42 protein-coding genes (1 of these 42 cut by a window edge) are annotated in these 57671 nt (G+C 71.8%); 34 read left to right on the plus strand and 8 right to left on the minus strand.

What is annotated here, in order from left to right; genetic code table 11:
• The 8 genes from ACFYPG_RS24250 to ACFYPG_RS24285 all read left to right on the plus strand — a co-directional run.
• A partial coding sequence (locus tag ACFYPG_RS24250) for a condensation domain-containing protein (RefSeq protein WP_387353976.1) occupies positions 1 to 1743 on the plus strand: 1743 nt, incomplete at its 5' end.
• Positions 1744 to 1781: 38 nt separating this feature from the next.
• Positions 1782 to 2753 (plus strand): TauD/TfdA family dioxygenase, encoded by a 972-nt coding sequence (locus tag ACFYPG_RS24255; RefSeq protein ID WP_355005615.1) that lies wholly within the window; start codon positions 1782 to 1784, stop codon positions 2751 to 2753.
• Positions 2750 to 3304 (plus strand): DUF6817 domain-containing protein, encoded by a 555-nt coding sequence (locus tag ACFYPG_RS24260; RefSeq protein ID WP_112582443.1) that lies wholly within the window; start codon positions 2750 to 2752, stop codon positions 3302 to 3304. Before ACFYPG_RS24255 ends, ACFYPG_RS24260 begins: the two co-directional genes overlap by 4 nt.
• Before the next feature lie 7 nt (positions 3305 to 3311).
• Entirely contained in the window at positions 3312 to 7007 is a 3696-nt protein-coding gene (locus ACFYPG_RS24265; RefSeq protein WP_387353977.1) for an ATP-binding cassette domain-containing protein, read from the plus strand.
• On the plus strand, positions 7004 to 12742 hold the full coding sequence (locus ACFYPG_RS24270; RefSeq protein WP_387353978.1) for an amino acid adenylation domain-containing protein: 5739 nt from the start codon (positions 7004 to 7006) through the stop codon (positions 12740 to 12742). Before ACFYPG_RS24265 ends, ACFYPG_RS24270 begins: the two co-directional genes overlap by 4 nt.
• Positions 12742 to 19911, plus strand: coding sequence for an amino acid adenylation domain-containing protein (locus ACFYPG_RS24275; protein WP_387353979.1), 7170 nt, complete (start codon positions 12742 to 12744; stop codon positions 19909 to 19911). Before ACFYPG_RS24270 ends, ACFYPG_RS24275 begins: the two co-directional genes overlap by 1 nt.
• A 12-nt stretch (positions 19912 to 19923) precedes the next feature.
• Positions 19924 to 20700, plus strand: coding sequence for an alpha/beta fold hydrolase (locus ACFYPG_RS24280; RefSeq protein WP_355005610.1), 777 nt, complete (start codon positions 19924 to 19926; stop codon positions 20698 to 20700).
• A gap of 304 nt (positions 20701 to 21004) precedes the next feature.
• Positions 21005 to 22297 carry a multidrug effflux MFS transporter gene (locus ACFYPG_RS24285; RefSeq protein WP_355005609.1) on the plus strand — a complete coding sequence of 431 codons (1293 nt, stop codon included), beginning with the start codon at positions 21005 to 21007 and terminating at the stop codon, positions 22295 to 22297.
• Between the two features lie 47 nt (positions 22298 to 22344).
• Here ACFYPG_RS24285 and ACFYPG_RS24290 read toward each other — a convergent pair whose 3' ends face one another.
• Positions 22345 to 23016, minus strand: a complete 672-nt coding sequence (locus tag ACFYPG_RS24290) for a hypothetical protein (RefSeq protein ID WP_387353980.1) — start codon at positions 23014 to 23016, stop codon at positions 22345 to 22347.
• Positions 23017 to 23039: 23 nt separating this feature from the next.
• On the opposite strand from ACFYPG_RS24290, the gene ACFYPG_RS24295 reads away from it, so the two are divergent.
• Both ACFYPG_RS24295 and ACFYPG_RS24300 read left to right on the plus strand, forming a co-directional pair.
• Positions 23040 to 23558 (plus strand): hotdog domain-containing protein, encoded by a 519-nt coding sequence (locus ACFYPG_RS24295; protein ID WP_203125586.1) that lies wholly within the window; start codon positions 23040 to 23042, stop codon positions 23556 to 23558.
• Positions 23559 to 23701: 143 nt separating this feature from the next.
• Positions 23702 to 25699, plus strand: coding sequence for an acetoacetate--CoA ligase (locus tag ACFYPG_RS24300; protein WP_387353981.1), 1998 nt, complete (start codon positions 23702 to 23704; stop codon positions 25697 to 25699).
• Positions 25700 to 25718: 19 nt separating this feature from the next.
• On the opposite strand, the gene ACFYPG_RS24305 is transcribed toward ACFYPG_RS24300, so the two are convergent.
• Positions 25719 to 26408: a TIGR03089 family protein gene (locus ACFYPG_RS24305; protein WP_387353982.1), complete on the minus strand. Its 690-nt coding sequence runs from the start codon at positions 26406 to 26408 to the stop codon at positions 25719 to 25721.
• Between the two features lie 154 nt (positions 26409 to 26562).
• Here ACFYPG_RS24305 and ACFYPG_RS24310 point away from each other — a divergent pair, with 154 nt between their 5' ends.
• Together ACFYPG_RS24310 and ACFYPG_RS24315 are read left to right on the plus strand one after the other, a co-directional pair.
• Positions 26563 to 27708, plus strand: a complete 1146-nt coding sequence (locus ACFYPG_RS24310; protein ID WP_355005605.1) for a glycosyltransferase family 1 protein — start codon at positions 26563 to 26565, stop codon at positions 27706 to 27708.
• Between the two features lie 63 nt (positions 27709 to 27771).
• Positions 27772 to 28863: a mannose-1-phosphate guanylyltransferase gene (locus ACFYPG_RS24315; protein ID WP_387353983.1), complete on the plus strand. Its 1092-nt coding sequence runs from the start codon at positions 27772 to 27774 to the stop codon at positions 28861 to 28863.
• Here ACFYPG_RS24315 and ACFYPG_RS24320 read toward each other — a convergent pair.
• On the minus strand, positions 28832 to 29434 hold the full coding sequence (locus tag ACFYPG_RS24320; protein WP_387354233.1) for an NUDIX hydrolase: 603 nt from the start codon (positions 29432 to 29434) through the stop codon (positions 28832 to 28834). The genes ACFYPG_RS24315 and ACFYPG_RS24320 overlap by 32 nt on opposite strands.
• A 54-nt stretch (positions 29435 to 29488) precedes the next feature.
• On the opposite strand from ACFYPG_RS24320, the gene ACFYPG_RS24325 reads away from it, so the two are divergent.
• Entirely contained in the window at positions 29489 to 30535 is a 1047-nt protein-coding gene (locus ACFYPG_RS24325; RefSeq protein ID WP_387353984.1) for a hypothetical protein, read from the plus strand.
• 279 nt (positions 30536 to 30814) lie between these two features.
• Positions 30815 to 31807: an ArsR/SmtB family transcription factor gene (locus ACFYPG_RS24330; protein WP_387353985.1), complete on the plus strand. Its 993-nt coding sequence runs from the start codon at positions 30815 to 30817 to the stop codon at positions 31805 to 31807.
• Positions 31808 to 31839: 32 nt separating this feature from the next.
• Here ACFYPG_RS24330 and ACFYPG_RS24335 read toward each other — a convergent pair whose 3' ends face one another.
• Both ACFYPG_RS24335 and cofD read right to left on the minus strand, forming a co-directional pair.
• Positions 31840 to 32925, minus strand: coding sequence for a coenzyme F420-0:L-glutamate ligase (locus tag ACFYPG_RS24335; protein ID WP_387353986.1), 1086 nt, complete (start codon positions 32923 to 32925; stop codon positions 31840 to 31842).
• A complete protein-coding gene (cofD, locus tag ACFYPG_RS24340; protein WP_355005600.1) occupies positions 32922 to 33869 on the minus strand; it encodes a 2-phospho-L-lactate transferase in 948 nt (315 codons plus the stop codon). The genes ACFYPG_RS24335 and cofD overlap by 4 nt, the downstream gene beginning before the upstream one ends.
• Positions 33870 to 33966: 97 nt before the next feature.
• On the opposite strand from cofD, the gene ACFYPG_RS24345 reads away from it, so the two are divergent.
• From ACFYPG_RS24345 to ACFYPG_RS24370, 6 genes are all read left to right on the plus strand, one after another.
• Positions 33967 to 34995 (plus strand): hypothetical protein, encoded by a 1029-nt coding sequence (locus tag ACFYPG_RS24345; protein ID WP_387353987.1) that lies wholly within the window; start codon positions 33967 to 33969, stop codon positions 34993 to 34995.
• A 285-nt stretch (positions 34996 to 35280) separates the two neighbouring features.
• A complete protein-coding gene (locus ACFYPG_RS24350) occupies positions 35281 to 37824 on the plus strand; it encodes a bifunctional FO biosynthesis protein CofGH (RefSeq protein ID WP_387353988.1) in 2544 nt (847 codons plus the stop codon).
• Positions 37825 to 37986: 162 nt separating this feature from the next.
• Positions 37987 to 38265, plus strand: coding sequence for a hypothetical protein (locus ACFYPG_RS24355; RefSeq protein WP_355005597.1), 279 nt, complete (start codon positions 37987 to 37989; stop codon positions 38263 to 38265).
• Between the two features lie 51 nt (positions 38266 to 38316).
• Positions 38317 to 39711, plus strand: a complete 1395-nt coding sequence (locus tag ACFYPG_RS24360; RefSeq protein ID WP_387353989.1) for a DUF4331 domain-containing protein — start codon at positions 38317 to 38319, stop codon at positions 39709 to 39711.
• Between the two features lie 18 nt (positions 39712 to 39729).
• Positions 39730 to 40059, plus strand: coding sequence for a phospholipase (locus ACFYPG_RS24365; protein WP_355005595.1), 330 nt, complete (start codon positions 39730 to 39732; stop codon positions 40057 to 40059).
• A gap of 459 nt (positions 40060 to 40518) precedes the next feature.
• Positions 40519 to 40776 carry a WhiB family transcriptional regulator gene (locus ACFYPG_RS24370; protein WP_007455784.1) on the plus strand — a complete coding sequence of 86 codons (258 nt, stop codon included), beginning with the start codon at positions 40519 to 40521 and terminating at the stop codon, positions 40774 to 40776.
• Between the two features lie 192 nt (positions 40777 to 40968).
• Here the strand turns inward: ACFYPG_RS24370 and ACFYPG_RS24375 are convergent, their stop codons facing one another.
• Positions 40969 to 41418 carry a metallopeptidase family protein gene (locus tag ACFYPG_RS24375; RefSeq protein WP_355005594.1) on the minus strand — a complete coding sequence of 150 codons (450 nt, stop codon included), beginning with the start codon at positions 41416 to 41418 and terminating at the stop codon, positions 40969 to 40971.
• A 153-nt stretch (positions 41419 to 41571) separates the two neighbouring features.
• On the opposite strand from ACFYPG_RS24375, the gene ACFYPG_RS24380 reads away from it, so the two are divergent.
• Positions 41572 to 41940 carry a DUF3499 domain-containing protein gene (locus ACFYPG_RS24380; protein ID WP_238691079.1) on the plus strand — a complete coding sequence of 123 codons (369 nt, stop codon included), beginning with the start codon at positions 41572 to 41574 and terminating at the stop codon, positions 41938 to 41940.
• A gap of 180 nt (positions 41941 to 42120) precedes the next feature.
• Here the strand turns inward: ACFYPG_RS24380 and ACFYPG_RS24385 are convergent, their stop codons facing one another.
• Complete coding sequence (locus tag ACFYPG_RS24385; protein ID WP_355005593.1) at positions 42121 to 43467, minus strand: aspartate aminotransferase family protein; 1347 nt, start codon at positions 43465 to 43467, stop codon at positions 42121 to 42123.
• Between the two features lie 932 nt (positions 43468 to 44399).
• Here ACFYPG_RS24385 and ACFYPG_RS24390 point away from each other — a divergent pair.
• Together ACFYPG_RS24390 and ACFYPG_RS24395 are read left to right on the plus strand one after the other, a co-directional pair.
• The gene (locus ACFYPG_RS24390) at positions 44400 to 45143 is read left to right on the plus strand and encodes a Scr1 family TA system antitoxin-like transcriptional regulator (protein WP_387354234.1); all 744 of its coding nucleotides are present in this window, start codon (positions 44400 to 44402) and stop codon (positions 45141 to 45143) included.
• Entirely contained in the window at positions 45134 to 45343 is a 210-nt protein-coding gene (locus ACFYPG_RS24395) for a DUF397 domain-containing protein (protein WP_355005592.1), read from the plus strand. Before ACFYPG_RS24390 ends, ACFYPG_RS24395 begins: the two co-directional genes overlap by 10 nt.
• Here the strand turns inward: ACFYPG_RS24395 and ACFYPG_RS24400 are convergent.
• A complete protein-coding gene (locus ACFYPG_RS24400) occupies positions 45322 to 45834 on the minus strand; it encodes an Lrp/AsnC family transcriptional regulator (protein ID WP_355005591.1) in 513 nt (170 codons plus the stop codon). The genes ACFYPG_RS24395 and ACFYPG_RS24400 overlap by 22 nt on opposite strands.
• Positions 45835 to 46049: 215 nt before the next feature.
• On the opposite strand from ACFYPG_RS24400, the gene ACFYPG_RS24405 reads away from it, so the two are divergent.
• The 11 genes from ACFYPG_RS24405 to ACFYPG_RS24455 form a co-directional block, all read left to right on the plus strand.
• Positions 46050 to 47234, plus strand: a complete 1185-nt coding sequence (locus ACFYPG_RS24405; RefSeq protein ID WP_355005590.1) for a spermidine/putrescine ABC transporter substrate-binding protein — start codon at positions 46050 to 46052, stop codon at positions 47232 to 47234.
• Positions 47234 to 48391, plus strand: a complete 1158-nt coding sequence (locus ACFYPG_RS24410; RefSeq protein WP_387353990.1) for an ABC transporter ATP-binding protein — start codon at positions 47234 to 47236, stop codon at positions 48389 to 48391. The genes ACFYPG_RS24405 and ACFYPG_RS24410 overlap by 1 nt, the downstream gene beginning before the upstream one ends.
• The gene (locus ACFYPG_RS24415) at positions 48388 to 49296 is read left to right on the plus strand and encodes an ABC transporter permease (RefSeq protein WP_387353991.1); all 909 of its coding nucleotides are present in this window, start codon (positions 48388 to 48390) and stop codon (positions 49294 to 49296) included. Before ACFYPG_RS24410 ends, ACFYPG_RS24415 begins: the two co-directional genes overlap by 4 nt.
• Complete coding sequence (locus ACFYPG_RS24420) at positions 49293 to 50129, plus strand: ABC transporter permease (protein ID WP_355005587.1); 837 nt, start codon at positions 49293 to 49295, stop codon at positions 50127 to 50129. Before ACFYPG_RS24415 ends, ACFYPG_RS24420 begins: the two co-directional genes overlap by 4 nt.
• Before the next feature lie 40 nt (positions 50130 to 50169).
• The gene (locus ACFYPG_RS24425; RefSeq protein WP_355005586.1) at positions 50170 to 51636 is read left to right on the plus strand and encodes an FAD-dependent oxidoreductase; all 1467 of its coding nucleotides are present in this window, start codon (positions 50170 to 50172) and stop codon (positions 51634 to 51636) included.
• Entirely contained in the window at positions 51636 to 52817 is a 1182-nt protein-coding gene (locus ACFYPG_RS24430; RefSeq protein WP_387353992.1) for a saccharopine dehydrogenase C-terminal domain-containing protein, read from the plus strand. The genes ACFYPG_RS24425 and ACFYPG_RS24430 overlap by 1 nt, the downstream gene beginning before the upstream one ends.
• Positions 52818 to 53087: 270 nt before the next feature.
• Positions 53088 to 53855 (plus strand): G5 domain-containing protein, encoded by a 768-nt coding sequence (locus ACFYPG_RS24435; protein ID WP_387354235.1) that lies wholly within the window; start codon positions 53088 to 53090, stop codon positions 53853 to 53855.
• Positions 53856 to 54138: 283 nt separating this feature from the next.
• Positions 54139 to 54984: a DUF559 domain-containing protein gene (locus ACFYPG_RS24440; RefSeq protein WP_387353993.1), complete on the plus strand. Its 846-nt coding sequence runs from the start codon at positions 54139 to 54141 to the stop codon at positions 54982 to 54984.
• 429 nt (positions 54985 to 55413) lie between these two features.
• Positions 55414 to 56079: a response regulator transcription factor gene (locus tag ACFYPG_RS24445; RefSeq protein WP_355005583.1), complete on the plus strand. Its 666-nt coding sequence runs from the start codon at positions 55414 to 55416 to the stop codon at positions 56077 to 56079.
• Positions 56076 to 57140 (plus strand): sensor histidine kinase, encoded by a 1065-nt coding sequence (locus ACFYPG_RS24450; protein WP_387353994.1) that lies wholly within the window; start codon positions 56076 to 56078, stop codon positions 57138 to 57140. Before ACFYPG_RS24445 ends, ACFYPG_RS24450 begins: the two co-directional genes overlap by 4 nt.
• A 74-nt stretch (positions 57141 to 57214) precedes the next feature.
• Positions 57215 to 57671, plus strand: the beginning of a protein-coding gene (locus tag ACFYPG_RS24455) for a threonine/serine dehydratase (RefSeq protein ID WP_387353995.1). Its footprint extends 578 nt past the window's final position; 457 of the gene's 1035 nt are visible here — the first part of the coding sequence; it begins with the start codon at positions 57215 to 57217; its stop codon lies beyond the right edge, outside the window.

Below are 57671 nucleotides of genomic sequence, written 5' to 3' on the forward strand. Positions count from 1 at the left end.
GTGGGTCCGGAGGACAACTTCTTCGCCCTGGGTGGGGACTCGCTGCACGTGATCCGGGTGGTGGACCGGGCCCGTAAGGCAGGTGTGGTGATCACGCCCGCGCAGTTCATCGCGTACCCCACCATCGCCGCGCTCGCCTCGGTCGCGACCGCCGCGCAGACGCCGGCCGACAAGGCGCGGGAGGTCCTCGCCGGGATCTGGCGGGAGGTGCTGCGGGTGCCGTCGGTGGGTCCGGAGGACAACTTCTTCGCCCTGGGTGGGGACTCGCTGCACGTGATCCGGGTGGTGGACCGGGCCCGTAAGGCAGGTGTGGTGATCACCCCCGCGCAGTTCATCGCGCACCCCACCGTCGCCGGCCTCGCGTCGGTGGCCGGTGGGCAGACCACCGCCGGTGCGGGTGGTGACGGAGGCCGGCGTACGGACCCCGGTGTGGTCCCGCTCGTCGCGTCGCACGTGGCCTTCGCCGAGCGGAACTTCGCCGACCCGCACAAGTACACGCACATCTTCATGTTCGATGCGCTGCGGGCACTCGACCCGGCGCTGGTGGAGCGGGCCGTGGCGGCGGTGATCACCCATCACGACTCGCTGCGGATCAGCTTCCCCCGACCCGGGGGCCGGTTGTCGGTCCGGGTCAACGAGCCCTACCAGCCCACGCCGTTCACCAGCGTGGACCTGTCCGCCCTCGACCCGGCGGACCAGGAGGTCGCCTTCCAGCGCCTCGACCGCACCCTGCACCGCAAGCTCGACATCGAGAACGGGCCGCTGCTCCAGGTCGCCCTGGTCCGCTTCGGGGCCGACCGTCCCGATCTGCTCGTGGTGATCGTCCACCACCAGTTGATGGACAACAGCTCCTGGGACGTCCTGATGGCAGATCTTCAGACCGCGTACCAGGCGGTGGAGGCCGGCGAGGAGCCGCGCCTGCCGCTGCCGACGGCGTCGTTCGCCGAGTGGTCCCGCAACCTGGACGCGCTCGCCCGTGGCACGGAGTTGACCGAGGACATCGCGTACTGGACGGCGCTGGCCAAGGAACCCGTCCCGACCTGGCCGCTGGACCACCTCGACGGAGACGACTGCATGTCGTCGGAGGAGACGGTGGTGGTCGGGCTCGACGCTGAGGAGACCGCCGCGCTGCGCCGGCTGGTGCCGCAGGAGTACGGCCTGAGCGTCAACGACGCGCTGCTGGCCGCCACCCTCCAGGGCTTCACCGACTGGTCCGGTCAGTCGTCGATCCTGGTCGACCTCGTCGCCCGGGGTCGGGAGATGGGCGGTCAGGACCTCGACCTGTCCCGTGCCATCGGCCGGTTCTCGATGACCTCACCCCGGCTCGTCCGCCGACCTGAGAAGCCCGGCCCGAGAGCACTGCTGGAGTCGGTCCGTGAGCAGATCGAGGCGGTGCCCCGGCGCGGCCTCGCCTTCGGCCTGCTGCGCTACCTCGGCGGGCATCCGGCGGTGGCGGACGCGCTCGCCCCGCTCGGCAAGCCGGACATCCTGCTCAACAACTGGGGCGAGTTCGCCCACGAGCCCGAGGAGTCGCCGCTGCTCGGGCCGGCCATGGACGACTCCTGGCCGATGCCGAAGCTGCAACGCATGCACCGGCTCCAGGTGTTCGCGCGGTTCGCCAACGGCGAGCTCAGCCTGCACCTGAAGTACAGCAAGAACCTCAACGAGCGGACGAGCATCGAGCGGCTCGCCGCCCTGACCCTGGCCGCCCTCCGGTCGTTCGTCCGGCCGGACGCCGACTGACCCGGACCACGACCCGACGTACGCGGAAGGACTCCGACATGGACCACGTGAAAGAGAGCTGCCTGTTCCCGGAGCGCAACCGGGTGGCCTGCATCGAGGCCACCTCGCCCGGCATCTCGCCGGCGCAATGGGCCACCGAGCACCTCGACCTGATCAACAACCGACTGGACAGCCACGGCGCCGTCCTGCTGCGCGGGTTCGACGCCCCGGACGCGCCGGCCTTCTCCGCGTTCGTCAAAGTCTTCGGCGAGGAGATGGCCGAGTACACCTACCGGTCCACGCCGCGCAGCAAGGTCGGCGACGTGTACACCTCCACCGAGTACCCGGCCACCGAGGTCATCCCGCTGCACAACGAGATGGCGTACACCAGCGTGTGGCCTCGGCGGTTGTTCTTCTACTCGAACATCCCGGCCCAGACCGGCGGGGAGACTCCGCTCGCCGACAGCCACGCCGTCTGGCAGCGCATCCCCGCCGAGGTGCGCGAGCGCTTCGAGCGGCACGGTGTGCGGTACGTGCGCAACTACCGGGTCGGTCTCGGGGTGTCCTGGCAGGAGACGTTCCCCGGGATGGACCGGGAGGCAGTGCAGGAGTTCTGCCGCGAGCGGGGCATCACCTACGAGTGGTTCGACGACGGCGCGCTGCGGACCACCGAGACCTGCCAGGCCGTCACCGTGCACCCGGTGTCCGGGCGGACGGTCTGGATGAACCAGGCCCACCTGTTCCACGTCTCCAACCTGCCCGAGGCCACCCGGGAGGCGCTGCTGGAACTGCTGGCCGAGGAGGACCTGCCGCGTAACGCGTACCTCGGTGACGGCAGCCCGATCACCGACGCCGACCTCGCGGCGATCCGCGCCGCGTTCGACGCGGAGTCCCTGGCCTTCCCCTGGCAGCAGGGTGACCTGCTGGTCGTCGACAACATGGCGATGGCGCACGGCCGGTCCAGCTTCACCGGGCCGCGCAAGACGTTGGTGGCGATGACCGGGTCGTACGGCAGTCGGGAGGCGGCGTGAGCGGCCTCGCCGAGAAGATCGCCTTCCTGGAGTCGCACGGGGTGGCCGAGTTGGCGCACTCGGAGGCCAACCTGCTGGCGCACCTGCGCGGCGTGCACGACCTGCTGGCCCAGTGGGGGTCGCGGCAGGAGCTGTGCGACGCGGGGTTGTTCCACTCGGTGTACGGCACGGAGATCTTCCCGACCGGCGCGATCCCGCACGAGCTGCGGCCCGCCGTGCGGGAGCTGATCGGTGCCGAGGCGGAGACGCTGGCGTACCTGTTCGGCACCGTCACCCGCAGCGCCCTCTTCGACGCCGCCTTCGACGGCCCGCCGTTCCTGCTCGAGGACCGCTCGGGCGGTTGCGTCGGTGTCAGCGCCGGCCAGTACGCCGACCTCGCCGCCCTGACGGTGGCGAACTGGCTGGAGCAACGTCCCCGGTTCGCCGAGTCAAGCAAGTTCAGCCGCGCCCGCGAGTTCGACGCCATGCGCCGCTATCTGCCGGACAGTGTCCGTACCGCCCTGGAGCGCGCCTACGGGTTCGCTCCGCTCGCCCTCGCTGGAAACGAGTAGACGCACCGTGTCGACAATCACCACACCGGCCCGCCCGAGTGCCGAACAGGACGCGGGAGTGCTGTCCCGGCTCTTCGTCCAATGGCCTTCGATCCTGGTGAAGGCGTCCCTGCGCCGACCACTGAAGCTGTCGGACAGCCTGACGCCGCCCCGGTACGACCACCTGGAGCGGGTGACCCCGGTCTTCGAGCGTGCCTGGGCAGCCCGGCGGGACCAACCGGACGGGCTGCGCCGCGCCCTCTACCAGACCTACCGTAGGCGGTTCTGGTGGGCGGGCCTGATCTTCCTGGCCTACCAGACCTGCGCGACCGTCGGGCCGCTGCTGGTGCGGGAGCTGATCGCCTGGTTCGAGGGCGACGGCCGGGGCCCGGTGGTGGAGGGTCTGCTGATCGCCGCCGGCCTGGCCGGCTTCTACGTCCTGGACGCGTTGAGCCACAAGCACCAGTGGTCCGAGGTGTGGAAGACCGCGCACTCGATCACCGCGCTGCTGCGGACCGAGATCCTGCGCAAGTACCTGCGGATGGACCGCGGCGCGCGACTGGCCCACCCCTCCGGGGAGGTCATCACCCTCGCCTCGTCCGACGCCCGGAGGGTCGGGCGGGTCGCGTTCACGCACATGGCGTGGGCGGTGCCGCTGGGCATCGCCGGCTCCTGCGTGGTCCTGTGGGTGCTGCTGGGCTGGGCGGCGCTGGTGGGCATCGTCATCCTCATCGCCGGCCTGTGGCTGTCGCACGTGGCCAACGAGAGGGTCTTCGCGCTGGTGCCGGCGATCCGGGACGCGAACGGCGTCCGGATCGGGCTGGTCGGCGAGTACCTGGGGGCCATGCGGACGCTGCGCACCCACGGCTGGGAGGACGTCGCCGAGCGGGCTGTCGGCCGGGAACGCGCGACGCTCAACGCGTTGCTGGTCCGCCGGCAGAAGCGCCTCGCCACGCTCTACCTGGTGAACGCCGCCGCGCCGGTGCTGATGGTGATGGCCACACTGGTCACGTACGCGGCGCTCGGCAACGAACTGAAGGCGGCGGACGTGTTCGCGGCGATCGCCGTGCTCACCGTCCTCCGGTCCCAACTGCCCGAGCTGGTGCGCTACCTGGACATGCGCAACGAGTGGCGGGTGGCGTTCGGGAAGGTGACGACCTTCCTGCGGGCCGCGGACACCGCCGAGGCGTCGACCGATGACGACGCGCCGGCCGGGGCGGTCGACCTCGACGGCGCGTCGTTCACCTGGCCCGGGGCCGACGCGGACGCCCGGCCGGTCCTGACCGGCGTCGACCTGCGGGTCGCGCCCGGTGAGTTGATCTGCGTGCTGGGCCGGGTCGGCAGCGGCAAGTCCGCGCTGCTCGCGGCGCTGGCCGGGGCGCTGCCGACGGTCGCGGGTACCGCCCAGGTCGGCGGCAGCGCCGTCTACCTGCCGCAGCGTCCCTGGATCATGCAGGGCAGCGTCGTCGACAACATCCGCTGCTTCTCGCCCGACGATCCGGACCGGTACGCGGCGGTCGTCCGCGCCACCGCCCTGGAGGCGGACCTGGCGGCGATGCCGGCCCGCGACGGCACGGCCATCGGCGAGCGGGGCGTGAACCTCTCCGGCGGGCAACGGCAGCGCATCGCCTTGGCCCGCGCCGCCTACGAGGACGCCGACGTCTACCTCTTCGATGACCCGACCAGCGCCGTCGACGACGCGGTCGCCGGCACCATCCTGGAGGCGCTGTTCGACGGGGTGCTCGCCGGGCGTACCCGGATCGTTGCCACCCACCGCCTCGACGTGGCCCGACGGGCCGACCGGGTGGTGGTCCTCGACGGCGGCCGGGTGGTCGCGGCGGGCCGGTTCGCCGACGTCGCCGCGCAGATGCCCGACCTGCTGCCGGCCATGGCCGCCGAGGCCGCGACGCCGTCCGACCCGGACGGCGCCGCGCTGGACGAGGTGGCCGAGGAGATGGCCGCCGAGGAGGAGGAGGAGACGGTCCGCGCCGGTAAGGTCGGTTCCGCCACCTACCGCCGTTACCTGCAGGTGCTGACCCCGGGCCTCCTCGCTGTCGTTCTGCTCGGTCTGGCCGTCGGCGGGCAGGCCGTCCTGGGCGGCTCGTCGTTCTGGCTCGGCCACTGGACCGAGCACGCCGGGCAGGACACGCTGTACTACGCGGGCGTGTTCGCCGCCATCGGTCTGCTGGCGCTCGTGCTGGATCGCGGGCTGTTCAGCTTCGCCTTCGCCCGGGGTGTGTCCGCCGGCCAGAACCTGCACGGGTCGATGCTTAACCGGGTCTTCCGGGCCCCGCTGTCGTTCTTCGACCGCAACTCCTCCGGACGCGTCCTGGCGCGGTTCTCCGGTGACATGGAGACCATCGACCTGGAGTTGCCGGAGACCACCATGGACACCCTCCGGGTCGCCGTCGGCCTGGTCGTGCCGTTGGCGGCGCTGGCCTTCACCAGTCCGCTGATGCTGGTGGCCGCCCCGCTGCTGCTGGTGGTCTACCTACGCTGGCAGCGGCTCACCCGGGCCAGCACGGTCGAGGCGTCCCGGCTGTCGAAGCAGGCGAACGAGCCGATGCTCGCGCTGCTCAACGAGGCCGTCGACGGGGTCACCTCGATCGAGGGCCGGAGCAGCCGGGTACGCGGCTACCAGGCCGCGTTCGGTGAGCGGGTCCGCGTCGCGCACCACGCCGACTACACGGTCAACGCGCTGTCGCGGCACTTCAACCTGAAGCTCGACATGCTCGGCGCGGTCGTCCTGCTGACGTACGGGGTGCTGATCGTCGCCGTGGGCGGGATCGGCGCCGGGCTCGCCGGTGTCGGGATCAGCTTCGTGTACGCGCTGATGGAGGCGCTGGCCATGAGCCTGATGACGGTGCAGATGATGGACCTGTCGCTGGCGAGCTTCGAACGTGTCGACGACTACACCCGGCTGCCGGTCGAGCCGACCGACGGGCGACCGGCCCCGGCCGGCTGGCCCACCGCCGGCGAGGTCCACTTCGAGAACGTCACTCTGCGCTATTCCGAGGGTGGCCCGGCCGCGCTGAACGGCGTGTCGTTCGACGCCCCGGCGGGCAGCAAGATCGGCATCGTCGGCCGGACCGGCAGCGGCAAGTCCAGCCTGTTCACCGCGCTGCTGCGGTTCGTGCCAGCCGAGCAGGGGCGAATCCTCATCGACGGGGTGGACACCGCCACGCTGCGGCTGGCCGACCTGCGGGCCGCCGTCGAGGTGGTACCGCAGGATCCGGTGCTGCTGCCCGGCACCCTGCGGGACAACATCGACCCGACCGGTGCGTACCCCGACGCGGAGGTCACCGCCGTCCTCACCAAGGTGGGTCTCGCCGACCGGCTGCTCGGCGTGGACGGTGGCGGTCTCGACGCGGTCCTGTCCGCCGGCGGCGGACAGCTCAGCGCCGGTGAACGACAGCTGCTCTGCCTGGCCCGGGCGTTGCTGCGGGACGCGAAGCTGGTCCTCATCGACGAGGCCACGTCGAGCCTCGACGCCGAGACCGATGCCCGCATCCAGCGGCTGCTGGCGGTGGACCTCGCCGACGCGACGGTGCTCACCATCGCCCACCGCCGGGAGACCCTGGCCGGCGCCGACCGGGTGGTGACGCTCGACGGTGGGCTGGTGGCCCGGGTGACCGACAGCGATCCGGCCGGGGTGCTGGCCGGGGCGACGAACCCGGTCGGGCAGCGCGCCGGCCAGTCGAGTCTCGGGGAGCCGGTGCAGTGACCGGGTCGCGTGCGATGGCCGCGGAGGCGGACGCGCTCGCCCACTGGCGGGCCGGGCTGGCCGGCGTACCCACAGTGGACCTGGTCACCGACCGGGTCCGCCCGGCCCGTCGACGCCAGCACACCGACCGGGTGACGCTCACCGTCGGCGCGGACACCACCCGACGGCTGCACGCGGTGAGCGCGGCGGTGGGAGTCGCGCCCTCCGTGCCGTTGCTCGCCGTGGGGCAGGTGGTGCTGGGCCGGCACGCCGGCACCCGGGACCTGGCCACCGCGACGCCGCTGGACGACGCCCTGGTGCCGTTGCGCGGCCGGTGGGACGACGACCCGTCGGCCGCCGACCTGTTCGCGCGGGTCGACGCCGGGTTGCGGGCGGCCCTGCCGTACACCGGCGTCCCGCTGCACCGGGTGGCCGAGGCGCTCGGCCTACCCCACGACCCGAGCCGTGCCGCGCTCTGCCCGGTCGTGCTGGGGGTGGGAGCGGCCCCCGCCAGCACCGGGGCGGTGCCGCCCGACCTGAGCGTGCTCTGGGACGAGCCGGGACCCGACGGGGTGTCCGGCGTCCTCGCCTACGACCCGGACCTGTTCGACAGCGCGACGATGCGCCGGTTCGCCGACCACTACCTGACGTTGCTCGACAACGCCCTGACCGACCCCGACGCGCCGATCTCCACCCTCGTGCACACGTCGGCGCAGGAGCGCGAGCTGATCGCCCGGTGGGGCACCGGCGGCGGTACGGCAGGTCCGCCGAGCGTGCCGGCGGCGTTCCTCAGCCAGGCCGAGGCGACACCGGACGCCGTCGCCCTGGAGTACGACGGCACCACCCTCACGTACGCCGAGGTGCGCGCCCAGGCGGATGCCCTGGCGACCGTCCTGACCGGACAGGGGGTCACCCCGGGCAGTGTCGTCGGCCTGGCGATGGGCTCGTCCGCGCAGCTCGTCGTGGCGATGCTCGCGGTGCTCGCCACCGGGGCGGCGTACCTGCCCCTGGACCCGTCCTACCCCGAGGCGCGGCGGGAGTTCATGCTGCGCGACAGCGGGGCGCGGCTGCTGCTCGCCGACGGTCCGGTGGCCGTCGTCGACGACCTGCCGGTGCTGCGCCTCGACCGGCTGGTGCTGCCCGCGGGACGGTCCGCGCCGACGTGGCCGCCGACGTACCCGAACCAGCGGGCCTGCGTCCTCTACACCTCCGGGTCGACAGGGCGGCCGAAGGGGGTCGAGACCACCCACGGCGGGATCGTCCGGCTGGTTCACCGCGCCGACTACTTCCCCGTCGGGCCCGCCGACGCGGTCGCCCAGGCGGCCAACGTGTCGTTCGACGCGGCGAGCTTCGAGGTGTGGGGTGCGCTGCTCAACGGCGCGCGCCTGGTGGGCATCCCCAAGGACGACGTGCTCACGCCGTCCCGGCTGGGTCATCGACTCGCCGAGCACGGCGTCACGGTGCTGATGCTCACCACCGCCCTGTTCCACAGGTGCGTGGACGCCGACCCGGCGATGTTCGCCCCGCTGCGCGCCCTTTACTTCGGCGGCGAGCCGGCCGACGCCCGCCGGGTCGCCACGCTTGCCGCCGCCCTGCCGGGCCTGCGTCTCGTCAACGGGTACGGCCCGACCGAGTGCACCACGTTCTCCAGCACCTGGGACGTGACCGACCTGCCCGGCGACGCGGCGCGGACCCCGATCGGCCGACCGATCGGCGGGGAGCTGCTCTACGTCCTCGACGACCACGGCCGGCTGACCGGCATCGGCGCACCGGGGGAGCTGTTCATCGGCGGCGCCGGTCTCGCGCACGGGTACGTCGGCCGGCCCGACCTGACCGCCGAGCGGTTCGTGCCGAGCCCCTTCGAGCCCGGCGCCCGCGTCTACCGCACTGGTGACGTGGTGCGGTGGCGCGAGGACGGTCAACTGGAGTGCCTGGGTCGGGCCGACCAGCAGGTCAAGATCCGCGGTGTCCGGATCGAGCCGGACGAGATCGCCAGCACCCTCACCACCTGCCCGGGCGTCCGGGCGGCCGCCGTCACCGTGCACGGGGACGGCGACGAACGTCGGCTCGTCGCCTACGTCGTCCCGGACGACGCTCCGGTCCCGGCGAGTGAGCTGCGGGCCCACCTCGCCGCCCGGCTGCCCGAGGCGATGGTGCCGACCTGGTACGTGCCGCTGGCGGCGTTGCCGGTCACCCCGAACGGCAAGGTGGACCGCGAAGCGTTGCCCGCGCCCGACGCGCACCACGGCGTCCGGGCCGCCGACGGCGTGCCGCCCAGCGGCCCGATCGAGGAACTGGTCGCACGGACCTGGCAGGACCTGCTCGGCGTGCCGGTGGTGTCCGCCGCCGACGACTTCTTCGCCCTCGGCGGCCACTCGCTGCTCGCGGCGCAGATGGTGGCGCGGATCGCCGCCGCCGCCGGCGTGCGGCTGGGCGTCCGCGCCGCCTTCGAGGCGCCCACCGTCGCCGCGCTCGCGGCACGCGTCGCCGACGCCGGCCCGGACGACGCCCGCCCGCCGGTGCCGGCCGCCGGCCCCGGGCCGCACCCCCTGTCGTACGCCCAGCAGCGGCTGTGGTTCCTCGACCGGCTCGACGCCGGTCAGGCGGTCTACTCGGTGCCGCTCGTGCTCACAGTGGACGGTCCGCTCGACGTCGACGCCCTCGACGCCGGCCTGCGTGGGCTGGTGACGCGGCACGCGGCGCTGCGAACCCGGCTGGTGACGATCGACGGCGAGCCCCGGCAGGTCGTGGACGACGAGCCAGCGGTCGTCCTCACAGTGGACGACCTGCGTGACCGGGCCGACCGTGACGAGCAGGCCGACGCCCTCCTGCGCGACGCCGCCGCCCGACCCTTCGACCTCGCCACCGGGCCGCTGGCCCGCTGGCACCTGGTTCGGCTGACCGACGAGCACGCGATGCTCCTGATGACGTTGCACCACGCGGTCTGTGACGGCTGGTCGATCGGCGTGCTGATCCGTGACCTCGGCGCGTTCTACGCCGCCCGGACCATCGGCGCGCCCGCACCGGTCCCGCTCACCGTCGAGTACGTCGACTACACCCTGTGGCAGCGCGCGCTGCTGGCCGGCGACGCGCGGACGACCCAGCTCGCGTACTGGGTGGACCAGCTGGCAGATGCGCCCGTGGCACTGGACCTCCCGACCGACCGTCCCCGCCCGGCCACCGCCCGACACCGGGGAGAGACGTTCGACGTACGGTTGCCCGCCGCCCTGGTCGAACGCCTCGACGCGGTGGGACGGCGGCACGGCGTCACCCGGTTCATGGTGCTGCTCGCCGCGTTCCAGCTGGTGCTGGGCCGGTATGCGGACGTCCGCGACGTCAGTGTCGGCAGCCCGGTGTCCGGGCGCACCCGCTCCGAGTTCGACGACCTGGTGGGTTTCTTCGTCAACACCGTCGTGCTGCGGACCCGTTGGCAGGACACCGAGACCTTCGTCGACGTGCTGGCCCGGGCGCGGGACGCGGTGCTCGGCGCGTACGAGCACCAGGACGTCCCGTTCGAGCAGGTCGTCGAGGCGGTCCGGCCACCACGCGACCTCAGTCGTACCCCGCTGTTCCAGGTCATGCTGTCGGCACAGAACCTGCCCGAGCGGACCGACGCGGTACCCGGTCTGTCGGTCGGGGTGACCGAGCCACCCGGCCGGGTGGCGAAGTTCGACCTCACGGTGGCCTGGGACGAGGTGCCCAGCGCCACGGGCGAGCTGCGCGGCACCGTGGAGTACGACGTCGACCTGTTCGACAGGGACACCGCCGAGCGGCTGGCGCACAGTTACCGGACTCTGCTGGAGTCGGCGCTGAGCGCCCCGGACGCTCCGGTGTCCACTCTGGACCTGTTGCCCGGCCCCGAGCCGGTCCCGTCGGTCGGTGGGTCTACCGACGCGCCGACCGCGTCGACTCTGCACGGCCTGGTCGCCGCCGCCGCGGCGCGCTGGCAGCAGCGCCCGGCGCTGGTGCAGGGCGACCGGCAGGTCAGCCACGCGGAGCTGGACAGCCGTGCCGCCGCTGTGCACGCCCACCTGACCGCCCGGGGTGTACGCCCCGGTGACACCATCGCCGTCCTGTTGGAGCGCAGCCCCGACTGGCCGGCGGCGCTGCTCGGCGTCCTGCGCGCCGGGGCCGCGTACGTGCCACTGGACCCGGCGATCCCGCCGAGGCGGTTGGCGCACGTCCTCGCCGACTCGTCGGCGGTGCTGCTGCTCGGCTCCCGCGAGACCCGCCCGCCCGCCGTCGACCTGCCGTTCGTCGCGATCGAGGACGCGGTGCTCGCCGCCCCGGCCGCCGTCGGCCCGCCGGTGCACCCGTCGGCGACGGCGTACGTGCTCTACACCTCGGGCACCACCGGGCAACCCAAGGGCGTCCGCGTCAGCCACGGCAACCTGGTGCACAGCCTGGAGGCGGTGGCCGGGCACTACGCGCTCACCCACGCCGACCGGGTGCTCCAGTTCGCCGCGCTCGGCTTCGACGTGGCCGTCGAGGAGCTGTTCGGGACGCTGATCCGGGGCGGGACCGTGGTGTTGCCGCCGGCCGGGCCGGTGCCCGGTCTCGACGAGTTGACCGCACTGGCCCGCCGGGAGCGACTAACAGTGCTCAACCTGCCGGCGTCGTACTGGCACGAGTGGGTGGCGGCGCTGGACCGTCACCCGCCCGCCTCCTGTCCGGAGCTGCGGCTCGTCGTGGTCGGCAGCGAGCGGGTCGACGCGGGACGGCTCGCCCAGTGGCGCGCCGCCGCGCCGGAGGTGCGCTGGCTCAACGCGTACGGTCCGACCGAGGCCACCATCACCGCCACAGTGCACGAGCCGGGCGGCGACCGGGAGCCGGTCACCGGCAGCGTCCCGGTGGGACTGCCGCTGCCGGGGGTGCGGGCGTACGTCCTCGATCGTGGACTGCGGCCGGTGCCGCGCGGGGTCCCGGGGGACCTGTGGCTCGGCGGACCGGGGGTGGCGCAGGGCTACGTCGGGGACCCGGCCCGCACCGCCGTCAGCTTCCTGCCCGACCCGTGGGGCCCGCCCGGCGACCGCATGTACGGCACCCGGGACCGGGTCCGCCTCGGTGTCGCTGGGGTGCTCGAGTTCCTCGGCCGGGAGGACGACCAGGTCAAGGTGCGCGGCTTCCGGATCGAGCTGGGCGAGATCGAGGCGGCGCTCGGCGCCCACCCCGCGGTCGGGGAGGCGGCGGCGGTGCTGCGCGAGGACGTGCCGGGCCGACCCACGCTGGTCGGTTACGTGACGCCCGGCGACGTGGACGTGGCGCTGCTGCGCGCGCACCTGGCCGACCGGCTGCCCGGGTACATGGTGCCGGCCACGATCGTCACGCTGGACCGGCTGCCACGCAGCGAGCGCGGCAAGGTCGACCGGGCCGCCCTCGCGCCGCCCGCCGCCCCGACCCCTGCCGGGGTGGGTGTGCCCGGCAGCGAGTTGGAGCGCGCGGTGGCGGCGATCTGGCGCGACGTGCTGGTGGTCGACGAGGTGGGCGTCGACGACAACTTCTTCGACATCGGTGGGCACTCGCTGCTCGTGATGCGGGTGCAGACGCACCTGTCCGAGCGGCTGGGACGCACGGTGCCGGTGGTGGAGCTGTTCCGCCACCCCACAGTGCGGGCACTCGCCCGGCACCTGGCGTCCGGGGACCGGACGCCGGCGATGTCCGCCGCGCACCACCGCGCCGAGACACGCGCCGCCATCCAACGGGCGCGCACACCGCGACGTCGGCCGGGCCGGCATCACGACAGGGGGGACGCATGATGACCGAGGAACGTACGCTGCCCGACACCGCCATCGCCGTCGTCGGAATGGCGCTCCGGGTTCCCGGGGCCGCCACCCTCGACGCCTTCTGGAGCAACCTGCGCGACGGGGTCGAATCGCTCACCACCCTCGACGACGCCGACCTGATCGCCGACGGCGTCGCACCCGAGGAGTTCAACCACCCCGACTACGTCCGTGCCCTCGGCGTCCTCGACGACCCGGCCGGCTTCGACGCCCGCTTCTTCGGGTTCTCGGTCCGTGAGGCGCAGCTGCTCGACCCGCAGCACCGGATCTTCCTGGAGTGCGCCTGGGAGGCGTTGGAGCACGCCGGTCACCCGTTCGACTCCACGACACCGGTGACAGGCGTCTACGCCGGGGTGGGGGAGAGCTCGTACCTGCTGCATAATCTGCTGCCCAACGCGGACCTGGTGGCCCGGGTCGGGGCGTTCCAGACCTCCATCGGCAACGACAAGGACTTCCTGCCGACCCGGGTGTCCTACAAGGTCAACCTGCGGGGCCCCAGCATCAGCGTGCAGACCGGCTGCTCCACCTCCCTGGTCGCCGTGCACATGGCCGCGCAGGCGCTGCTTGCCGGCGAGTGCGACGTCGCGCTGGCCGGCGGCGCGACGGTCATCGCCCGCCGCCGTGGCTACCGGCACACCCAGGGCGGCATCCTCTCCGCCGACGGTCACTGCCGGGCGTTCGACGCCGAGGCGACCGGCGCGGTGGCCGGCAGCGGCGCCGGCGTCGTCGTGCTCAAGCGGCTCGCCGACGCGATGACGGACGGCGACCTGGTGCACGCCGTGATCCGAGGCTCGGCAGTGAACAACGACGGCGACCGCAAGGTCGGCTTCACCGCCCCGAGCGTGGACGGGCAGGCCGACGTCATCGCCGAGGCGCTCGCCGTCGCCGGGGTCGACCCCGGCACGATCGGTTACGTCGAGGCGCACGGCACCGGCACCCGGCTCGGTGACCCGATCGAGGTGGCCGCGTTGACGAGCGCCTTCGGTGACCTGCCGCCGGGCCGCATCGGGCTCGGCTCGGTCAAGACGAACGTCGGGCACCTCGACACCGCCGCCGGGGTCGTCGGTCTGATCAAGACGGTGCTGGCGCTGCGGGCCGGCGAGATCCCGCCGTCGCTGCACTTCCGCACCGCCAACCCCGAGCTGGGTCTGGACGCGAGTCCCTTCCACGTCGTCGCGGCCCGCACCCCGTGGCCGGGCGGGGTGCGCCGTGCCGGAGTCAGCTCGTTCGGCATCGGTGGCACCAACGCGCACGTCGTCGTGGAGGAGGCCCCGACCCGCGTGGCGGGCCAGGAGAGCCGCCGGCGGCACGTGCTGCCCCTGTCCGCCGCCACACCCACCGCCCTCGACACGGCTGCCGAGCGGCTCGCCGCGCACCTGAGCGCCCACCCGGACACACCGCTGGCCGAGGTGGCGTACACCCTGCAACGCGGCCGGCGGACGCTGCCGTACCGCCGGACGGTCGTCGGCGGCAGCCCCGCCGAGGTGGTCGAGGTGTTGCGGCGAGCGGCGACCCGGCCGGCCGAGACCGCCACCGACCGCGCGGTGCTGTTCACCTTCCCCGGTCAGGGCGCGCAGCGCACCGGCATGGCGCACGCCCTCTACCTCGCTGAGCCGGTGTTCCGCGCCGAGGTGGACCGGGCCGCGGACCTGCTGACGCCGTTGCTCGACACGGACATCCGGGACCTGCTGTTCCCCGCCGACGACCAGCGGGAGAGCGCTGCGGTACAGCTCCAGCAGACCCGGTACGCGCAGCCGGCGCTGTTCGTCGTCGAGTACGCGCTGGCGAAGCTCTGGGCGCACTGGGGCGTACGACCGGCGGGGCTGCTCGGACACAGTGTGGGTGAGCTGGTGGCCGCCTGCCTGGCCGGGGTGTTCGCACTGCCCGACGCGGTGCGCCTGGTCGCGGCACGCGGTCGGCTCATGCAGGCGGCGGAGCCGGGTGTGATGCTCGCGGTGCCGCTGGCCGAGGCCGAGCTGCTGCCGCTGCTCGACGATGTGCTGGACCTCGCCGCCGTCAACGGCCCCCGGCAGTGCACCGTCTCCGGGCCGCCCGAGGCCGTGGCGGCTCTCGAGGCCCGGCTGCGCGAGCGGGGGGTGGCCTCGACCCGGCTGGCCACCTCGCACGCGTTCCACTCCCGGTCGATGGCCGCCGCCGGGTCGGCGTTCGAGGCGGAGGTGGCCCAGGTGCCGCGCTCGGCGCCGGAGATCCCCTTCGTGTCGAACGTGACAGGTACCTGGATCACCGCCGAGTCGGCCACCAACCCCGCCTACTGGGCCCGGCAACTGCGGTCGACCGTCCGCTTCGGCGACGGCCTGGCGGCGCTGCGCGACGCCGACGCCGACGCCGTGGTGCTGGAGGTCGGCCCCGGGCGGGTGTTGACCCGCCTCGCCGGTGGATCGGCCGCCCGCGCGGTGGCGTCGCTGCCGTCGGCCGGCCGGGACGCCGACGCCGAGACGGAGCTTCTCACCGCCGCCGGTGCGCTGTGGCGGATGGGCGTCGCGATCGGGTGGGAGGCGCTGCACGGTGACGTGCCGCCCCGGCGGACGGTTCTGCCGGCCTACCCGTTCGAGCGGGAACGCTGCTGGGTCGATCCTCCCCGGGACGCGGTGACGAGCCGGGCGGGTGCCGACGGGCTCGTCGTGCGCGGCTACCGCCGGGCCGGCGGTGCCGGCCCGGCGACCACCGTGAGCGGTGCCTGGCTGGCAGTCGACGCCGGTCTGCCGGACGGCGTCGTCGACGAGCTACGCGCGGCGGGGGCCCGGGTGGTCGCCGCTGACCTCGATCCGGCCACCGGCGAGCTCCGCACATCGCTGTCGCCGCAGGAGCGGGTCAACGGTGTGCTGCTGGCGGCTCCACAGGGCGACCCGGCACCCACGCTCGCGGCCCTGGGTGACGCGCTCAGCAGGCGCGGCGACGCGTACGCCCGGGTGGTCGTCGTCACCGACGGCGCGCTCGACGTGACCGGCACCGAGACGCTGGTGCCGCCGCGCGGCGTGCTCGCCGGTTGGGCGACCGGCGGCGCGTCCGGCACCCGAACGCTGCTCGACGTGCTCCCGGCCACGACGCCGGTGGCCGCCCGCCGCCTCGCCGCCTCGGTGGTCCGGGAGGTCAGGTGCACAGACCCCGAGCCGGTGGTGGCCCTGCGTGGGGGGCACCGCTTCCTGCCGCACGTCACCGCGGCTCCGGCTGCCGCCCCCGAGCGGCACACCGGCGCCCGATACCAGCTCGCCGGCGACACGGTGGTCGGTGCCGCGTTCCGGCGGGCCCTCACCACCGCCGGTGCGAGCGTCGACGACCCGCTGGGTGCCGGTCAGCCCGGTCCGGTGACCGTGCTGGTGCCGGTGGACGCCCGCACGTCCGCCGACGAGGCCCTGGCCACGCTGGCCGCGGTGGGCGTCGGCGCGCGGGAGCCGGTCACCACCGTCGAGGTGCACCTGCTCGGCGGTACGCCGGACAACCCGCTCGCCGGCCACCTTGTCGCGCAGGCGGCGGCGCTCGGCCGGGAGTCCGACGCGGAGTGGGTGACCTACGGGTGGCCGGTGGCGGACCTGTCGGCCGTCGAACGGACAGCCGCCCGGGTGGTGGGCGCGGCGACCTCCACCGGGTACGTGGTGGTGACCGTGCTCGACGAGACCGAGGGCGGCACGGCGGAGGACCCCGCCGAGGTCCACGCGGTCGAGGACCCCACCGAGCGCGAGGTGGCGGCGATCTTCGCCGACCTGCTCGGCGAACGGGACGTCGCGCCCACCGTCGGCTTCTTCGAGCTGGGTGGGCACTCCCTGCTCGCAGCTCAGCTCGTCGCCCAGGTCGGCCGGGTGTGCGGGGCGGACGTCCCGCTGCGCGCCTTCGTCGCCGACCCGACGGTCCGTGGCCTCGCCGCCGCGGTACGCGCGGCCCGCGCCGAGGTCGGTGTCAGCGGCCCCGAGTCGTTGCCGGCCGTCGTGCCGGACCCGGCGTCGGCGCACCTGCCGTTCCCGCTGACCGATGTGCAACAGGCGTACTGGATCGGCCGCACCGGCGTGTTCGAGCTGGGCAACGTCGGCATGCACGGCTACGAGGAGTTCGACGTCCCCGAGCTGGACGTGTCGCGGTTGCAGCGGGCGCTGCGCCGGCTGATCCAGCGGCACGGGTCGCTGCGTACCGTCGTGCTGCCGCACGGCGAGCAGCAGGTCCTCGACGAGGTACCGGACTACGTCGTCGTCACCGAGGACATGCGGGGTCGCCCGGCCGCCGAGGTGGACGCGAGCTTCGAGCGGACCCGCGCCGCCATGTCGCACCAGGTGTTCGTGCCGGACCGGTGGCCGCTGTTCGAACTGCGCGCCACACTGCTCGACGAGGGTCGTGGGCGGGTGCACTACAGCATCGACGGCCTGATCACCGACGCCTGGGCGTCGAGCATCGTGATGCGTGAGTTGACACTGCTCTACCACGAGCCGGACGCGATCCTGCCCGAGCTGGAGTTGAGCTTCCGCGACTACGTGCTCGCCGCGCGGGCCGCGGAGTCGACCGAGCGGTACCAGCGCGCCGCCGCGTACTGGCAGGAGCGGGTGCCGACACTGGCCCTCGCCCCGGAGTTGCCGTTGGCGGCCGACCCGCACACCATCGCCGCGCCCCGCTTCGCCCGGCTCACCGGGCAGGTGCCGGCGGACGAGTGGGACGTCGTCAAGGCCGCCGCGTCCCGGCGCGGCCTCACTCCGACCGCACTGCTGCTGGCCGCGTACGGCGAGGTGGTCGCCACCTGGTCGAAGAACCAGCGGTTCAGTCTCAACCTGCCGATGGCGCACCGGTTGCCGCTGCACCCGCAGGTCGACGCGATCCTGGGTGACTTCACCTCGGTGACGCTGTTGGAGATCGACGCGGGCGGTGCGGCGTCGTTCGAGACCCGCGCCCGTACGATCCGGGACCAACTCCTCGCCGACCTCGACCACGGACTGTTCAGCGGCGTGCGGGTCGCGCGGGAGTTGAAGCGGGTACGCGGCGACGCCGCCGCCGTCATGCCAGTCGTGTTCACCAGTCTGTTCCAGGGCATCGGCGGGCACCCGCAGATCGGCGAGGTGGTCTATTCCATCTCGCAGACACCGCAGATCTGGATCGACACCCAGGTGTACGAGATGGACGGTGCCCTGGTGCTGGACATCGACGCCGTCGAGGGTCTCTTCCCCGAGGGCATGGTGGCTGCCATGCACGCGGCGACGCTGTCGGTGCTGCACTGGCTCGCCGTCGACGAGGCGCACTGGGCCGACCCGGTGCCGTCGCTGGTGCCCCGCGCGGAGCTGACCGCCCAGGCGGCGTACAACCGCACCGAGGCGCCGTTGCCGGTGGGCCTGCTGCACGAGCCGTTCTTCGCCACCGCCGCCCGGGTGCCCGAGCGCCCGGCCGTGATCACGCCGACGCGGACGCTCACCTACGGGGAGCTGGCGGACCGCGCCCGCACGATCGCCGCCCACCTCGTCGGTCTGCGGGTACGCCCCGACGACCTCGTCGCGGTCGTGATGGACAAGGGTTGGGAGCAGTGCGCCGCCGTCCTCGGTGTGCTCGCCGCCGGGGCCGCGTACCTGCCGATCGACCCGGACCTGCCGGACGAGCGGGTGCGTTTCCTGCTGACGCACGGCCGGGTGCGTGTGGTGCTGACCCAGGGGCGCCTGGCCGGCCCCGGGGCGCACCGGTTCGGCGACGTCGAGGTGTTGCGGGTGGACGAGCTGCGGGTGCTCCCGGCGGGCGCGCTGCCGGCGATCGACACCACGCCCCACAACCTCGCGTACGTCATCTTCACCTCCGGGTCCACCGGCCTGCCCAAGGGCGTGATGATCGAACACGAGGGTGCGTTGAACACCGTCGTCGACATCAACGAGCGCTTCCGGGTGGGCGAGGACGACCGGGTCCTGGCGCTGTCGTCGCTGAGCTTCGACCTGTCCGTGTACGACGTCTTCGGTCCGCTCGCCGTCGGCGGCGCGGTGGTGCTCCCGGAGGCGGCGGCACACCGGGATCCGGCCGCCTGGCTCGACCTGCTCACCAAGGCCAACGTGACGATCTGGAACTCGGTGCCGGCCCTCATGGAGCTGTTCGTCGAGCACCTCACGGTCCGGGAGGCCACCGGCGGCCTGCGACTGGTCATGCTCAGCGGTGACTGGATCCCGGTCGCCCTGCCGGACCGGATCCGGCAGACGCTCGACGGGCCCGAGGTGGTCAGCCTCGGTGGCGCGACGGAGGCGTCGATCTGGTCCATCCTCTACCCGATCGGGGCGGTCCCGGCGGAGTGGACGAGCATCCCGTACGGCCGGCCCATGGTGAACCAGACCTTCCACGTCCTCGACGACGCGTTGCGCCCCCGACCCACCGGGGTTCCCGGTCACCTGCACATCGGTGGTGTCGGCCTGGCCCGCGGCTACCTGCACGACGAGGCGCGGACGGCGGCGAGCTTCGTCGTGGACCCGGCCACCGGAAGCCGTCTGTACCGCACCGGTGACCTCGGCCGGTTCCTGCCGAGCGGGGAGATCGAGTTCCTGGGCCGGGAGGACTTCCAGGTCAAGGTGCAGGGTTACCGCATCGAGCTGGGCGAGATCGAGACCGCCCTCGCCCAGCACCCCGAGGTGCGCGGCGCGGTGGTGGTGGCGCAGGGCGAGCCGCGTGGCGCGAAGCGTCTCGTCGCCTTCGTCGTCCCCCGGGTCGCCGGTGCCGTGCCGACGGACGTGCGCGAGTTCCTCGCGGGCAAGCTGCCGGGGTACATGGTGCCGGCGGCGTTCCACGAGATCGACGAGCTGCCGCTCACCGCCAACGGAAAGGTCGACAGGCGACCACTGGTGGAGTTGGCGGACGCGGTCGAGGCGGACGACGTGCCGTACGTGGCACCCCGCTCCACCCTGGAGGAGACCATCGCCGAGGTCTGGGCCGGCATCCTGCGGGTCGACCGGATCGGCGTGCACGACAACTTCTTCGCCCTCGGCGGTGACTCGTTGCTGGCGATGCGGGCCGTGGTGCACCTGCGCAAGGCGTTCGATGTGCAGGTGCCGATCCGGGTGCTGTTCGACAGTCCCACCCTGGAGGCCGCCGCGTTCGCCATCGAGGACCACCTGCTCAGTGAGCTGGAGGAGATGTCCGACGAGGAGGCCAGTGCCCTGCTGGCCGACGAGCCGACGTACTAGGAGAGCCGTTCCGTGAACCGCCTCACCACCCACGCGCCCGCCCGCGCCCAGGGCTGGCTGGCCGCCGGGCCGCGCCGCCGCGTCACCCCCGCCGTCCGACTGATCTGCCTGCCGTACGCCGGTGGTGGGTCCTCGGCGTACCACGGGTGGCAGGAGCTGCTCGGCGACGATGTCGAGGTCTGCCCGGTCGAGCTGCCCGGGCGGCAGTCCCGCTGGCGTGAGCCGGCGTACACCGGGGTGCGGCAGCTGGTGGAGGCCCTCGCCCCGGCGCTGGCCCCCGAGCTGGGGGTGCCCTACGCCCTGTTCGGGCACAGTATGGGGGCGTTGGTCTCCTTCGAGCTGGCTCGCGAACTGCGTCGCCGCGCGGTGCCGCCGCCCCGGGTCCTCTTCGCTGCCGGTGCCCTCGCGCCGGGGCTGCGGCGTACCTCGCCGAACATCCACGACCAACCGGACGCGGTGGTCGTCGAACGGCTGCGTGAGCTGGGCGGTCTGGACGAGGAGATCCTCGCCGAACCCGAACTGCTCGACCTGCTCCTGCCCGCCATCCGCGCCGACTTCGCGGTCTGCGAGACCTACGAGTACCGGCCGGAGCCGCCGTTGAGCTGCCCGATCGTCGCCTTCGCGGGGGACCGGGACCGGGAGGTGCCGCCGGATCGGGTCGCGCCGTGGCGGGAGCACACGTCGGCCGGGTCCACCCTGCACGTGCTGCCGGGAGGGCACTTCTTTCCGATGACGGCCCGGGACGCCCTGCTGGGCACCGTCCGGGCCACCCTCGCGGCGGGGAGTTAGACGGAGGGCGGGCCGGTCACCCGGCCCGCCCCACCCGGCATGGTCCGGCAGGCGAGTCGCGCGGCGGACGGGGTGGGGTGACTCCCCACACACCGGGAACGTCACACACCGCCGGGGTGTTGCCGACCGAGAGAATCACCCTCGGATCATCGCGCCACCCGGCCACCCCCGCCACGACCCCTGCCTCGTCACATCCACGCTGCCCACCGCCGGGCACCCACACTGGGACGCCGCGTCCGCGCGGCGCCGGTGACGCCCGCGCCGCCGCTCGTGACGACGCACCAGCTTCCGCAGAGAGATCGAGATGATGAAGCAGTTGGTGGACAAGACCGGACACGAATCAGCCGTCGCGCCAGAGGTGCTGCCCGGCGACCTGATGACCAACCGTCAGCGGGCGCAGCTCGTCCTGGTGCTGGGCGCCCTGATCGCGATCGGGCCGCTGACCATCGACATGTACCTGCCCGCGCTGCCGGCCATCACGGCCGGCCTGCAGACCACCGAGACCGCTGTGCAGTTGACGCTGACCGGCACGCTCGTCGGTCTCGCGTTGGGCCAGTTGCTGATCGGGCCGCTCTCCGACGTGGTCGGGCGACGGGTGCCGCTGCTGGCCGGTCTGGCCGCGCACATCGTGGCATCCGTGCTGTGCGTCTTCGCACCCAACATCGAGGTCCTCGGCGGGCTGCGCGTACTCCAGGGGCTCGGCGTCGCCGCCGCCACCGTGGTCGCGACGGCAGTGGTCCGCGACCTGTTCAGCGGTGCCTCCTTCGCCCGGATCTTCTCCCGGCTGATGCTCGTCATGGGCCTGGCGCCCATCCTCGCGCCGACGCTCGGCAGCGGCCTGCTGAGCTGGACCGACTGGCGGGGCGTCTTCGCGGCGCTGGCGGTGCTGGGCGCGCTGCTGATCGTCGTGGCCGCGTTCCGGCTCCCGGAGACCCTTCCGGTGGCGCGTCGGCGGCACGGCGGGGTGAGCGCCACCCTCCGCGACTATCGAGGGCTGCTCAACGACCGGGCGTTCGTCGGCCTGGTGCTGGTCGCCGGGCTGGCGATGGCCGCCCTGTTCGCGTACGTCTCGGGGTCGTCGTTCGTGCTCCAGCAGGAGTACGGCCTCGACGAGCAGCAGTTCGGCATCGCCTTCGGGGCCGGCGCGGTGGGCCTGATCGGGGCCACCCAGTTCAACGTGCGGCTGCTGCGCCGCTACACCCCGCAGCAGATCCTGGTCGGCGCCCTGATCGCCGGAACGGCAGCCGGACTGCTGCTGGTCATGTTCGCGGCGACCGGCATCGGTGGCCTGGGCACCCTGCTCGCGTCACTGTGGCTGGTCCTGGCCGCCGCCGGTCTCGCCCTGCCGAACGCGCCGGCACTGGCGATGAGCCGGCACAGCGAGGCCGCCGGCACCGCCGCAGCGCTGCTCGGCGCGGTGCAGTTCGGCATCGGTGCGTTGTCGGCGCCACTGGCCGGTCTGTTCGGCACCGGGAGCGTGCCGATGGCGATAGTCATCGCGGGCGGCATGGCCGCCGCGCTGATCGTCATGCTCCTCGTCGTGCCCCGCGCCGACCTCGGCACAGTCGACAGGGACCTGGCGATCGCGCTGCACTAGCCCGCAAGAGACGGAGGGCGGGCCGGTCACCCGGCCCGCCCCGGCGATCAGCGGATCTCGGTGGTGTCCTCGGGGCGCGGTTGGCCGCGCGGTGGGGCGGACCAGGGTGATTCGCCACCCACCCGGCGGGGCAGCGGCTCGGTCGATGTCGAGTCGGCCGGGTAACCCAGAGTGAGGGGCGCGGTGTCGCGCTCCGTGGGCGCGGGAGGCGTCCAGTCGGTCAACGTGAAGTCGTCGTCGCGGGGGCCTCCGTCCGACGCCGGGGTGGGTGCCACGGTCGGTTCGGTCGACGGGCTCGGCCACTGCCGCCAACGCTGTTGACTGAAGGTCGCCATCAGCAGCAGCAGGCCGAGCAGGAAGAGCGTGCCGTTCTCCACGGGCAGTCGCAGCGGCAGAGGATCGCCGAACACCTTCCACTCGTGCGGGATGGCGTCGCGCACCGAGAAGGGCGCCACGAACATCCCGATGTACGGGGTGACCAGCAGTGCACCGGCCACCAACGGGCCCAGTGGCGAGAAGCGCAGCGTGCCGAGCAGGCCCAGCAGGACACCGCCGACACCGAGGTACACGGCCGGCTCGATCAGGTTGGCGGTGTTGAACGTGCCGATCTCCACCCAGCGGTCGACCGTCCGGCTCGACCCGTCCTGCCCCAGTGTGACCAGCACCCAGGTGATGGGCGCCACCACCAGCCCGGCGAGGAAGCTCCAGAGATGTCGCATCCGCGCACCGTACCGTTTTCGACATGACTGAGCACCTCTCCGCCCCTCCAACCGGCAAGCCGACGTCGTACTCCCGCGTCACTCTCAGCAAGATCATGACCGCGGTGGACGTCAACCTGTACGGCACCGTGCACGGCGGGGTCCTGATGAAGTTCGTCGACGACGTGGCCGGGGCGGCTGCCGCCCGACACAGCGGAGGGACCGCGGTGACCGCGGCGATCGACGAGATCGTCTTCTCCGAGGCGGTCCGGGTCGGCGACCTGGTGCACGCGCACGCCCAGGTGAACTGGACCGGCCAGACCTCGATGGAGGTGGGCGTGCGGGTGGTCGCCGAGCGGTGGGACTCGGCCGAGGACGCGCCGGTCCGGGTCGCCACCGCGTACCTGGTGTTCGTCGGCGTGGACGTGGGTGGGGCGCCGCGGGCGGTCCGCCCGGTGCTGCCCGAGACGGCGGAGGACGAGCGCCGGTACAAGGAGGCGGAGATCCGCCGAGCGCACCGGCTGGCCCGCCGCCGCGCCATCCAGGCCCACCGCGCCGGCTGACCCACATGAGGTGGCGGGTCGCAGTGTGGGACGGGCACGCGTCGGTTGGCCCACCCGGTGCGCAGAATGGCGCTTCGAGGTAGGGCAAGATGGCGCCACGGCCCAGTCACAGTGTCGTGTCGGGCCAGGGGGAGGGTGGAGCAGTGGGTGACATGCTGTGGACGCCGCCGGCGGACGTACGCGAGCGGTCCCGGATCGGTGCCTACCTGCGCTGGCTGCGGGAGCACCGCGGGTTGGACTTCGCCGACTACGACGCGCTGTGGCGCTGGTCCACCACCGACCTGGACGGGTTCTGGCGCTCGATCTGGGACCACTTCGAGGTGATCGCGCACACACCGCCGAGCGCCACCCTCGCCGAGCGGGGGATGCCCGGCGCCCGTTGGTTCCCCGACGCCACGCTCAACTACGCGGAGAACGTGCTGCGGATGCCGGGGCGGGCCGACGACGACCCGGTGGTGATCGCGCACGGGCAGACCCGCCCGCCGGTCACGCTCACCGCTGGAGAGTTGCGCGAGCAGGTCCGCCGGGTGTCGGCCGGGCTGCGCCGGCTCGGCGTCACCGCCGGTGACCGGGTGGCGGCGTACGCCCCGAACATCGCCGAGACGTACGTCCTGCTGCTGGCCACCGCCAGCCTGGGCGCGATCTTCTCGTCCTGCGCGCCCGAGTTCGGCACCCGGAGCGTCACCGACCGTTGGCAGCAGATCGAACCGACGGTGCTGGTCGCCGTGGACGGCTACCGGTACGGCGACAAGCCGGTGGACCGGCGTGCCGAGGTCGCCGCGATCCGGGCCGCCCTGCCGTCGCTGCGCCACACCGTCAGCATCGGCTACCTCGACCCGACGGGCCCCGCACCCGAGGGCGCGCTGGGCTGGGCCGAGCTGGCCGCACCCACCGACGAGCCGTCGACGTTCACGCCGGTGCCGTTCGACCACCCGCTCTACGTGCTGTACTCGTCGGGCACCACCGGCCTGCCGAAGCCGATCGTGCACGGCCACGGCGGCATCCTGCTGGAGCACCTGAAGATGCTCGCCCTGCACCACGATCTGGGCCCGGCCGACCGGTTCTTCTGGTTCACCACCACCGGCTGGATGATGTGGAACTTCCTGGTCTCCGGCCCGGCGGTGGGGGCGGCCATCGTGCTCTTCGACGGCAACCCGGGGGTGCGGGCGGAACCCGGCCGGCCGGCCGAGCCTGACCTGGGCGCACTGTGGCGGCTGGCGGCGGAGACCGGGACGACGTACTTCGGCACCTCCGCGCCGTACCTGCTGGCCTGCCGTAAGGCCGGTTTGGTCCCCCGGGAGGTCGCCGACCTGTCGGCGCTGCGCGGCGTGGGTTCCACCGGGGCGCCGCTGCCCGCCGAGGGCTTCCGCTGGGTGTACGAGACCGTCAGCGACCACGTCCAACTCCAGTCGCTCTCCGGTGGCACCGACGTGTGCACCGGTTTCGTCGGCGGGGTGCCGCTGCTGCCGGTGTACGCCGGTGAGATCGCCTGCCGGGCGTTGGGCGCCAAGGTGGAGGCCCGTTCCGCCGACGGCACACCGGTCATCGGTGAACTCGGCGAGCTGGTGATCACCGAACCGATGCCGAGCATGCCGGTGGGCTTCTGGAACGACCCGGACGGCACCCGTTACGCGGAGGCGTACTTCGACGTCTACCCGGGCGTCTGGCGACACGGTGACTGGATCACCATCAACGAGCGGGGTGGCTGCGTGATCACCGGCCGCTCCGACGCCACCCTCAACCGTGGTGGGGTGCGTCTCGGTACCGCCGAGTTCTACTCGGTGGTGGAAGGGCTCGACGAGGTCGTCGACTCGGTCGTCGTGCACCTGGAGGACGACGAGGGCGGCGCCGGTGAGCTGCTGCTCTTCGTGGTGCTGGCCGAGGGTCTGGAGCTGGACGACCCGATGCGCGCGAAGATCTGCCGTGAACTGCGCACGGCGCTCTCACCCCGGCACGTGCCCGACGAGATCCACCAGGTGCGTTCGGTGCCCCGCACCCTCTCGGCGAAGAAGCTGGAGGTGCCGGTCAAGAAGATCCTCACCGGCACCCCGGTCGACCAGGCCGCCGCGAAGGGTGCCCTCGTCAACCCCGAGTCCCTGACCGCCTTCGCGGCCCTCGCTCAGGCCCGCACGACGTCCTGACCCGCGGGGCGGGGTGTGGTCAGGAGAGGGAGTGCGTGACTTTTTCCGCGGTCAGCCGGGCGGGTAGGCGGGCGGGGTCCTGGTTGGCGCAGAGGACCACTGTGGCGGCCCGGGCCAGCGGGGCCAGCAGCCAGTCGACCGGGTCGGGGTGCCGGGCGGCGTCGATGAGGACCCGGGCGCCGGGGAGGATGCCCAACTCGGTGGCGCGGGCCTCGGCGCGGCTCAGCAGGTGCGCGTCGGTGGGGCCAGGGCCGGACTGCGGCGTGAAGTGGTCACCGTGTCCGCGTACCTCGACGACGTAGTCGGCGAATCCGGGCGGCACCTGTCGAAGTGGGGCGGCGAGCGGGGCCAACCCGAGGGCGTACCGCTCGTCGGCGGACCAGGACTGCGCCTCGTCGAACCTGTCGGCGGCGGCGAAGAGCACCCCCACCTCGCCCGGCGTGTCGACGACGCTCAGCTTGGCCGACCAGCAGGCCAGCAACACCGCCGCGGTCTGCCAGTGTGGCGGCAGCACCACGCCGGCCGGGGTGCCCGGCGCGAGGCCGACCTCGTCGACGAGGAGGTTGGCGGTCTTCGCCACCCAGTTCGCCACCGTGACGCCGGAGAGTTCGGTGCGGTCGCCGGTGGCGTCGTCGTACCAGGTGAGCAGCGGTCGGGTCGGGTCGGACGCGATCGCGTCGGCGAACACCCGGGCAATGTTGTCGGCCATCGGCGCGAACGATACGCCAGTGCGGGCCGTACTCGATGACGATGACAAGTCGGCGTACCGTCGGGTCGCAGTCAGCGTCGGCCCCGCGCCCCGGCGTAGGCTTTACCCCCGGAGTGTTGTTCCCCACAGTCTCGCCAGTACAAGGAGTCGCCCCGTGACCGCCGGTCGCCCGCCCCGCGTGCTCATCGACGCCACGAGTGTCCCCACCGACCGTGGTGGTGTCGGTCGATACGTCGACGGTCTGCTCGGCGCCCTCGGCAAGGTGTGCGGGTCGGGGGTGGAGCTGGCGGTGGTCAGTCTCCGCACCGATCTTGAGCGGTACACCCGCATGCTGCCCGGCGCGGAGATCATCCCGGCCCCGGCCGCCGTGGCGCACCGCCCGGCCCGGCTCGCCTGGGAGCAGACCGGCCTGCCGCTGCTCGCCCAGCAGGTCGGCGCAGAGGTGCTGCACTCGCCCTTCTACACCTGCCCGCTGCGGGCCGGATGTCCGGTCACGGTCACCGTGCACGATGCGACGTTCTTCACCGAGCCGGAGCATTACGACAAGTCGCGCCGCACGTTCTTCCGCAGCGCCATCAAGACCTCGTTGCGCCGCGCCAACCGGGTGATCGTGCCCAGCAAGGCCACCCGGGACGAGCTGATCCGATTGCTCGACGCCGACCCGACGCGGATCGACGTGGCCTACCACGGCGTCGACCAGGCTGCCTTCCACGCTCCCACCGAGGAGGAGAAGGCTCGGGTGCGAGCGCGCCTGGGGCTGGGCAACAGCAGCTACGTCGCCTTCCTCGGTGCCAAGGAGCCTCGGAAGAACGTGCCCAACCTGATCCGTGGGTGGGCGCGGGCGGTGGCCGACCGGGTCGACCCGCCGGCCCTGGTGATCGCCGGTGGGCAGGGGCACGACGAGGACATCGACCGGGCGGTGGCCGAGGTGCCGTCGCACCTGCGTCTGCTGCGCCCCGGCTACCTCCGCTACGGCGACCTGCCAGGTTTCCTCGGCGGTGCCCTGGTCGCCGCGTACCCGTCCTACGGCGAGGGGTTCGGGCTGCCGATCCTGGAGGCGATGGCGTGCGCCGCCCCGGTGCTGACCACGCCCCGGCTCTCGCTGCCCGAGGTGGGCGGCGACGCGGTCGCGTACACCTCGGAGGACCCGGAGCAGATCAGCATCGACCTGGCCGCCCTGCTCGACGACGAGCAGCGACGGTTGTCGCTGGCGAAGGCGGGGTTCGACAGGGCCAAGGAGTTCACCTGGGAGTCCAGCGCCGAGGTGCACATCTCCGCGTGGAGTCGCGCCCGCTCCTGACCCTCCGCACCACTGCGGGTGACCCGTGCCACTTTGGGCAGGTACGTCGGGCATGATGTGCGGATGCTTTATGCGGTCATTCCGGCAGGTGGCAGTGGCACGAGGTTGTGGCCGCTGTCCCGCGCCGGCCATCCCAAGTTCCTCCACCCGCTGACCGGCACCAGCGCCTCACTGCTCCAGGCGACGGTCGAACGGCTCGCGCCGCTGACCACACCGGATCGGATCCTCGTGGTCACCGGTGCCGCGCACGTCACGGCGGTGGCACGGCAGCTGGCCGTGCTGCCGGAGGAGAACATCCTGGTCGAGCCCTCCCCCCGGGATTCCTGCGCGGCGATCGCGTTGGCCGCCGCGGTCATCGCGGCACGTGACCCGAACGCGGTGATGGGCAGCTTCGCGGCCGACCACCTGATCCGCGACCCGGACAGCTGGGTCTGCACGGTCCAGGAGGCGGTCCACGGGGCCCAGCAGGGCATGCTGATGACCGTCGGGATCACTCCGACCCGTGCGGAGACCGGCTACGGCTACCTGGAGACCGGCGATCCGACCGAGGGTGTGCCGTGGCGGCCGGTGACCGAGTTCAAGGAGAAGCCGGCCGCCGAGGTGGCCGAGGCGTACGTCCGTTCGGGCCGGCACCTGTGGAACGCGAGCATGTTCGTGTGGCGGGTGGACGTCTTCCTCGCCGAGCTGGCCCGCCAGCAGCCGGCGCTGCACGCCGGCGTCGCCGCGATCGCCGCCGCCTGGGGCACCCCGGAGCAGGACGACGTCCTGGGCGCGATCTGGCCGACCCTGCCGAAGATCTCCGTCGACTACGCGGTGATGGAGGGTGCGGCCACGACGGGTCGGGTCGCGACGGTGCCGGGCGACTTCGGTTGGAACGACGTCGGTGACTTCCACACCCTCGGCGACGTGCTGTCGGCCGACGACGCGGGCAACGTGGTGCTCGGCTCGGAGGCCAAGCCGGGCGTGCTGCTGCGGGACAGCAGCAACCTCGTGGTCGTCCCGCAGTCGGGTCGGTTGGTGGCCGTGCTCGGTCTGCGCGACCTGATCGTGGTGGACACCCCGGACGCGGTGCTGGTCTGCCCGCGCGACCGGGCGCAGGACGTCAAGGGCCTCGTCGACGAGCTCAAGGGGCGAGGCGAAGAGGGCTACGTCTGAGAGCGGCGAGGGCCGGTGCGACCAGTTGTGCGGTCCCGCCGGCCAGTGGCTCGGGCAGCTGGTCCGGTGGGAACCAGCCCAGCTCCTCGGCCTCGTCGCTGACCTGCTCCACGGCCGAGGGCGGGGCGATCACCGCGAACCGGACGTCGTAGTGCGCCGAGCCGCCCTGACACTGCACCTGGTGCACGTCCACGTCGATCGGCACCGGGTCGATGCGAAGGCCGGCGATCCCGGACTCCTCGGTCGCCTCGCGGAGCGCCGCGCCGACCAGGGTCTGGTCGGTCGGCTCGCAGTGCCCGCCGAGCTGCACCCAACGCCCGAACTTGACGTGCAGGCAGAGCAGCACCCGGGAGCCGGTGGCGTCCAGCACCAGCGTGCTCGCGGTGATGTGCCCGGGGATGTGCTGCCGGCTCATCGCGACCGGGCCGGCGGCGAGCAGCGCCAGCGTCCGGTCCCGCGCGCTGGCCGCGTCCGGGCTGGTGGGCTGCCAGCCCTCCAGCAACGCGCTGGCGTCGGCGTGCAGCGCCTGGTACGTCTCAGGGTCGGTCGGCTGGGCGGTCGGGCCGGTCATCACGGTGTCGGGCACCCCGCCACTGTACGAGCGTGTGCTCCGTACGCTGGCTCGGTGACCCTGCGACTCGTCGAATTCGTGGTGGCCGGTAACGAGGCCAGCGATCTGTTGCCGGTGCGGTCGGCGGCGCTGCTGCGCGCGTACGGTGCCCGGCGGGGCTTCTGGACGGTGCTGGACGAGGGGCCGGTGGAGCGCTGCCTCGCGCTGCTGCTGGAGCGCGACGACGGGGAGTGGACGGCCCTGCACGTGCCGGCGGATGCCGGTGTGGAGAACGGGCGGACCGAGGACGGTGAGGCGCTCGCCCACCACGACGGCTGGGTGTACGTGTTCGGCTCCCACTTCGGCTCGAAGGCAGGCCCGCTGCGCCCTCGGCGCGCCTTCGTGGCCCGGTTCCGCGAGGACGACGCCGCGGCCGGGCCGGTGCCGGTGCACGTGGTACGCAACTCGTTTCGCCTGCACCGGGCGGTGAACGACGCTCTCGCCGCGGCGCCGCTGACCCTCCTGCCGGCGGGGGAGCGGGTGCGGGAGCGGTTCATCGTGGAGACGCTGGCTCGGGGGACCGTCCGGGAGAAGAGCTGGGTGAGCCGGTTGGCCCCGGACGACCTGCCGTTGAACGTGGAGGCTGCGGCGTTCACCCCGGCCGGGACGGTGCTGCTCGGGCTGCGCTTTCCGGTCACCGACGCCGGTGAGCCGATCCTGGTCGAGGTGGCCGGTGTGCCGGGCATGTTCACGGCCGAGCGGGCCTGGCCGCGGGCGTTGGGCGCGTACGTGCTGACCGGAGTCACCGCGCCGGGGCAGCTGACCGGCTTCCGCGCGATCACCCCGACGGCGGACGGCGGGTACGCGGCCGTGATCGGCTCGATCGACGCGCTGGGCAAGGGGTCGGTCCTGCTCGACGACCATCCGGGTGGGGGTGCGGTCACCTCCCGGCACGTCCGCTTCCGGCTCACCGGTGGCGAGGCCGGCGACGGGCGGCGGCTCGTCGGGGAGCAGGTGGCGGACCTGGCCCCGTTTCACCACGTCGAGGGCGTGGCGGAGCTGGACGGACGGTCGTTCTACGTCACGGACGAGGACCATCGGGTCGCGCTCTGGGTCGGCTGAGCCGGCACCGGGGGGCGGATGACCGGACGGCACCTCCGCGGAGCAAGGGCCGCAGACCCTCGTGGTGCCGTCCGATCACCGGGGCCTCCCCGGTCCCGGCGCCCCGGCAGCACGGGCGTCAAGGACGCACGGCGCCGTGTTCGGGCATGGGAAGCATGCCTAACCGGCCCCGGAGGCGTCGAGGTTTTTCAGTCCAGGCTTAAAGATGGAGATTACTGCCGGCCAGGTAGAGTCGAACGGTCATCCGGCATCCCCCTGTCGGCGACACAGGAGCGCTCCATGCTGAAGATCCACTTTTCCGGGGAGGACATCCTCCGGACCCGGGTGGCGCCGGCGGCGGACCCGGTCTGGGAGCTGGTCCTCAGCCTGCACGTGCTGCGCGGCCGCACCCGCGATCCGCTGACCGCCAACTGGCGGCGCAGCGTGGCCCGGGATCTGCGCCAGGACTCCGCCTCCGAGCAACTCCGCCTGCTCTTCGCGCTGAACCCGCCGCGTGGCTACTTCCCCGACTTCCTCACCCCGTACGCCAGCGTCGAGGGCTTCGAGGCCGGGCTGGACGCGCTCCGCCGGACCCCCGCCGAGTTGCTGCACCGGGACCTGAGCGTGCTGGCCGCCGAGAACCAGCTGCCCTCCTCCGCGGCAGCGCTCGCTCGCGGTGAGGTGTCGGCGCTGCACCACCTCGCCGAGTCGATGGAGCAGTACCGGTCGCTGGCGATCAGCCCGTACTGGGGCCGGATCCAGGCCGCGGTTGCGGCGGACCGCACGCGGCGGGCGCGGGCGCTGCTCGACGGCGGCGTCGAGGGCCTGCTCGCCAGCCTCCGGCCGACGATGCGCTGGGAGAGCGGGGTTCTGGAGGTCCACAGCTACCCGCACAGCAGGGAGCTGCACCTGGACGGCCGTGGGCTGCTGCTGGTGCCGTCGTTCTTCTGCGCTGCAACCCCAGTCGCACTGCTCGACCCGGCGCTGCCACCGGTGCTGGTCTACCCGGTGGACCGGCTGGGCGCACTGGTCTCCGCCGACGCCGACGTCGCGTCCGGTGCTGCCCGCGAATCACTCGCCGCGCTGCTGGGCCGCACCCGGGCGGCGGTGTTGCAGGCCAGCGACGAGGGCTGCACCACCGGGGAGGTCGCCCGCCAGCTCAACATCTCACCGGCGGCGGCGAGCCAGCACGCCACAGTCCTGCGCAACGCCGGTCTGCTGGTCAGCCACCGCGAACGCAACAGCGTGCTGCACACGTTGACCCCGCTGGGCCGGGCCATGCTGGACGCGTGACCCGGCCGTTCGCACAGGCCTTAGGGGCGGTTCTACAGGGCGAGCGCGGCGCTCGCCGGGCTGCCGGGCGGCGGCGGCAACAGTGTCGACCCGACACCCTGGGCGGCCAGGGCGACGCGCAGCCGGTGCAGGTCGGCGCCGAAGCGGACCAGACCGAACGGCTCGACGGGCGTCGGGGCCGAGCCGAGCACCAGGTCGGCGCCGTCCGGCCACCCGGGCATCTCGGCGACCAGACCGGCGCGTACCTCGGCCTCGTCGACCAGTGTGAAGACCGTGCCGGGGGCGACCACCCCGGCGACCGCGTCGATCGCCCGTCGCACCGCGGTCAGGTCCGCCGGCGTCGGGCCCGGACCGTCGGTCAGGGTGGCGGCGTCGGAGAGCCCGGCGGCGCGGGCTTCGGCGGTACCGAGCGAGAACAGGTCCTGTGCCGCGTCGCGGATCAGCGCCCGCGCGCCACCGGCGTCGTCCGGGTTGCTGGCCGGCAGATAGCCCCGCACCACAGCGACGGGGACCTGATCGCACTTGCCCTTGATCAGTTCGCCGGCACCCGCCAGCTCGTCCACCACGGCCATCTGGGTCAACTGCAACTCGTTGCCGTACGGGTCGACCTCGCCCCGGTGGTCCCGGATCGCCGTCATGCCGGCCACCCCGAGCGCCACGTCGGTGAGCCCGTTGCGCCAGGGCCGGCCCATCGTGTCGCTGATGATCACGGCCAGGTCCAGGTCGTAGCGCTCCCGAAGCGCGTCCCGAAGAGCCCGCGCCGAGGCGTCCGGGTCGACAGGCAGCAGCACAAGTTGGGTCTTGTCCACGTTCGACGCGTCGATCCCGGCCGAGGCCATGACGAAGCCGTGGTGGGTCTGCACGATCCGGGTCGCCCCCCGACTGGCCACCACCCGGGCGGTCTCACCGTCCAGGACCTCGTCCCGGGCGGCCAGCCGTTCCGGCCCGTCCGCCGGCACGTCGACGAGCCGCCCCTCCGCCTTGGAAACGATCTTGCTGGTTACCACCAGCACGTCGCCGTTGCGCAGCCACGGCGCGGCAGTCGCAATCACCGCAGCCAGATCGTCACCCTCGGTCACGTGACCGATGCCGAGCACCGGCAGAATCTCCAGCCTCACGTCAACTCCACCGCGGCGCGGACCATGGCCGCCGTCGCCGCCTCGTCGGTCATCCGCAGCGGCACCGCGCGGACCGTCACCTCGGGCACCACGGTGCCCGCGTCCTCCTCGGCCACCAGCCAACCGTCGAGCAGGCCGCCGCTCGCCCGGCCGCCGTAGAGCCGACCCACCCCCGCCGCGCTGCACTCCGCACCGAGCACGGCCAGGCAACGGTCGGCCATCCCCCGCACCGGCGCGCCGCCGATGATCGGGGAGACACCCACCACCGGCGCCGGGCCGTCCGCCACCGCCGCACGCAGCCCCGGTACGGCCAGCACCGGCGCGACGCTCACCACCGGGTTGCTCGGCGCGATCAGCACCAGGTCGGCCGAGGCGATCGCGTCCAGCACCCCCGGTGCCGGCTTCGCCGTCTCCGCGCCCACGAACACGAAACGGTGCGTGAGGATGTCGGCGCGGTACCGCACCCACCACTCCTGAAAGTGGATCGCCCGCTGACCCTGGTCGTCCTCCACCACGGCATGGGTCTCCAGGCGATCGTCCGTCGCCGGCAACAGGCGTACGCCCGGCTCCCAGCGGCTGGCCAGCGCCTCGGTGACCGCGCTCAACGGATAACCGCCGTTGAGCATGGTGCTGCGGACCAGGTGGGTGGCGATGTCCTTGTCGCCGAGGCCGAACCAGGTCGGCTCCGCCCCGTACGCGGCCAACTCCTGTTTGACCGTCCAGCTCTCGCCGACCCGACCCCAACCCCGTTCCGGGTCGGCGCCCCCGCCGAGGGTGTACATGACGCTGTCCAGGTCGGGGCAGATCTTCAACCCGTGTAACCACAGGTCGTCGCCGACGTTGACAACGGCGGTCACCTCAGCGCCGACGTCACGGGCGTACGCCCGGACGCCGAGCAGGAACCGGGCGCCGCCGATGCCGCCGGCCAGAACCACGATGCGCATGTCGACCATCCTCGCGCACGTGACGCCTCCGATCGGCGGGTGGCCCGGGAGACTAGGCTCACGGTCACCTGTCCGTTGATGCCCCGAGGGGGAGCTCGTGACCAGCCCCGCCGAGCCCGCGTCCGCCGACGCGACGCAGGCCCGCCAGCTGACCAAGCCACTACGGGAGCTCGCCGCGCTCGCGCTGCTCGGCGCCAACGCCGTGTTCCTCTTCGTGGGCCTGCTCCGGCTCATCGCCCCGAACGACTACAGCTCCTTCACCGACCGCGCGGGTAGTGCCTTCTACGCGTTCGTCGGGGTGGAGGCGGTGGGCCTCCCGCTGCTGGCGGTGCTGCTGGCCACGCACATCTCGCCGGTGTTGGCGAAGGCGAAGCTGATCACGCAGGCAGCTCTCGTCGAGTACGCGGTAAGCGCACTGTTCGGCACGCTGACCATGCTGATCTGGACGGTGGGCCGGCTGGCCGAGGCCGAGGTGCTCGACGCGCTGCTCGGTGTGCTCACCCGGTTCGCCTGGATGGTGATCTTCGCGATCGCCGCCTGGGTGGTCTACACCATCTGGCGCGCCCACTACTACGTGCCGCGAGCCAAGCCGCAGTCAGGCGTCTACGGCCAGCCCCAGCCGGGCTGGCCGCAGCAGCAGGGCGGTTGGCCGACCCCGGGTCAGCCCGGCGGCCAGCCGCAGGGTGGCTGGCCCGCTCCCGGCCAGCCCGGCGGCGGCTACCCGCAGGCTGGCCAGCCGGGTGGTGGTTACCCGCAGGCTGGTTACCCGCAGGCTGGTTACCCGCAGGCCGGCCAGTACGGCCAGCAGTCGCCACCGTTCCAGGCCCCGCAGTCGGCCCCGCCGTTCCCGCAGTCGGCCCCGCCGCACCCGCAGTCGGCCCCGCCGTTCCAGGCGCCGCAGTCCGCGCCCCAGGCGAACCCCGCCCCGCAGGCGAACCCCGCCCCCCAGTCAGCGCCGCCGTCCCCGGCCGTGCCGCCGTTCGGGCAGCCGCCGTCGGCCGACCCCACTCAGGCGATCCCGCGCCAGTCCGCCGACCCGACCGAGGTCATCTCCCACCCCACCGACCCGGACAACGACCGCACCCAACACATCAAGCCCAACGACCACCCCGACCAACCCCGCTGACGCGAAGACTGCGCCGATCTTGCACTTTCGGTAGTCGAAACGAGCGAGATATCCCTTAAGTCGGGACACAAACTGCAAGATCGCGAGGCTCCGGCACCACAACTCCGTCGATCATGGAGTTGTGGTGCCGGATTCGCGTTCTACGAGGCACTTTGTCACCCACCACAACTCCTTGATCGACGGGGCGCACCGCGCGGGAGGCTGCGACCGGGCACGGAGCACGGCATGGGGCGGGGCTCGGTGGGGACTGGTTGGGTGGCGTCGGGCTGCGCATAGGGTGAGTGGATGGTTGATCGCACCCACTCCGGCCCGAGCGATGCGAGCGTGCGGCGGGCCCTGGGCCGGGCCGCGAACGGGCGGGCGCTGGATCTCGACGAGGCGACAGCGCTGCTGTCCGCTCGTGGCGACGCGCTGGACGAGCTGCTCCGGCTCGCCGGGGGAGTCCGCGACGCCGGGCTGCGGGACGCCGGACGGCCAGGTGTGGTCACGTACTCCAAGAAGGTCTTCATCCCGCTGACGCGGCTCTGCCGGGACCGGTGCCACTACTGCACCTTCGCGACGGTGCCGCACCGGTTGCCGGCGCCGTTCCTGGACCGCGACGAGGTCCTCGCGATCGCCCGGGCCGGTGCCGCGCAGGGTTGCAAGGAGGCGCTGTTCACCCTGGGTGACCGGCCGGAGGAGCGTTGGCCGGCGGCGCGGACCTGGTTGGACGAACGCGGTTACGACTCGACACTCGACTACCTGCGGGCCTGTGCGGTGGCGGTGTTGGAGGAGACCGGCCTGCTGCCGCACCTCAACCCCGGGGTGCTGTCCTGGTCGGAGCTGCAACGGCTCAAGCCGGTCGCGCCGAGCATGGGCATGATGCTGGAGACGACCGCGACGCGGCTGTGGTCCGAGCCGGGTGGCCCGCACTTCGGCTCGCCGGACAAGGAGCCGGCGGTCCGGTTGCGGGTGCTCGAGGACGCGGGCCGGATCGGGGTGCCGTTCACCACCGGCATCCTGATCGGCATCGGGGAGACCCCGGGGGAGCGGGTGGACGCGCTCTTCGCGATCCGCCGCGTCCACCGGGAGTACGGCCACCTCCAGGAGGTGATCGTGCAGAACTTCCGCGCCAAGCCGGACACGGCGATGCGCGGCATGCCGGACGCGGAGCTGCACGATCTGGCCGCCACGGTGGCGGTGGCCCGGCTGCTGCTTGGCCCGAAGGCCCGGATCCAGGCCCCGCCGAACCTCATCGCCGGCGAGTACGACCTGCTGCTGCGCGCCGGCATCGACGACTGGGGTGGCGTCTCCCCGCTCACCCCCGACCACGTCAACCCGGAGCGCCCCTGGCCGCAGATCGACGAGTTGGCCCGGCACACCGAGCTGGCGGGGTTCACGCTGCGGGAGCGGTTGACGATCTACCCGGAGTACGTGCGCGCGGGTGACCCGTGGCTCGATCCTCGGCTGCTGCCGCACGTCGGCGCCCTGGCCGATCCGTCGACGGGCATGGCGGTCGAGTCGGCGATGCCGCAGGGACGACCGTGGCAGGAGCCGGAGGAGGTGTTCGGCGGGCGGGTCGACCTGCACGCCACCATCGACACCACCGGCCGCACCGACGACCGGCGCGGCGACTTCGACAGCGTCTACGGCGACTGGTCCGAGGTCGCTGGCAAGGTCACCCCGGAGGCGACCGCCCGCCGGGCGGGCGTACCCCCGGTGTCGGCCGGGGTCGGCGCGGACCGTGACCTGGCGGCCGGGTTGCGGCTCGCCGCCGACGACCCGGCGGCGCTGCTCGACCCCGCGCACACCGATGCCGCGCTGGCGCTGTTCGGCGCGGACGGGCCGGCGCTCGACGAGCTGTGCCGCCTCGCCGACGACGTGCGCCGTGCGGCGGTCGGCGACGATGTCACCTACGTGGTCAACCGCAACATCAACTTCAGCAACGTCTGCTACGTGGGCTGCCGCTTCTGTGCGTTCGCGCAGCGTGAGCGGGACGCCGACGCGTACCGGCTCTCCGTCGAGCAGGTCGCGGACCGGGCGGAGCAGGCGTGGGCCGCCGGTGCCAGCGAGGTGTGCCTCCAGGGCGGCATCGACCCGAAGATGCCGGTCACCGGGTACGCCGACATCGTGCGTGCGATCAAGGCCCGGGTGCCCGAGATGCATGTGCACGCGTTCTCGCCCATGGAGATCGTCACCGCCGCCGCGAAGGCCGGGGTGCCGGTCCGTGAGTGGCTGCTCCAGCTGCGCGAGGCCGGGCTGGACACCATTCCGGGCACCGCCGCCGAGATCCTCGACGACGACGTGCGCTGGGTGCTGACCAAGGGCAAACTCCCGGCCGCCGCCTGGGTCGAGGTGGTCAGCACCGCCCACGAGCTGGGCATCCGGTCCAGCTCCACGATGATGTACGGCCACGTCGACCACCCCGGGCAGTGGCTGGCGCACTTCCGGGTGCTGGCCGGGGTGCAGGACCGCACCGGCGGGTTCACCGAGTTCGTGGCGCTGCCGTTCGTGCACACGAATGCTCCGATCTATCTGGCGGGTATCGCCCGCCCGGGGCCGACGTGGCGGGAGAACCGGGTGGTGCACGCCATGTCCCGGCTGCTGCTGCACGGCCGGATCGACAACATCCAGTGCTCCTGGGTGAAGCTCGGCGACGAGGGCACCGTCGCGATGCTTCAGGGCGGCTGCAACGACCTGGGCGGCACGCTGATGGAGGAGACCATCTCCCGGATGGCGGGCTCCGACAACGGTTCGGCGCGTACCGAGGAGCAGTTGCGGGCCATCGCGAAGGCCGCCGGTCGTCCGGCGCGCAAGCGGTCGACTGCGTACGGTCACGCCCGGCCCTGACGTCGAACCTTTCCCCGCCACCGGCCGTACCACGCGATGCCGGTGGCGGTCGCGGCGAGGACCGCCGCCGGTGTCCCCTCAGGGGCCCGGCGGCGTCGCGAGACGGCACCGGACCCGTCCGTCTCCGCGGGCGCGTTCGCGCCACCGCCGGAAAGGTTGCCCATGACCAGTGATCAGCGGAAGCGGCAGTGGCCGCGACTGACCCGCCGGCAGACGTTGACCGCCGCGGCGAGCGCCACCCTCGGTGCCGCCGCGCTCACAGTGCCGGGCCTGTCGGCCGCGCAGAACGCCCCCGGAGCGGCCGGACGAGCCGACGAGCCGATCGTCGTGCACCTGCGTGACGCCGACTCCGGAACGATGGACGTCTTCGTCGGTGAGAGGCGCATCGAGGTACGCGACCGCGGCCTGGCGGACCGGCTGCGGCGCGCCGCCCGGCGCTGACCCGACCTTCTGCCCCGCCATCCTGTCCCCGCCCAGTGAGGTTGGTCCGTCATGTCTTCCCACCGCGAGGCCCCGGAGATAGCCAAGGATCCGGTCGCCGACAGCTCCGACCTGTACGCGTTCGTCAGCCCCGACAAACGCGACACGGTCACGTTGATCGCCAACTACGTGCCGTTGCAGCTCCCCTCCGGGGGGCCGAACTTCTTCGAGTTCGGCGACGACGTGCGCTACGAGATCCATATCGACAACGACGGTGACGGTCGCCCGGATGTCACCTACCGGTTCGAATTCACCACCGAGATCACCAACCCGAACAGTTTTCTCTACAACACCGGTCCGATCGATTCGCTGGACAGCAAGAACTGGAACCGGCGGCAGTTCTACAGCCTGACCCGGGTGGCCGACGGCCGCGAGCACCGGCTGGCGCACAAGCTGCAGTGCCCGCCGTGCAACGTCGGTCCGCTGTCCACGCCGACGTACGCCGACCTGGTGCGGCAGGCCACCTTCTCGCTCTCCACTGGGGAGCGGGTCTTCGCCGGGCAGCGCGCCGACGGGTTCTTCGTCGACCTCGGGGCGATCTTCGACCTCGGCACGCTGCGGCCGTTCCAGCAACTGCACGTCGCGGGGAAGAAGATCTTCAAGGCCGAGGGGGAGCCGGTCAACGCCACCGACCGGATGAACGTGCACAGCATCGCCGTGCAGGTGCCGTTGGAGCGGGTTCGTCGGCGCGCCAACCGCTACGGTGCCGCGGATCGGGCGTCGGTGATCGGGGTGTGGACGTCGGCGTCGCGCCGGCAGGTGCGGGTGCTCGGCGACCGGGGCGCGGCGGACACCAGCACCGGCCCGTTCACCCAGGTCTCGCGGTTGGGCAATCCCCTGTTCAACGAGGTCATCGTGCCGATGTCCAAGAAGGACCTGTGGAATTCGCTGCCGCCGTCGGAGGACAAGCGGTTCGCCCAGTTCGTCGAGCAGCCCGAGCTGGCCGCGTTGCTGCCGGCGCTCTACCCGGACGTCTTTCCCAACCTGGACAAGCTCACCAAGGCGAAGAAGGCCCGGGCCGACCTGGTGGCGATCCTGCTCACCGGCGTGCCGGCCGGGCTGATCGACGGCTTCACCAACACCACAGGTGATGTGCAGGCCGACATGCTGCGACTGAACACCGCGATCCCGCCGACCAGGCGCCCGGACCGGTTCGGGGTGCTCGGCGGCGACCTGGCCGGGTTCCCGAACGGGCGGCGGGTCGGCGACGACGTGGTCAGCATCGCCCTGCGGGCCATCGCCGGGGTCACCGTCCCGTTGGTGGACAAGACGTTCCGCCCGGACGCGGCGGCCGCCGCGGTCACCCCGGGGCTGAGCGCCGCCGACGTGACAGCGCCGTTCCTCGGAAACTTCCCCTACCTGGGTACGCCGTACGACGGGTTCAACAACCCGTCGGCGGCGTCCTGACCGGGGCGGGGAGCACAAATGCACGAGCACGCGTACGGGCCGACGGAGACGGGGACCGTCGTCCTCGATCTGGGCGGCGACACCGGTGCCCTGATCGTCTACACGGGTCGGGATCTGCACGGCCGGGAGATCGAGATCAGCCGCGACGACGACCGGCGGGTCCACTCGGCGGTGCGTGAGCGCCTGGTGCGCGACGGCTCGTTCCACAGCGCGGTCTATCCCGATCTGCCGAGCGGGATCTATACCGTCTGGTGGGATGATCATACGTCTGCCGGCACCATCACCGTCCATGGTGGAGCGGTGGCCGAGTTTGTCTGGCCGAGCAGCGGTTTTGGGGCAGCCGGCTGACCTCGACGCACCTGTTTCACCACCGCGCCCCGTCCACATTGTGGACGGGGCGCGAGTGCTGTCCGCAGCTCGACGGGCGGTCTGCGCCGCACCGCGTTAACCTGTCCCCCATTCAAGATCAGCTTAGGGGTGACGGTCTCTGGTGCCGGCCGCTCAGCGACTCGTCGGAGAAGCGCCACGGCAGAAAAGTCGGGCAACTCGCCGGAGAGGGCGTTACTCGGCCGGGGTCTGAATCGATAGGGCAGGTTGCGAGGCTGGACGGCCCGAGTGGCCGACCGGGGGTGTCGGGAGGGCGACTCCATTATCAAGTTTGGCTTGACGGCGCACGCATTACACGCGTGTAATTTGAATGGGGTTGTTCGCGCGGAACGCAACAAAACGGGACCGGACGGACAAGCACGCCTTTCGCGTGGGGGGTTGCAGCGGCGATGACGCCGGTGCGCGACAAGGAGGCATTTGATGGACGGCCAGCTTGAGGTGGCCGACCTGCTCGGAAACGCGCCGGAGTGGCAGGAGCGGGCGTTGTGCTCGCAGACCGACCCCGAGGCGTTCTTTCCCGAGAAGGGCGGCTCGACCCGCGAGGCGAAGCGGATCTGCTCGCGTTGCGAGGTCAAGACCGAGTGCCTCGAATACGCACTGGGTCACGACGAGCGGTTTGGCATCTGGGGTGGGCTCTCCGAGCGGGAGCGGCGCAAGTTGAAGCGGCGGGCCGCCTGAGCGGTGCGCGGGGCTGCCTGCGTGTTGTGAGGGGCCTGCGTGGTTGGGGACGCCTGCGTGGTTCGGGAGTCGAGGCGAAGGTTGCCTCAGCGGTGTGAGGGTCGGGGCGGGCTGCCGGGGGGCGGCCTGAGGTCGGGGCGGCGGGGGCCGCCCGACCGCCCGCTTCCCGCGCGGTCGGCGGTTGGGCTCGGCTCAGGCGAGCTCGTCCGGATCCACCCCGAGAAGGTTCGCCACCTGTTCGATGATCACGTCATGGACGAGATCGGCGAGGTCCTCACGGTCCATCGCCCGGAACTCCAGGGGCCGCCGGTACAGCACGATCCGCGGCGGCACCTCCTGCCGGCCCGGGCGGCCGGGCAGCAGCCGGGCCAACGGGACCTCGCCATCCTCCAGCACGTCCGAGTCGTAGACGTTCAAGTCCGGCGGGACGTCCTCGACAGCGAACTCGACCCCGGCCAGCTCCTTGGCGAACCGACGCTCCAGCGTCTCGACGGTGTCCAGGACCAGGTCGTCGAAGACCTCGGCCTTGGTCCGCGCCAGCGGCACAGTGGCCGGAACCAGCCGCCCACGCAGGCCGCGCCCGTGCCGGTCACGATGCCCACGCCGGCCAGAGGCGGGGCGGCGGTGTTCCGGGCTCGTCATGAGGCAAAGGGTAGCGCCCGTGTCGGGCTGGTCAGCGGCAGCGCCGCTCCCGTGGCGCGGCGCGCCCAGAACGTTCGACTGTGATCACCATGACGGGCGTGTCGCAACGCGAAGCGATGCGCCGGACCCGGTAATGGAGATACCCTGCCGCACGTGAGGTCACCACGGCGCTGCTCCCGTAACGGCTGCCCCCGGCAAGCGGTCGCCACATTGACCTATGTCTACAACGAGTCGACAGCGGTGGTGGGGCCGCTGGCGGCATTCGCCGAGCCGCACACGTACGACCTGTGCGAGCCGCACGCCCGCAGCCTGACCGCGCCGCGGGGCTGGGACGTCGTCCGGCACGAGGGCGAGTTCGAACCGCCGCCGCCGACCACGGACGACCTGGTCGCGCTGGCCGAAGCGGTCCGCGAAGCCGCCCGCCCGGCCCCCCGCCCCCCGGAGCCGGACCAGAACCGTCCCGAGCACCCCCACCAGACCGGCCGCCGAGGCCACCTCCGCGTAATCCCCCCCAACCACTAAAACCCCGCGCGCCCCACCAGTCCGCCGCGCCCCCGGCCCGGCCCGGCCGGCCCGGCCGCGCCCCCTTCCGGCGTTGATCATGAAGTTATTGCCCCGCGCCTCGGCGTGTCGTGGCAATAACTTCATGATCAACGGGGGCGGCAGTGGGGGTGGGGGTGGGGGTGGGGGTGGGGGTGGGGGTTAGAGCTTGGTCCAGGCTTGGGTTAGGACTGTGCGGAGGATCTGCTCGATCTCGTCGAAGTGCTGCTGCTCCGCGATCAGGGGCGGGGCCAGCTGGATGACGGGGTCGCCCCGGTCGTCGGCCCGGCAGTAGAGGCCCGCCTGGAACAGGGCGGTGGAAAGGAAGCCGCGCAGCAGGCGCTCCGACTCGGCCTCGGTGAAGGTCTCCCGGGTGGTCTTGTCCTTGACCAGTTCGATGCCGTAGAAGTAGCCGTCGCCGCGCACGTCGCCGACGATCGGCAGGTCGTGCAGCTTCTCCAGAGTGGCGCGGAAGGCATCCTCGTTGGCGCGTACGTGCCCCACCAGGTCCTCGCGGGCGAACACCTCCAGGTTGGCCAGCGCCACCGCGCAGGAGACCGGGTGCCCACCGAAGGTCACGCCGTGGGCGAACATGCCGGTCTCGGTGAGGAACGGTTCCATCAGCCGGTCGCTGGCGATCATCGCACCGAGCGGGGCGTAGCCGGAGGTGATGCCCTTGGCGGTGGTGATGATGTCCGGCTGGTAGCCGTAGCGCACCGCGCCGAAGTACTCGCCCAACCGCCCCCACGAGCAGATCACCTCGTCCGAGACGAGCAGCACGTCGTACGCGTCGCAGATCTCCCGTACCCGCTCGAAGTAACCGGGCGGCGGTGGGAAGCACCCGCCGGAGTTCTGCACCGGCTCAAGGAAGACCGCGGCGACAGTGTCCGGGCCTTCCCGCTCGATGGCCCGTCCGATCTCGTCGGCGGCCCAGCGGCCGAACGCCTCGGGGTCGTCGCCGTGCTCGGGCGCCCGGTAGAAGTTCGTGTTCGGCACCTTGATCGCACCCGGCACCAGTGGCTCGAAGTCGCTCTTGATGCCGGGCAAGCCGGTGATCGACAGAGCGCCCATCGAGGTGCCGTGATAGGCGATGTAGCGGCTGATCACCTTGTACTTGTTGGGCTTCCCGGTGCGCTTGAAGTACGCGCGGGCCAACTTCCACGCCGCCTCGACCGCCTCGGAGCCGCCGGTGGTGAAGAAGATCCGGTTGAGGTCGCCGGGGGTGAGCGCGGCGATCCTTTCGGCCAGCTCGACGGCCTTCGGGTGCGCGTACGACCAGAGCGGGAAGTAGGCAAGCTCGCCGGCCTGCTTGGCGGCGGCCTCGGCCAGCTCGGTGCGGCCGTGGCCGGCGTTGACCACGAAGAGCCCGGCGAGCCCGTCCAGGTAGCGGCGACCCTGCGCGTCCCAGACGTACGCTCCCTCGCCGCGCACGATGGTCGGCACCTCACCGGCGGAGTAGCTCGCCATCCGGGTGAAGTGCATCCAGAGGTGGTCGGTGGCGTTGGCCATGTCAGCCCCATCGGTCGTCGGGCCGGTCAAAGGGGTGAGGCCGGCCGCTCTGCCAACGGTTATCGCACAGTCGAGACCTCCGGGGCAAGTGTTATCGGCGGTATCACGGTCAGTTGGCGACGGATTCAGCGCACGTGCGCCACTGATGCAACGGAATCCGCACCACTGTTGGTCGGTCGATCGGTGGTCGGGAGGGGCCGGAGGTGTGCTGGTGGCTGCCTTTGGAGCTGAATCGTCTGCGACATCACGGCCGCCGATCGGGGTGGGGCCTGGTTCGGTGTCCGTTGTCCTTCCGGTTTGCCCTGCGGATCGCCGGATCTCTTGGGGCATCACGGCCGCCGGTCGGGGTTGGGCCTGGTTCGGGTCAGTTGCCTTCCCGGGTTCGCCCTGTCGATCGCCGAATCGTTTGCGACATCAGCTCCAAAGGACCCGCCCGGTGGTGGCGCCTCCCACGGCCGCCGGATCGATCCACACCGGTTCGCTGAAATCGCGGTGTCCGGACGTGGTGGATACCGCCGTATCGGTGAAGTCGAGTGGATCAAGCGTGGGGGAGGGGGCCTCGCGGGGCCGGGGAGGCGAGGGCTGAAGGCCGGGAGGGGTGGGTCTTGGGTCGGGGGACGCGCGGCCTTCGGGACGCTTGTGGGGCACTTCGGGGACGGCCTGGGGGCGTCCGGAATGCGCGCCAACACGTCACACCGCAACACGCCGGTAGTGCGAAGACATCGACACTCAGCGTGACTAACGTCCGCCGCGACGTGTATCGAGCGGCCCGTCTGCTGACCAGAGGAAGCTGCGAAACGGACGAGCGGCACAGACGAGCGGCACGGACGAGCGGCGCGGACGAGCGGCACGGGGAGCAGTAGCGGCACGGGGAAGCGGGCACGGATGAGCGGCGGGAGGGCCCAGTGGCGAACGAGGCGTTGCGGGTGGCGATGGCCGAGGCGGGGGAGACTGTCGAGTCGTTGGCCGAGAAGGTTCGCGTCGATCCGAAGACGGCGGCGCGGTGGCTCGCTTCTGGGCGCATTCCGCATCCGCGTACCCGGGTGGCGGTGGCTCAGGTGCTGCGCCGGGAGGCGGTCGATCTCTGGCCTGAGCCGTTCCGCCGTCGTGACCTGCCGTGGTTCCGGCCGTGGGCCGAGCTGGAACAGGACGCCGCGTCGCTCCGGTCCTACCAGCCGCTGCTCGTGCCGGGTCTGCTCCAGACCGAGGGGTACGCCCGCGCGATCCTTGGTACCGGCGGCCTGGTCGCACCGTCCGAGGTGGACCAGATCGTGGCGGGCCGTCTCGAACGGCAGGCGGTCCTGTGCCGCGATGCTCCACCGCAGCTCGTGGCGGTGATCGACGAGGTGGTGCTGCGCCGGTCGGTCGGCGACCGCGCCGTGATGGCCGGCCAGTTGGCCCACCTCGCGAGAGTGGCCGAGTGGGAACACGTGCAGGTCCGGGTCATTCCGGCCGAGAGCCCGTGGCACACCGGGCTGGCCGGCCCTTTTGTGCTGGGCCGGCTGCCCGACGGGACGGAATTGGCGTACCTCGACAATCAGCTCCGCGGTCAGGTCGTGACCGATCCCCTCGACGTCGCTAGCCTGGGACGCAGGTGGGAGAGCGTCACCGGCGAGGCGTTCCCCCAACGCCGGTCGATCGAGCTGATCAGGGAAGTGGCCACGACATGGACATGACCGACGCCCGCTGGCGCACCGCGACCCGCAGCAGCAACAACGGCGGCGACTGCGTCGAGGTGGCCGACAACCTGCCCGGTTGGGTGCTGGTGCGTGACAGCAAGGACCGCGACGGCGGCACCCTGGCCTTCGCGCCGACCGCCTGGGCGTCGTTCGTCGGCATGGTGAAACCGGGGCGTCAGGCCGTACCCCAGGTGTAGGTCTGCTTGCGCAGCTTGAGGTAGACGAACGCCTCGGTGGAGATCACCCCTGGCACCGCGCGCAGTCGTTGCAGGATCTCCAGCAGGTGGTCGTCGTTGCGGCAGACCACCTCGGTGAGCAGGTCGAACGACCCGGCGGTGATCACCACGTAGTCGACCTCGTCCAGCTCGGCCAGCCGGTCCGCGACCGCCTCCAGGTCGCCGTCGGTGCGTAGGCCGATCATCGCCTGCCGGTTGAAGCCGAGCTGGAGCGGATCGGTCACCGCCACGATCTGCATCACGCCGGAGTCGAGCAGTCGCTGCACCCGCTGGCGGACCGCCGCCTCGGACAGCCCGACCGCCTTGCCGATCGTCGCGTACGGGCGGCGGCCGTCCTCCTGGAGCTGCTCGATGATCTGCTTGGCCACGTCATCCAGCAGAGCGTGATTGGCGCCTTCACGGACAGCGACGCGTCGACTCCCGTTGCTGTTCTCGTGCTGCCGGTTTGTCATTGCCCGCTCCCCATGTCCCGAATCGTGATGTCGCGCGTGTATCACCGCGTAGTCTGGCGTATTTCGTCGTGCATCGCTATTCCCGCAACGGAATCCCTTGTAAGGGAGGTCACCTCATGTCAGGATCAGTCGTCCATGGCACTTGACCCTCCCGACATTCCCGCCGGCGTGCCTCCCCCGTCCCGCCCGCCGACGATGACCCCCTAGGAGTCGTCATGCGTACTCCCCTCCGGCCCCTCTCCCGGCGTGGACTGCTCACCGGCACTCTCGGTTCGGCCGCCCTGCTCACCATGGGCGGCAGCCTCGCGGGCTGCGGCACCAAGGGCGCGCAGCAGACCGAAGCTGGTTGTGTCAGCGAGGACCTCTCCGGCACCGAGAAGAAGCTCGCCTTCGCCAACTGGCCGCAGTACATGGACGTTGACGACGCTGACGAGTCCAAGCGGCCGAGCCTCGACGAGTTCATCACGAAGACCGGCATCCAGGTGACCTACACCGAGGACATCAACGACAACAACGAGTTCTTCGGCAAGGTGCAGAACCAGCTTGCCGCCTGTCAGAGCACCGACCGCGACATCATCGTGCTGACCGACTGGATGGCGGCCCGGATGATCCGGCTCGGCTGGATCCAGAAGCTGGACCCGGCGAAAATCCCGAACGTGCAGGCCAACCTGCTTCCGTCGCTGCTCAACCGCCCCTTCGACACCGAGAACCGGATCTCCATTCCGTGGCAGTCCGGCCTGGCGGGCCTGGCGTACAACGGCAACGTCACGAAGGAACTGCGGACCGTCGACGAACTGCTCACCCGCCCCGACCTCAAGGGCAAGGTGACAGCGCTCAGCGAGATGCGCGACACCATGGGCCTGCTGCTCGGGTCGAACGGGCACGACCCGGCCAACTTCACCGCCGCCCAGTTCGACGACGCCCTCAACAAGCTCAAGAAGGCAGTCGACTCCGGGCAGATCCGCAAGTTCACCGGCAACGACTACGCACCCGACCTGGCCAAGGGCGACATCGCCGCGTGCATCGGCTGGTCCGGCGACGTCATCCAACTGTCCGGTGAAGACGAGAAGGTGCGGTTCGTCGCGCCGGACTCGGGCGTGATGCTCTACAGCGACAACATGATGGTCCCCAACAAGGCCACCCACAAGGGCAACGCCGAAGCGCTGATCAACTACTACTACGAGCCGGCGGTCGCGGCGAAGCTGGCCGCGTACGTCAACTACATCTGCCCGGTCAAGGGCGCTCAGGCCGAGATGGAGAAGATCGATCCCGAGCTGGCCGCCAACCCGCTGATCTTCCCGGACGAAGCGCTGCTGTCGAAGTCCAAGGTGTTCATGGCCCTGGACGAGAAGCAGGAGAAGGAGTACGAGGGCAAGTTCCAACAGGTCATCGGGGCGTGATGAGGATGGCGCGCGAGACACCCGCCGGCGACCTGCGCCTGGCCGACCTCACCAAACGGTTCGGCGTCTTCACCGCTGTGGACGACCTGAGCCTGACCATCCAGCAGGGCTCGTTCTTCGCGCTGCTCGGCGCGTCCGGCTGCGGCAAGACCACCACGTTGCGGATGATCGCCGGCTTGGAGGAGCCGACCAGCGGCCAGGTGCTGCTCGGTGACACCGACATCGCCCGGCTGCGGCCGTACAAGCGGCCGGTGAACACCGTCTTCCAGAGCTACGCGCTCTTCCCGCACCTCACCATCTTCGAGAACGTGGCCTTCGGGCTGCGCCGACGCGGCATCCGCTCGGTCGACGACGAGGTCTCCCGGATGCTGTCGCTGGTGCAGCTCGACGGCTATGGCAGTCGCCGACCCGCCCAGCTCTCCGGCGGGCAGCAGCAGCGGGTCGCGCTTGCCCGCGCGCTGATCAACCGGCCGCAGGTGCTGCTGCTCGACGAGCCGCTGGGCGCACTCGACCTCAAGCTACGCCGACAGATGCAGATCGAGCTGAAGCGCATCCAGACCGAGGTCGGCATCACCTTCGTGCACGTCACCCACGACCAGGAGGAGGCCATGACCATGGCCGACACCGTCGCGGTGATGAACGCCGGCCGGATCGAGCAGCTGGGCGCCCCGGCCGACATCTACGAGTTTCCCGCCACCGCCTTCGTGGCGAACTTCCTCGGCCAGTCCAATCTGCTCGCCGGCGAAGCCACCGGCGTCGGCGGCGGCGACGTCGCGGTGACGGCGCACGGCACGCGCTTCTCCGTGCCCGCCGGCCGCGCACGGGCCGAGAGCGGTCCGGTCCACCTGGGGGTACGCCCGGAGAAGCTGATTCTGGTCGGCTCCGCCGACCAGGTGCCCGCCGGGCATCAGCACGTCACCGGAGTGGTCACCGACGCCTCCTACGTGGGAGTCAGCACGCAGTACCTGCTGCGCACCGGCTGGGGCACCGAGCTGTCGGTCTTCGCCGCCAACAGCGGGACGTCGACGACAGTGGCGGTCGGCAGCGAGGCCGTGGCGTACTGGGATCCGCGGCACGCGTTCCTGCTGCCCCGGGATGCCGCCGACACCGACCGGACGGCACCGGTGCTGGACGAGCCGGTGGGTGTGTCGTCGTGACCCTGCTGGCCCCCACCGGGTCGGGGCGCCCGCCCGCCGCGCCACCGGCAGCCCGGTCCGGGCGACGCCGACTCCTGCCGTACCTCCTGTTGTTGCCGGGTGCGGCCTGGCTGCTCATCTTCTTCGGTGTGCCGCTCGTGCAGTTGGCGGCGGCCAGCCTGTACGACCCCAGCGGCTCGCTCTCCACCGGGTACGCGATGACCTGGGCGGTCGGCAACTACCCGGACGTGCTCCACGCGTACTGGCCGCAGTTCCTGCGCTCGTTCGGCTACGCCGGGCTGGCCCTGGTGCTGGCGTTGCTGCTGGGCTACCCACTGGCATACGCCATCGCGCAGAAGGCCGGCCGCTGGAAGAACCTGCTGCTGGTGTGCGTCGTCGCGCCGATGTTCACCAGCTTCCTGGTCCGCACGCTGGCCTGGAAGACGATCCTGTCGGACAACGGCGCGCTCGTCGGTCTGCTGCGCGACGTGCACCTGCTCGCCCCGGACGGTCGACTGCTGGCCACCCCGTTCGCTGTGGTGCTCGGCCTGACGTACAACTTCCTGCCGTTCCTGGTGCTGCCGCTGTACGCGAGCCTGGAGCGGCTTGACCCGCGGTTGCTGGAGGCGGCCACCGACCTGTACGCGAGCCCGGTGCAGGCGTTCCGTCGGGTGACGCTGCCGCTGTCCATGCCCGGTCTGGTCGCCGGCACGCTGCTGTTCTTCATCCCGGCCAGCGGCGACTACATCAACGCGGAGCTGCTCGGCACCCCGAACGAATACATGATCGGCAACGTCATCGACTCGGCGTTCCTGGTCCGACTGGACTACCCGCAGGGCGCCGCGCTGTCGTTCCTGCTGATGGCGGCGATCCTCGCGGTGGTCTTCGGCTACCTCCGTCGAGCCGGCACGGAGGAGGTCCTGTGAGGGTTTCCCGTTGGTTGGCGGACCGCTGGGTGATGATCGTGGCGTTGCTGGTGCTCGGCTACCTGGCGCTGCCGATCCTGGTGGTGGCGGGGCTGTCGTTCAACCGGCCGTCGAGCCGACTGTCGTACGACTTCAACGAGTTCACACTGGACAACTGGCGGCAGCCGTGCGCCACCTCGGACATGTGCGACGCGGTGGTCCGCAGCGTGCAGATCGGCTTCATCGCCACGGTGGTCGCCACAGTGCTCGGCACCCTGATGGCGTTCGCGCTGGTCCGGCACCGCTTCCGTGGCCGATCCGGGATCAACGTGCTGATCTTCCTGCCGATGGCCACCCCGGAACTGGTGATGGGCACGTCGTTGCTGGCCCTGTTCGTGTCGGCGGGCGTACCGCAGGGTTTCTGGACCATCGTGATCGCGCATGTGATGTTCTGCGTGTCGTTCGTGGTGGTCACCGTGAAGGCGCGGCTCGCCGGGATGGACCGGCGGCTGGAGGAGGCCGCCATGGACCTCTACGCCAACGAGTGGCAGACCTTCCGGCGGATCACCCTGCCGCTGGTGCTGCCCGGCATCGTGGCCGCCGCGTTGCTGGCCTTCTCGCTCAGCTTCGACGACTTCATCATCACGAACTTCAACGCCGGCACCACCGTCACGTTCCCGATGTACGTGTGGGGTGCTGCCCAGCGTGGCATCCCACCGCAGGTCAACGTGATCGGCACGGCGATGTTCGCGGTCGCGTTGCTGCTCGTGGGGCTCAGCTCGCTGCGGGGTCGGCGGGCCCGCCGCGCCGCGCTGCTGTCCGCGCCGTCGGGTCACCCGCGTCGGTCGTCATGACCCGCCCCGATGCTCCGGACCACCCGACCGGCGGGCCGTCATGACGCTCCCGCATACCGGCCGGGCGTTGGCCGACGCGGCACCCGTGCCGTACTGGCTCGACCGCCCGGACCGCCCCGACCCGCTACCGCCGCTGAGCGGTCGGCACTCCGCCGACCTGCTGGTGATCGGCGGCGGTTACAGCGGACTGTGGGCCGCGCTGTTGGCGAAACAGGCGGACCCGGACCGGGACGTGCTGCTCGTCGACGCCGGGACCTGCGGTTGGGCGGCCTCCGGGCGCAACGGTGGTTTCTGCGCCGCCTCGCTGACCCACGGCCTCGCCAACGGTGTCGACCGGTTCCCCGACGAGGTCGGCGAGTTGGAACGCCTCGGCCGGGACAACCTGGACGCCATCGCCGCCACCGTCGAAAAGTTCGACATCGACTGCGACTTCGAGCGCACCGGTGAGCTGGCCGTCGCCGTCGAGCCGTACCAACTCGACGGGCTGGCCGCCGACGCGGACCTGGCCCGCCGGTACGGCCACCGGGTGCGGTTGCTCGACCGGGACGAGGTGCGCGCCGAAGTGCACTCACCGACGTACCTGGGTGGGATGTTCGACGCCGACCGGGTGGCCATGGTGGACCCGGCGAAGCTGGCCTGGGGGCTGCGCCGCGCCTGCCTCGACCTCGGCGTACGCGTGCACGAGCACACCCGGGTCACCGGACTGCGCGCCGCCGGTGCGGCCCTGCATGCCAGCACCCTGGGCACCGGTCCCACCGCCCACCCGGCCGACAGTGGCCGGGCCGACACCAGTGCCGCCGGCCTGCCCGGCTCGATCCGGGCGCGTCGGGTCGTGCTGGCCACCAACGCATTTCCGCCGCTGCTACGCCGGCTGCGGGCGTACCTGGTGCCGGTCTACGACCACGTGCTGATGACCGAGCCGCTCACCCCCGCCCAGCGCGACGCCATCGGGTGGCGCAACCGGCAGGGGCTCGCCGACACCGCCAACCAGTTCCACTACTACCGGATCACCACCGACGGACGGATCCTCTTCGGCGGCTACGACGCCGTCTACCACTACGGCAACCGGGTAGCGCCCGAGTTGGAACAACGACAGGCCACCTTCACCACCCTCGCCCGCCACTTCTTCACCACGTTCCCGCAGCTCGCCGACGTGCGGTTCAGCCACCGCTGGGGCGGAGTCATCGACACCTGCACCCGGTTCTGCCCTTTCTTCGGCACCGCCTACGGCGGTCGGCTGGCGTACGCGGCCGGCTACACCGGCCTCGGCGTCGGAGCCACCCGCTTCGGAGCCCGGGTGCTGCTCGACCTGCTCGACGGCGGGAACACCCCGCTGACCCGGCTCGACCTGGTTCGCCGCAAGCCACTGCCGTTCCCACCGGAACCCGTCCGCGCGGTCGGCATCAATCTCACCCGCTGGTCACTGGCCCGCGCCGACGCGCGCGAGGGTCGGCGCGACCTCTGGCTCCGTACTCTCGATCGTTTCGGTTTGGGGTTTGATTCCTGATGCGTGTCCTCCTCGTCGGCGCCGGTGGCGTCGGCTCCGCCGCCGTAGCCATCGCCGCCCGACGGACCTTCTTCGAGACCATCGTGGTGGCCGACCACGACCCCGTTCGGGCCCAACGGGCGGTCGCCGGGCACGGTGACCGTTTCGTCGCCGCCCGGGTGGACGCCTCCTCGGCCGACGCGGTCACCGCACTGTGCCGGGAGCACCGGATCACGCACGTGCTGAACGCCGTCGACCCGCGGTTCGTCATGCCGATCTTCGACGGCGCGTTCGCGGCCGGCGCGGACTACCTGGACATGGCGATGTCGCTGTCACACGTCGAGACCGGCGTGAAGCTCGGCGACGAACAGTTCGCGCTGGCCGACACCTGGTCGGCGGCCGGTCGGCTGGCGCTGTGCGGCATCGGGGTCGAGCCCGGCCTCTCCGACGTCTTCGCCCGTTACGCCGCCGACGAACTGTTCAGCGAGATCGACGAGATCGGTGTCCGGGACGGGGCGAACCTGACAGTCGACGGGTACGACTTCGCGCCCTCGTTCTCCATCTGGACGACCATCGAGGAGTGCCTCAACCCGCCGGTCATCTGGGAGAAGGACCGGGGCTGGTTCACCACCGAACCGTTCTCCGAGCCGGAGGTCTTCCACTTCCCCGAGGGGATCGGGCCGGTCGAGTGCGTCAACGTCGAGCACGAGGAGGTGCTGCTCATCCCGCGCTGGGTCAAGGCCCGGCGGGTCACCTTCAAGTACGGCCTGGGCGACGAGTTCATCGAGGTGCTCAAGACGCTGCACAAGCTCGGACTGGACGCCGTCTCCCCGGTGCTGGTACGCGGCGTCGAGGTCTCCCCGCGCGACGTGGTCGCCGCGAGCCTGCCCGACCCGGCCACGCTCGGCGCCCGGATGCGCGGCAAGACCTGTGCCGGCACCTGGGTACGCGGCCTCGGCCCGGACGGGCAACCCCGCGAGGTCTACCTGTACCACGTGGTCGACAACGAATGGTCGATGCGGGAGTACGGGCACCAGGCGGTGGTCTGGCAGACCGCCGTCAACCCGGTCGTCGCCTTGGAGTTGCTCGCCAGCGGCGCGTGGGCCGGCGTGGGCGTGCTCGGACCGGAGGCGTTGCCCCCGATGCCCTTCCTCGACCTGCTGAACGGTTACGGCTCACCATGGGCGATGGAGGAACGGTGAGCCCACCCCGCTGACGGCATAGCGACAGTTCCGTCACCGCCGTTCGATCTCCGGCCGCTGCCGATGCGGTGCGTGGTGATCTGCGGCTTTTGTTGGTGCTGATACCCGCACGATCGGCCCTGCCCCGCCAGCCTGGAGGGTTGCCGCACCTGCCGACTCGTCGCCCGCCAACGCGCCCACCGATCTTTCCCGCGAAGCGAAAGGCGCAGGTGACGAACGCGACGGAGGATATTGCACGCTGTGTTTGCGACGACACTCATCGCCGTGACGATGCAACCACCACAGCACCCGGGGCCGCCGTACCCGCCGTCGTTCGGCCAGACGCCCCGACCGAACTGGTTCCGCCGGGCCACTCCCGCCAGCCGGGTCGCCGTGATCCTCGGCTCGGTCACGCTGTCGATCCTGCTGCTCTGCTGCACCGGCACCGCCATCGTCGGCGCGTTGACCGGCGAGCCGGAGCCGACCAGGACCGGCACCGCCGCCGAGCAACCACAACAGCCGATCCTGGCCGCGCCCGGCGAGCCGACCGAGGAGGCCCCGGCCCAGGAGGAGTCGCCGATCGCCGCGCCCTCCACAGTGCCCTCGTCGGTGCCTGCGACGGCGCCCTCGTCGGCGGCGGCCGTGCCGGTGGTGCAGGTGACGACCGTGACGGAGAAGGCCACCATCCGGTACGGCGAGCGGACCGTCAAGGACTCGTCACTGGCCGAGGGCAAGCGGGTCGTCCGGACCAAGGGCGTGAACGGCGTCCGGACCATGACCTACGAGGTGACCACCACCGACGGCGTGCGGACGGCCAAGAAGCTGGTCAAATCCGCAGTGACGAAGCAGCCGGTGACCCAGGTCGTGGCCGTCGGCACCAAGAAGCCGCAGTCGTCGAAGTGCGACCCGAACTACAGCGGCTGCGTCCCGATCGCCAGCGACGTCGACTGCGCGGGTGGCAGTGGCAACGGCCCCGCCTACGTCAGCGGGCCGATCAGGGTCATCGGCGACGACATCTACGACCTGGACCGAGACGGCGACGGCATAGCCTGCGACTAGTCCTGAACCCCCCGACCTGCGTCACACCCCTTTCACCCCTTTCACCCCTTTCACCCCTCTCACCCCCGCGATCTTGCACTTTCTGCGGTTACTTATGCCCCCTATCGGACATATCTTCGACAGAAAGTGCAAGATCGTGAGGGTGAGGGCTTTGGGGTGGGATCTTGGGGGTTGGTGCTAGCACGGCTGAGGGTCTTATGGGAGTTGTCCACAGGGGAGTTGGTTTTCCACAGGTCGTTCTTACGGGGCACTCGCGGAGATTCGGGTCGGTCAGCCTCCCTCCATGGCAACTCAGTTGTGGCGTACGGACGCGCTGATGCGGCAGCTCACCGTTGGACGGATACGTACTCGGCTCGACCGCGAGGAAATCCTGCGTGTGCGCAGAGGGGTCTACGCCGACAAGCCCTGCGACGACGACGACGAACTGCGTGCCCTGATGCTCCGGCTGCCCGACGGAGCGATGTTGGCGCGGCAGAGTGCCGCCCGCCGATACGGCTTCGGGGTCCTGCGCGACGATCTGATCCACATCCAGTTGCCCGCCGAGGTGCCAAAGCCCCGTCTGCCCGGGGTGGTCGTTCACCGGACGGTTCTACCTGCTTGGCCGATCTTTGTCGCAGGCCTACCCTGCGTGCCGCCGGCGCGCTGTGCAGTCGACCTCGCTCGCGCCGCTCGTCGGGTCGACGCACTCCCAGTGCTCGACGCCGCGCTGCGGTCGGGCTTGGTCACCCAGGATGACCTGCTGGTCGAGGTTGCGGCCCACAACTCATTGCGGGGTGTCCGCCAGGCCCGCCAACTAATACCGCTAGCAGACGGCAGGGCGGAGTGCCGACAAGAAAGCCAGTTGAGACTGATCCTGATCGACGGAGGCCTGCCGCCGCCGGAGCCGCAACTATGGGTTACCGACCGCCATGGCATCCCTCTGTACCGGCTCGATCTGGGTTACCGCGAACGCCGAATCGGCATCGAGTACGACGGGCTGTCGCACCTGAGCCGCGATCGACTCAGGCACGACCGTGAGCGGATCAACTGGCTGGCCGCAGCGGGTTGGCGGATGCGCTACTTCACCGACCGCGACCTCTACCGCCGCCCAGAACACATCAAAGCCACCATCCGCGCAGCCCTCTCCTAACCACCCCCCGTGCCCTCGCCCTCGCCCTCGCGTCCTCGCCGATCTTGCACTTTCTGCCCCGACAAAAAACGCCTTACTCATATTTCGGCAACACAAAGTGCAAGATCGGCGGGGCGGGGCGGGGCGGGGCTCGGCGGGGCTCGGCGGGGCCGGGCCGGGCCGGGCCGGGCCGGGGCGGGGCGGGGCGGGGGTGGGTGACTTTCGGGGGCCTCGTGACGCGGGTCACTGTTGATTGCTTTGGCTCTTCGTGGTGTTGGGACGTTTGGCGCGGGGCGTGTGAGACGGGGACGAAGAGGGTGGGGGGCTGGGTTGCGATGGTTTGCCCGCTGGACAGCCGCGTGGAGGATGGCTGCGGCGGGTGCTTACAGAACCCTTAACCCGGGCCTGCGACGGTATGCCGGGCAAGCCGAACTGGGGGAGCGGGAAAACGTGCGGGTGCTGGTGGCGGACGACGAGCGGTTGTTGGCGGACATGGTGGCCGAAGGGCTGCGCCGCCTCTCGATGGCCGTCGACGTCTGCTACGACGGTGACGGTGCGCTGGAGCGGGTCGGGGTGAACCGGTACGACGTCGCGGTGCTGGACCGGGACATGCCCGGCCACACCGGCGACGAGGTGTGCCGCAGCATCGCCGACTCACAGGTCGGCACCCGGGTGCTGCTGCTCACCGCGGCGGCCGGCATCCGGGACCGGGTGGAGGGCCTCGGCCTCGGCGCGGACGACTACCTGACCAAGCCGTTCGCCTTCGCCGAGTTGGTGGCCCGGGTGCAGGCCCTCGGGCGACGGTCGACGCCGGCGCTGCCACCTGTGCTCGCCCAGGACGGCCTGGCCCTGGACGTGGGTCGGCACCTGGCCACCCGGGACGGCCGTCCTCTCGCGTTGAGCCCCAAGGAGTTCGCGGTGCTGCACGTGCTGCTGCGCGCGGACGGCCAGGTGGTCAGCGCCGAGGAGTTGCTGGAGCAGGCCTGGGACGAGTTCGCCGACCCGTTCACCAACGCCGTACGGGTCACCGTGATGACCCTGCGCAAGAAGCTCGGCGATCCCGCGATCATCCACACCGTCCCGAAGGCCGGCTACCGCATCGGCGGCACCGCGTGAGCTGGACGCCCCGACGTCGGGTGCTGCTGGTGGGGCTGTTGGCGCTGCTGGCCGGCCCGGTACTGCCGGCGATGGGCAAGTGGCTGTCGGGGGTGACCTGGAACTGGGGACAGCAGTTCTGTGACCTGCCCGTGCCGGGGATGTCGGCGGTGTGCCGCAACGTACGGCCGGGGGCTTTCATGCTGCCCCTGCTGGCTGTCCTGCTCGTGACCCTTGCCGTCCTGGTGGGGCTCTGGTTCGCCGCGGCGTGGTGCCTGCGCCCGGTCGCTGACCTGGCCGGGCCGATCGGGCAGCTCGGCCCGCAGAACCTCGGTCACCGGATCCGGCCCCGGGGTGGCGACGAGTTGGCCCGGCTGTCGAGGGCGATCGACGAGATGATGGAACGCGTCTCCGCCGGCTACGAGGGGCAGCGGCGGTTCGCCGCGAACGCCTCGCACGAGCTGCGTACGCCCCTCGCCGTGCAGCGGACGCTCATCGAGGTCGGTATGGCCAGGGCGCTCACCGGCGAGCAGTTGGAGTTGCTGACCAGTCAGCTGCTGGAGACCAACGAGCGCAACGAACGACTGATCGAGGGTCTGCTCGCGCTCAGCGAGAGCGACCAGGGTCTCCGTTCGCGGATACCGCAGCGGTTGGACGCGATCGTCGAGGCGGTGCTCGCCGGTTACCTGGACCGGGCCCGGGAGGCCGGCGTCACCGTGGAGACCCATCTCGAACCCCGGATGGTCGTCGGCGAGCGGGTGCTGCTGGAACGACTGGTCACCAACCTGGTGGAGAACGGGATCAAGTACAACCGGCCGGGCGGTTCGCTGACCGTCGTGGTGGGCGGCGTGCCCGCACTGTCAGTGGTCAACACCGGCCAGCCCGTGCCGGCCGAGGCGGTCGCCGGTCTGTTCGAGCCGTTCCGCCGACTCGCCCGGGACCGGACCTCGCAGGGCGGTGGGGCCGGGCTGGGCCTGGCCATCGCCCGTTCGATCACCCAGGCCCACGACGGCATCATCGCGGCCCGGTCCGCCGAGTACGGCGGCCTGCGGGTCGACGTCCAGCTACCCACAGTGAACTGACACTTCCACCCACAGTCACCGGGGTCCACGTACCGCTGGACCCTGCCTGTGGCGTGCCCGAAAAAGGAGAGACGATGACAGGCACAGTTGGTCAGGTCCGGGCCGATGTCGAGGAGGCCAGCCGCTGGTTGGCCGGCCACGTGGTCCGCACCCCAGTGCTGCGCTCCCCGCTGATCGACGAGCTTGCCGGGGCACGGGTGCTGCTCAAGGCGGAGAACCTCCAGCACGGCGGCTCGTACAAGATGCGGGGTGCGCTGCGTGCGGTCGGCCGCCTCGCGGTGGCCGGCCACACCGGGGTGATCGCGCAGAGCACCGGCAACCACGCGGTGGCGGTGGCGTTGGCGGCCCGGCAGCACGGGCTCGCGGCGACAGTGGTGCTGCCGGTCGACGCCGCGTCGACGAAGGTCGACCGGGCGCGCGCGGCGGGGGCGCGGGTGGTGTTCGCGGGCACCAGCGTCGAGGAGCGGGTGGCGGTGGCCAACGGGCTCAGCGACGAGAGCGGTCACCCCGTCGTCGACGCGTACGACCACC

The sequence above is a fragment of the Micromonospora sp. NPDC005553 genome, from assembly GCF_042871765.1.
Classification (GTDB): Bacteria; Actinomycetota; Actinomycetes; order Mycobacteriales; family Micromonosporaceae; genus Micromonospora.

Coding starts and splice junctions, on each gene's coding strand:
- ACFYPG_RS24255 (WP_355005615.1), top strand. CDS start 1,782: ATGGACCACGTGAAAGAGAGCTGCCTGTTCCCGGAGCGCAACCGGGTG.
- ACFYPG_RS24275 (WP_387353979.1), top strand. CDS start 12,742: ATGACCGAGGAACGTACGCTGCCCGACACCGCCATCGCCGTCGTCGGA.
- ACFYPG_RS24285 (WP_355005609.1), top strand. CDS start 21,005: ATGATGAAGCAGTTGGTGGACAAGACCGGACACGAATCAGCCGTCGCG.
- ACFYPG_RS24290 (WP_387353980.1), bottom strand. CDS start 23,016: ATGCGACATCTCTGGAGCTTCCTCGCCGGGCTGGTGGTGGCGCCCATC.
- ACFYPG_RS24295 (WP_203125586.1), top strand. CDS start 23,040: ATGACTGAGCACCTCTCCGCCCCTCCAACCGGCAAGCCGACGTCGTAC.
- ACFYPG_RS24305 (WP_387353982.1), bottom strand. CDS start 26,408: ATGGCCGACAACATTGCCCGGGTGTTCGCCGACGCGATCGCGTCCGAC.
- ACFYPG_RS24315 (WP_387353983.1), top strand. CDS start 27,772: ATGCTTTATGCGGTCATTCCGGCAGGTGGCAGTGGCACGAGGTTGTGG.
- ACFYPG_RS24320 (WP_387354233.1), bottom strand. CDS start 29,434: ATGACCGGCCCGACCGCCCAGCCGACCGACCCTGAGACGTACCAGGCG.
- ACFYPG_RS24330 (WP_387353985.1), top strand. CDS start 30,815: ATGCTGAAGATCCACTTTTCCGGGGAGGACATCCTCCGGACCCGGGTG.
- cofD (WP_355005600.1), bottom strand. CDS start 33,869: ATGCGCATCGTGGTTCTGGCCGGCGGCATCGGCGGCGCCCGGTTCCTG.
- ACFYPG_RS24350 (WP_387353988.1), top strand. CDS start 35,281: ATGGTTGATCGCACCCACTCCGGCCCGAGCGATGCGAGCGTGCGGCGG.
- ACFYPG_RS24355 (WP_355005597.1), top strand. CDS start 37,987: ATGACCAGTGATCAGCGGAAGCGGCAGTGGCCGCGACTGACCCGCCGG.
- ACFYPG_RS24360 (WP_387353989.1), top strand. CDS start 38,317: ATGTCTTCCCACCGCGAGGCCCCGGAGATAGCCAAGGATCCGGTCGCC.
- ACFYPG_RS24365 (WP_355005595.1), top strand. CDS start 39,730: ATGCACGAGCACGCGTACGGGCCGACGGAGACGGGGACCGTCGTCCTC.
- ACFYPG_RS24370 (WP_007455784.1), top strand. CDS start 40,519: ATGGACGGCCAGCTTGAGGTGGCCGACCTGCTCGGAAACGCGCCGGAG.
- ACFYPG_RS24375 (WP_355005594.1), bottom strand. CDS start 41,418: ATGACGAGCCCGGAACACCGCCGCCCCGCCTCTGGCCGGCGTGGGCAT.
- ACFYPG_RS24385 (WP_355005593.1), bottom strand. CDS start 43,467: ATGGCCAACGCCACCGACCACCTCTGGATGCACTTCACCCGGATGGCG.
- ACFYPG_RS24390 (WP_387354234.1), top strand. CDS start 44,400: ATGGCCGAGGCGGGGGAGACTGTCGAGTCGTTGGCCGAGAAGGTTCGC.
- ACFYPG_RS24395 (WP_355005592.1), top strand. CDS start 45,134: ATGGACATGACCGACGCCCGCTGGCGCACCGCGACCCGCAGCAGCAAC.
- ACFYPG_RS24400 (WP_355005591.1), bottom strand. CDS start 45,834: ATGACAAACCGGCAGCACGAGAACAGCAACGGGAGTCGACGCGTCGCT.
- ACFYPG_RS24405 (WP_355005590.1), top strand. CDS start 46,050: ATGCGTACTCCCCTCCGGCCCCTCTCCCGGCGTGGACTGCTCACCGGC.
- ACFYPG_RS24410 (WP_387353990.1), top strand. CDS start 47,234: ATGAGGATGGCGCGCGAGACACCCGCCGGCGACCTGCGCCTGGCCGAC.
- ACFYPG_RS24425 (WP_355005586.1), top strand. CDS start 50,170: ATGACGCTCCCGCATACCGGCCGGGCGTTGGCCGACGCGGCACCCGTG.
- ACFYPG_RS24430 (WP_387353992.1), top strand. CDS start 51,636: ATGCGTGTCCTCCTCGTCGGCGCCGGTGGCGTCGGCTCCGCCGCCGTA.
- ACFYPG_RS24435 (WP_387354235.1), top strand. CDS start 53,088: ATGCAACCACCACAGCACCCGGGGCCGCCGTACCCGCCGTCGTTCGGC.
- ACFYPG_RS24440 (WP_387353993.1), top strand. CDS start 54,139: ATGGCAACTCAGTTGTGGCGTACGGACGCGCTGATGCGGCAGCTCACC.